Genomic DNA, 57671 nt, shown 5'->3' on the forward strand with positions numbered 1-57671 from the left:
TATGACGCCTATTACTTCACCGATTTCTTTTGGATTTAGTCCAAGACCTGTGCAAGCACCTGCACTTATGGTATTTGAGCTAGTTACGTATGGATATGTGCCATGGTCTATATCTAAAAGCGTACCCTGAGCGCCTTCAAGTAATACCTTTTTATTTTCATCAAGCGCCTTCCACACTAGGTTTGTAGTATTTGCGATAAATGGAGCCAAAACCTCTTTATATCTTTTTAGCTCTTCAAGCAATTCGCTCTCATTAGGAATTTTTACACCAAGTGCGTCAAATACGCATTTATTCGTCTCAAAATCATGCATCAAAGCATCGCACAAACGCTCCGGCTCAAGTAGCTCACCTACTCTGTGACCACTTCTGCTTATTTTATCAGCATAAGTTGGCCCGATGCCTTTTCCAGTCGTACCGATTGCTTTTTCGCCTTTTAGTCTCTCTTTTGCTTGATCGATTTGACTATGGTAGCTTAGATTTAAATGTGCTTTATCGCTAATATAAAGCCTTCCTTCCAAATTTTCAAACTGTGCCATTTCAGTGATTAATACTTCTGGGCAAACAACAACACCATTGCCAATGATGTTTATGATATTTTTATGTAAAATTCCGCTTGGAACAAGGTGAAGCGCGTATCTAACGCCATCAACCCAGATCGTATGACCGGCATTATGACCACCCTGTGAGCGACAGATCATGTCATAGTTTAGTCCTAGCATATCAACTATCTTGCCCTTGCCCTCATCACCCCATTGAACTCCAACTACTAAATCAGCCTTTCTCATTCTTACTTCCTTAAATTAATTTTTTCTTCTATCAATGCATCTGTATAAACAGCAAAACCACTATTTATTTTTCCGTCTATTTCGTAGCTGCCGCCACTTGCTATTATGCTGTTATTTCTTAAAAATCTAAAAAATAAACTATCGTAATATCTCATTTTCGAGTAATATAGCGGAACTATTCTTAAATTTTTATATTCTAAAGCGCTGGCTAAATTTCTCAAATTTTCAAGCGGTTCTTTTAATTTGCTTGGAGAAATTTTAATCACTTCATCCAACTCATCAACTGACTTTAAAAGAGCAAGAGCGCTTAGCCATGGAACATTTTGAGATAAAATTTTCTCCATTTGTCCATTTTCAAAAATTTCAATAGGCACACTTAAAATTTCACAAATCACTCTTGGAATTTGTATATTGCTCACTTGCAAAAATGTATCCATTTTTAGCTCATCAATAAGCTTTGCTACGATATTTATGCTTTTTAAAACATCATTTTCACCGATTAGCTCGGCTCCGATTTGATAAATTTCTTGGCTTGGATAGCGAAAGACTGGCTGGATATAAAACCATCTTTTTGATTCGTTTGCTTTTAGCCTTCTAAGCACGATCCTTACAGTATCTACCGTGCTATCAGCTCTTAGACTTATTTCGTGATTTAGACTATCGCTAAAACGCAAAAGATTTGTAGCATCTACACTTAAATGCTGGTGATATGAGAAAAATGGCGTTACGATCTCGCTAAAGCCTTCATTTTCTAAAATTTCACTAGCTTTTTGCTCGATCTGCCTCTTTAGCTTTGCGCTACTGGCAAAGTATAGCTTGCTTCCATTTGGGATTTCGTGCTCATAAACATTTAAAGCGTTTTCATTCATTATTTATTCGCTCCACTTAAATTTAGATCATTGTCGCATAACAAAATTGCCTCATTAGCTAAATTTATTACGTTCTCTTTGTCTATTTTTACAAGGATCGTATCTAAAATTTCAGCTAATTTTTCATTTATTGTTCTGATATCATCTACTTGATTTGCTATTTCGTCTTTTAATTTTTCGCTTACTTTTTCATCGCATTTAAGCAAATTTATCAAACAAGTCATAAGCTCTTTTGCACCTACTATTTTGCAAAGCATATTGTAGTTCTCATCATCTTGAAAATTTCTTACATTTAGCGCAGATAATAGAGCGAATTTAAATTTGAGCACATCATCCAGGCTAAGCTCTGGCGCAAAAAGCCGTCCTTGAAATCTACTAAAGCCAAATCCAACAAAAATTTCAAGCATGCTTTTATCTTCTAAATTTTTTATCATGACATCAAAATCAAATGTATCTGATACATACTTTATCATGCGTATGGTCTTTAGCGCTTCTACTGAGTCAAAAATTTGTTTGCAAAATCTTTTATCTATATTAAATCTATTTGTTTTTAACATACCTAAAGCTTCTACTGAGCCCGAATAAGACGCAAAATCATCAAGCGAAAAGCTAACGCCTAGCTCCTTATAAGCATCGATATATCTAACAACATCATCTAAATTTACGCCACTTGCGGAGTCAACGATATCTATGATTAGCCCATTAGCGTCTAGCTGCTCATCTTCTAAAAGCTTTTTAAATTTCTCAAAAAACTCAGAGGTCATTAGCTTTTTAATGCATAAATTTACTCTAACTTTTGCATTTATTCCCTCTTTTAGCCATACAGCCCTAGCTTTTAAAGCGTCTTTTAGTGTAAATAATGCGATAGCAACAACTGCTTTTGAGCCTTTTGCAAGTGGCAAGAAATCTGATGGCCTTAATATCTTATCGCCATTTTTCCATCTAATAAATGCCTCAAAGCTGCTAACTTCCCCGCTTTTTATATCAATCTCAGGCTGATATAGTAAGAACATCTCGCCAGCATCGATAGCTTCAATGATCTTTGAATCATCCCTATATTCATTTTTAAAGTACATATCTTTTTTCGAATTAAATACATAATATTTATTTTTTCCATTAAGCTTTGCTTGATACATAGCCCAATCAGCTCTTTCAATTAGATCATCAACGCTAAGTGCATCGCTACTTAAACTAATACCAATACTTACGCTAAGTTTTTTTTCATCATCATCAATAGAAATTTTACTCTGACCCACTCTTAAGATGTTCTCAGCAGTCTCGTAAATTTCTCCCAAATTTTCATAAGGCATAGCACCTATAAACTCGTCCCCGCCTATTCTTGCAAATATTCCTTGTTTTGGAAAAATTTCATCTATTTTTTTTGAAATTTCTATTAGGATTTTATCGCCTACTTGATGTCCGTATCCGTCATTTATCGATTTAAAATTATCAAAATCGACATAAAAAGCTGCTATTTTTAAGCTTTTTTTCGCTTGTTTTAGCAGATTTTCTAGCTTATTAAAAAGTAAAAATCTATTTGGTAGTCCAGTCAGCGTATCGTGATACGCGATAAATTCGAGATACTCTTTATTGTAGCAATCATCATTTGCGCTTGAAGCTAACAATATATATCCTTCTTGATCGCCAAACGCGTTTAAAAGCTTGCTTATACTTATGACTTCGAGTCTATTTTTGCTTCGAACATCATGAATAAGACCTTGCCAAAAGCCAGTTATTTTAAGTGAATTTAAAATTTCATCTTTAATATCTTTTAGTCCGTTTTTAAAATTTATTATATCTTTTGAGTAAATTTTCTCTATAAAATTTTTATCTCTAGAAATGTTAAGCGTATCGAAAAAAGCGTCATTAGCATCTATGATCCTAAACTCATCATCAAGCATAATAATTTGCTCTTTTGCGTATGAGAAAATTTTTGCTAAAAGGTCTTGATAAGAAAAAAAGCTATTTTGCACACTAAGATCTTGCATTGTGCCCTTTATAACGCTTGCTTCGCCATCATAAAAAGCCATTGCTTTTGCTCTAACCCTTACATAAATAATCTCTTTATCAGCCCTATAAAAACGCACTTCGCCATCATATACTTCACCTTTTTTTATAAGGTCAAAAAAGTCCTTAAAGCTTACAAATTCATCTACAAATATAGTTTTTGCGCGTTCAAAATTTATACTCATATCCCCATTTAATGCATATCCGAGCGACTTGGCGATAGCATTTGGGATATAAAGGGTGTCGCTTTTTTTATCCCATGAAAAGACAAGCGCTTGGCTTGCCCAAAGTATGCTTTGAAAATATTTTAATTCAGCATCGTATTTTTCTTGCAACTTTGCTATATCACTTAAGTCATTAAAAAAGTAGATGATCTTTCGCTCTTTATCAGCACCATTATCAATAAATTTTACTTTTATCTTAAATGGCGTTTTGTTGTTTTCATTTGTTTGCATATTGGCTACGAGATTTATCTCGCTATTTTTGCTACCTTTTTCAAAGAATTTTTTAGATTCATTAGAAACATTTACAGCAAACTCATCTAAACTTTCAGGGCTTATTAGATTTTTTAAATTTATAAGCTTCTTATCTTGTGAGACTTTAAAGACAATATCGATATTTTGCGTACTTCTTACGATAGAAAATGGATCGCTACTTAATGCTTCTGCTATTACATTTGGCGATAAAAACGAATAATCATTTATTGCTTCGTTATCCTTTTTCGTAAATTTTCCATCGTCAAGCTCATGTATAAGCATAAAATTTAGCCTAGAATCCCTTAGTTCGATCTGTGACTCTTGTAAAAATCCCTCTTTAGTGCCGCCATCTTTTGTTTTTAGCTTGATTTTAAAACTCATATCGCTATTTTGAGCGTCTTGTTTCATTTGCATAAACAATACAAAATCGCCATCTATTAAATCATTTAAATTTAGCTCTATAATCTCATCTTTTGTGTAACCAATGGAAGACAAAAATGCATTACTAGCATCAATAATATCGCCGCTATAAGCATCATAAACTACTATTTTCAAAAAGCTTTGCTCAAAAATATAGCCAAATCTACTTTTGTATTCTTCTAGCCCATCAGTTGCTTTTCTGGTTTCTATCTTTAGCTTGTTTATTCCATTTTTTATATCTTCAAATTCTGTTACATTAAAGCTTCGTCTTATCTCGTATTCATCACCATCTAAAGTATCTCTTACCTCTTTTAAAGCTGGCATTATTCTATTTTTTATAAATTTTACATCTCTAACCCATAAAATTAAAGAAGATATAAAACAAAAGATCGATAGCCAAAATAACACAAACTGCATAAAGATATGAAAATGCTTCGTTGAAGCAGTAATAACAAAAATTTTATACTCTGGCATATAGCTTATGAGATAAAAGCTCATATGGCTTAAAGAAAATATTATTTTATCCTCTTTAAACTCGTCGCCAAGACTCACGTAAGGCAAAAACATCGATTCATCGAATTTCTTATAAAACTCATCTCTTGATAAATTTCCATATTTATCTACCAAATAAGCATAAGTTTTACTTTTATCATCGTAATCTACATTGGTGTAGCTTTGCAAAAATTTTATATTAATTTGAACTAAAATACTGCCTCCATTTTTTAGTCCATAAGATGCATAAATGCCTCTAAAACGACTATTTTTATAAACTCGATCCGATACTGTAAATTTCCCAGCATCTGTCTCGTTTAAACTAAGCCAAGATAAATCCTTTTCGGCTATGTCATCAGCACCTAAAAATCTCTTTGAATAGAGTAAATTTCTATTTTTATCAAAAACATAAAAAGCTATATAAAGATCGTTTTTTGTTGAATTTTTATCAAATAGCATATCGCTAAGACCTGCTTCAACCATTTTTGATTTTAAAAATAGATCGTTTTTTATTATAAAAAAGCTATTTGAGATTGATGATTTTATATTTGAATTAGTTGAGCTAAGATCATACTTTATATCGTTCGTGCCGGCACAAACTACAAATAATGCTAAAAATATAAATGAGAGTAAAAGTAAAATAGCCTTTGTATAAAACATTTTTACTATTTGAAGGCTGGTTTTTTGTTTCTCAAGCACGATAGACACCTCGTTAGTTTAGGTTTTGGCTCTGATTTTATCCCATTTTTACTTGATTTGGGTTTATAAAGGTAAGTATTTATTTAGAATTTATTGATTTATTTAAAATTGAGCCAAAAATTTATTTAAAATTTGGCTCAAATATCTTAATAGATCCAAGTAACGATATCAGAAATTTCTCTGCGAAGTTTTTTTGGTTGTGGATTTAGGCGGTAGCCAAATGGCACCATGATGGCCACTCTTTGAAAACTCTCATCAAGCCCCAAAAGTTCATTTAAAGCATGTCTATCAAAGCCTTCTATCGGGCAACTATCAATGCCCAAACTCGCGGCTGCATTCATCATATTTGTGGCGATTATCATACATTGTTCATGCGACCACTGAAATGTTAGTTCATCATCATTTTTAAAATTTGCAAGCAAAAAGTCGTGATAAAATTTTTGCCTTACAGCAATGGCTTCAGGATCTTTATTGGTATTTCTAGCGATCATTTTATTAACGTATGTGCTTCCAAATTTTACCTCTTTGATCTTAGCTAAAACGACAACTAAATGTGAGCAAGATGTGATTTGCGCTTGATTCCATGAAAGAGCTTTTATTTTTTCTCTAAGCTCTTTATTTTGAACAACTAAGATATCCCACTGCTCAAGGCCAGTTGAACTAGGGCTTAGTCTACCAGCCTCTAGTATAAAATCAAACTCTCCAGCGTCGATTTTTTTGCTTTCGTCAAAAACCTTGCAAGCATGACGAAATTTTAAAATTTCAAGATAATTCATCATCTCTCCTTTGTAGTTTTTGAAATTATAGAATGGCTAAGTAAATTAAAAGATTTCACTAACGCAATGGATAGCATGCTATTTTTAAAAATTTATCTTAAAAATATACCAAACTCGCTCTTTGACACCGCAGAGCCAACGATAGCTGAACTTTCATAGCCTACTTCTTTTAAGCGCTTTACTGCAAGCATCGCGTCCTTTTCAGCAACTGCAAGCAAAAGTCCGCCTGAAGTTTGTGCATCAAATAGCAAAATGTCAGCTTCTTTATCTACAAAATGCTTTGCAAATTCGCGGTTTTTATAGCTTCCTTCTGGAATGATGCCCATATCTGCAAATTCCTTTGCGCTTGCAATGATTGGCACGTTTTTTTCATAAATTTCAAAACTGATCTTTTCATTTAGCATTTCGCTTAAATGCCCCAAAAAGCCAAATCCAGTCACATCAGTGGCGCCGTAAACGTTGATACCATCAAGTGCTTTTAATGCATAAAAATTTAGCTGCGCCATGATAGTTGCAGCCTCTTTTATCTGCTCCATGCTTAGCAAATCAGCCTTTATCGCTGTACTTAAAATACCACTTCCAAGTGGTTTTGTAAGGATAAGAACATTGCCATTTATAGCTGTATTATTAGCCCAAAATTTATCGGGATGGACTCTTCCAGTGACACTAAGTCCATAATACATCTGCTGCGTCTCTATCGTATGTCCGCCAACGATGATACCGCCACACTCTTTTACTTTATCGGCTCCACCTCGCAAAATTTCGCCTAAAATTTCAGATGCAAGATTGCAACTATCAAAGCCTACGATATTTAGTGCATTCATCACCTCACCACCCATAGCAAAAACGTCGCTTAGGCTATTTGCAGCGGCAATCTGTCCATATATAAATGGATCATTTACCACAGGCGTTATAAAATCAAGCGTTTGAACCAATGCAAGTTCACTTGAAATTTTAAAAACACTTGCATCCTCGTTTGAGTTAGTGCTTGAGAGCAGATTTGGATGAGATAAATTTAAACTACTAATCGTTTTGTTTAGACCCGACGGGTCAAGCTTAGCAGCTCAACCAGCGGCTCTAACGAACTGCGTAAGCTTTTTGTCGCGATAGATCATAATTTAATTTGCTCGTGAGTTGAGAGTATGTCGATAATCTCATAGGCATTTGAAATTTCGCCAATCGCAAGATCGCTTACTAGCTTATAAGCCTCCAAGCAGCTTCCACAGCTTAAAATTTTAATACCAGCAGCTTCAAGATCTTTAAGCGGCTTAAAGCTTGGGTGTGAGCGGTTTGTAGTCATCTTTACAGCGTTATTTACGCAGATTATTATTTTTGGTTTTTTCTCAACTTGAAGAAATGCTCCTAGGAATTTTGATAGTAAATTTATTCCTACTTCGCCACTTCCCGCGCGCTCTTCGTTTAGATAGAGCACTTTTTCATTTTTTGGTGTTATATCGCAGACAAACTCATCAAAATTTGTAAGCTCAAGCGCATTTTTGCCTTTTGTAGCTAAAATTTTAGTTTCGTTGCCATTGCTTTCGAGGCTAAAGTTTATATTTTGATTTTTTAAAAATCTTGAAATATTTTCTTTTGGGGCTAGTGCATTTACCAAAATTTCTAAACTTTCGCCTTCACTTAAACTATCAAGTGCATTTTTTGTCATTATGACTGGTTTTGGACACTCTAAATTTCTACAATCAATTGTTGTCATGATTTTTCCTTTTGCAATTAGTATTTCAAACCTTGAAACTAGTTTGGATTATAGCCAAAAAAATATTAATTATTTTAAAAATTTTAATGTATAAATTTGAGATAAAAGAGAGCTTTGACCTCGCTTACTAGCAAGGTCAGAGTAAAGTTAATTATTTTAAATTTGTATAAGACTTTTCATAATCAGATACTGGAATTTTATTCTCTCTAACGAGCTCTTGATACCAGTAGTGATGAAGAACATAAACTTCTTCTTCCTCTTTATATCCAGTGATCATCGACCAAATAGCACCATGAATAGCAATAGCTGCCATATAAATATGAACTAAGAAAAATACTGCACATGCGATGCCAAGACAATTATGGATAATTACGCTGTATCTTAAAAGATCAATTTGTGTAAGACCAAACCAAGAAGCAACCGCTGGCTCTTTAAAGTCCGTAAAATACATAATCGCGCCAGTAATTATCATAACGATACCACCAGGGATAGCGATCCAGTACCATGCTTTTTGACCAGCATTAAATTTACCAGCTGGAACAGGTCTCTTTTTCTTTGATAAATAGCCGCCAACTATCATCATCCATCTTACATCATAAATTGCCGGAAGCATTCTCTTTGTCCAGGTAAATAACATAGGAAGCACAGAAACAGCAAAGATCACAGTTGCTGTATCGTGCAAGTATCTACAGAAACGCACAAATGTTCCACCACCAAGCTCTGCACCCCACATAATGATGATACCAGTTGGCACTAAAATGATCCATGAGATCGCTGCCAAACCATGAGCTATACGTATGATCAATGAAAAAGCAAACACCTTTTTACCATCATGACTAAAATGTTTTGGTCCAATGATTAAAAAGTGTAATGCAAATGCTCCAATAACAGCCAAAATGATGGAAAGTGCTGCTATTGCAAAATAATCATTACCTTGGATAAAAGTAAATATCGGACCCCAACCATGTTCGTAAGGCTTGATATTTTCTATCCTCTGTGCTGCCCAAATGGTGCTGTCAAATTGATTGACGCCAGTTGGTCCCTCAATGGCCATTGCCGCAACAGACAATGTAAAAAGTAGAGTAAGAATTCTCGTCATTTTATTCCTTTATTTGCATAAAACTTAATGATTTGAGCTTTTAGTTAAATATGCTAAAATCACATATTTATGCCGTTTTGATCGCTATTATATCAGAGCTAATCACAAGTAAACCTTAGTAAAAAAAATTACTAATAATTTAATAAAATATATTTAAGTTTTGTTAATTTTTTGCTAGAATATACTTAAAAATTTATTATCTAAATTTTAAAAACAATTTTCAGTTATCTCAATTTTTTAGATAAAAATTCTTTAAAAATTTATATTTTTCCCTTTATTTCTTAAAAATTTAAACTAAAATATCAAAGTATTTTTGAAATTTCTATCCAAAAGGCAGAGTAATGAATCTATTTTGTCTTCTTTTTGATGATTACGAGACACTTGATCTCATGGGTCCTGTAGAGTTTTTAGCAAGAGCACCTGGAATAAATCTAAATTTTGTATCGTTTAATGGTAAGGCAATAAAAAGCAAGCAAGGCTTTGAAATAAAAACAAAAAAGCTGGTCACTTTACCAAAAAATAGTATTTTGCTGGTACCTGGTGGTCAGGGCACAAGAATTTTAGTAAAAGACAACGAGTTTATATCACATCTTAAAGAGTGTGTTTTGGCTTCAAATTTTTGCCTTAGTGTCTGCACTGGATCAGCTTTGCTAGCTCGCACTGGAGTACTCGATGGGCTAAAAGCCACATCAAATAAAAAGTCGTTTGAATGGGTAAAACAGTGCCGTGATGCCGTAAAATGGCAATCACACGCCAGGTGGGTAAAAGATGGTAAATTCTACACCGCCTCAGGTGTAGCCGCTGGCATGGATATGGCTCTTGGCTTCATAAGTGATCATTTCGGTAAAGAATTAGCTCAAAATATCGCAAATGAAACCGAATACAACTGGCAAAAGAGTGCAAAGATAGACAAATTTGCCAAAATTTATGGATACTAATCTGTAAAAATTTTATAGATATAAATACAAATGAGCTTTTAGTATTTAGCAGCCAAAAGCTAACCGCAAGGCCAGCGATTAGTTTCTACGCCTATACTCTTCATAGTCAAGCTCTCTAATCATCTTTATATCGCCATCTTCTTTTAAAAGTAGTAGATCAGGCAGTTTTATGCCGTTAAATGTCGTATTTTTCACGATAGTGTAGTGAATTTGATCTTCAAAGATGACTTGATCGCCGATTTTTAGCTCGCTATCAAATTTATACTCCGCATCGCCTGCTTCAAGCCCCACTATATCGCCAGCCAGGCAGGTATTACCGCCAAATCTATAAGCAAATTTGCCATTTTCACTCTCACCTCTAACGGCTGGACGATACGGCATGAGCACAGTATCAGGCATATGCGCCTCGGCCGAGGTATCAAGGATGGCGATGTCTTTTTCGTTATGCACGATGTCAAGCACGCTACTTATCAAAAAGCCAGTCTGCCAGCCAACGGCCTCGCCAGGCTCCAGATAGACCTCAACGCCATATTTCTCGCGAAAGCGCTTTACTATCTTTATAAGCAGCTCCACGTCGTAATCAGCCCTCGTGATGTGGTGGCCGCCGCCCATATTTATCCACTTCATCTTTGGGATAAACTCACCAAATTTCTCTTCAAATGCTTCCAGTACGATCTGCAAGCTACTTGCACTCTCCTCGCAAAGTGCGTGAAAATGAAGCCCACTAATGCCCTCAATAAGCTCGGGTTTAAAATTTGCCCTCGTGATGCCAAGCCTGCTAAATTTACCGCATGGATTATAGCTGTCAGTTGGGGCTAGCGAGACCTCTGGATTAACTCTTAGGCCGCAGATGATACCATTTTGCAGGGCAATACCCTTAAATTTTTGCCACTGCGCAAAAGAGTTAAATGTAATGTGCTTTGAAATTTTTAAAATTTCATCGAAATCCTCGTCTTTAAAGGCTGGACTATATGTGTGAATCTCGCCTTTTACGTATTCGCTAGCAAATTTAGCCTCATGAAGCCCGCTGCAAGTCGCTCCGTCAAGATATGAGCCCACCATATCCATCACTCCGCTAAATGCAAAACCTTTGAGTGCGACTAAAATTTTGGCTCCGCTTTGCTCTTTTACGTATCTTAAAAGCTCTAGATTTTTACGTACTTTTGCCTCTTCGCAGACGTAGGCTGGGGTTTTTATGCTCTTTAAAATTTCATTCATTTTTGCTCGCTTTTTAAATTTTTAAATAAGTATATCTAAATTTATTTTTAAGTAAAATCAGCAAAAATTTCAAAGGATAAAATGTGGTAGAGATCGAATTTCTTGGGCCTATCGGGGTAGAGAATTTAAAGGTAGAGGCTAAAAATTTAGGCGAGGTAAAAGCGGCTTTAAGCGATAAAGAGGAGCTTAAAAAATGGCTAAATATCTGTGCTGTGGCTGTAAATGACGAGATCGTAAGTGATATAAATTTCGCTCTTAAATCAGGTGATAAAATTTCTATTTTGCCGCCAGTTTGTGGGGGTTAAGATGCAAATTTATAACGGAAGCTTGGATGTCCAAAGCATCACAAACGAGTGGTATGAACGCTTTAAAGATAAAAACTGCGGTGCACTCATCACTTTTATTGGGATCGTAAGAGAGGAAGGTGGCATTTCGGCGCTTAGCTTTGATATCTATGAGCCGATCCTTAAAAAATGGCTAGATGCTTGGCAGGAGCGAGCCAAAAAAGAAAACGCCTACGTACTCTTTGCTCACTCAAAAGGTGATGTGGCCGTGCATACGAGCTCTTATATTGCAGGCGTTGTGAGCCCTCAAAGAAAGGTTGCGCTAAGGCTTATAAACGAGTTTGTCGAGGACTTTAAGGCAAATGCGCCGATCTGGAAATATGACGTGATAAATGGCGAGAGAATTTATGCAAAAGAGCGCAGCCAAGCGATAAATGGTGCTGGAATTTTAGCTTAAAAGGAAAAATGATGATAACAAAAGAGAGTAAAAAAGATGTATTTTGGGCGCTAGCCTTTGGGCTTGGACTTTTTATATTTAGCATCATTGGCTACTTTTATCTAGCTCTTGGCACAGTGTCTCTCTTTGGTGTCATCATTGGCGCTCTCTCAGTGTTCTTTTGTGTTAGAAAAATTTTACAGAATAACTTTTTACGTATTGAAGATGATGGATTTATCATCACAAAAGGCTCAAAAAGTATAAAATTTTACTTTAAAGATATCGACGAAATCGCCATTAAGAGTTTTGGCGATAAGAAAAAAGTCGAAACTTTAAGCGTAAAATTTAAGAAAAACCGTCTTGATAGAGATGCTTGCTTTGGGTTAGTGCAACCACTAGGTGATGATTTGATCATCATTTTTGATAAATACGAACTCTCAAAATTTACCATTTCAAAAGAGCTAAGAGATAGGCTTAATAATTTTAGAGCATAATTAAATCAACCTATGATCTAAAAATTTTTATATAACAATTATCAAAATTTTATACATTTTTCACATTAAATTTACACCATTTAGCTACTCTTGCAAAAATAAAATTAAGCATTTTATCTACAATAAGCTCGTAATTATGGATTAAAAATTTAAAAGATGACTTACATCAACTTTTATAAAGGGTTTTGCTACTACAATTCTGATAAAAGAAATCATAATTATATCTTTAAAAAGGAGTTTACATGAGGCCCATTTTAAGCCTAGCAGTTCTTTCATCACTGCTTTTAGCAAATGAAGCGAATTTAGACACTATAAAACCTATTAAAGAATTTGCTCCGCCACCAATTATCACACCAAATGTTGTACAAAGCGCCTTTGTAGAAAATCAGTTTGACCGCACTCAAAGAAACGAATATCCATTTGTTACAAATTTGCTTGATAACTCAGCTGATATGTTTCATATCTCAGCTGGAATGTATGGCAAAAGCTTTTACAATTCATCGCTTTTTAAATATCGTGGCTCAAATTTTTATACCATTTTAAATGCAAATTTCACCAAAGCAAATAATTATAAAGATGGAAGTGGCAAAAGATGGGACTATGGCTACAATAGGCAAGGCCAAAGCGCTATCTTAGGCTTCGTGCCAAATGATCTTAGTGAGCTTAGACTTACGTTTTTAAGGGACAATATCGACAAAGACAAGCAGCCAGAACATGCGATGGATGCTTTTAAAACGACAAGAAAAGTTGGCAAACTAAATATTCGCTTAGGCGAAGAAGATCTTTCAAATACGCTAAATTTTGAACTTATCCTAAAAAAGGTTGAGCGAAAAGCTGATAATTTTCATCTAAGAGATGACACTCCAAATATAAAAGTGGATTTAAAGAGGAATATATTTGAGGCAAATTTAAAGTATGACGCTGACTTTGCAAGCTTTCACAATCAAATAGGCGCTGGCTTTGAAAAAGATAAACATGACGGCAAAAGATACATGAAGCAAGGCAACAACTGGGTCTTTAACGGATATAGATTTGCTGATGTTAGAAATGATAAATTTATGCTCTTTGATACACTTGCTTATAAATTTAATGAAGCAAATGAAGCCTCACTTGCCTTAAAATACGAAGAGCAAAGAAGTAAGCTTAACGGACTTGATACTAAATTTTTTGCACCAAATCCAGCTATTAGTACGACTCGCGGACTACTTCGTCAAATTTATGGTGAGGATGTAAGCGATAAGATCAAAAAAGACGCTTTTAGTGCAAGCCTAAAATATAAATTTACACCAAACGACAAGGATAGCTACTTTGCAAAACTTGAGAGTTTGTCTCGTTTGCCAAGCAACATGGAGCGTTTTAACGCACTTTATGGCGCAGGCGATAATGGCTGGATAGCAAATCCAAATTTAGAGCCAGAAAGACACAATAGAGCAGTTCTTGGCTTTAAATTTGGCAGTCAGTTTTACAAAGAATACCTAAACTCTCTACAAAACAAAGATGCATTTGGTTTTAGCGGACATTTCATCGCTGATAGCGTAAAAAATTTAATCATTTTTGATAGACGCCACTCAAAAGCTGCCATGCCATTAAATAAAAATGCTGTCATCTCAAGAAACGTTGATGCAACGCTTTATAGTGTAAATTTCAATACAGAATATAGCTTTGCAAGGCACTTTGGCTTAAAAAGCTCACTTTACTACAACTACGGACAAAACAAAACCGATGGAAGGCCGCTTTATCAAATAAGGCCTTTTGAGGCAAATTTTGCATTTGACTACAAAGACTATGCAAGCTTTGGCAGCTACAACCTAGGCACTGCACTAAGACTAGTTTCAAAGCAAACTAGGGGCGATTTTAGCAAGCAAAATGGTCTAGGTATCGACAAAAAAGAGGCCGCAAAAGGATTTGGTTTGCTTGATCTTTATGGCGGTGTAGAGTTTAAAAATAAAGTAGGCATAAGATTTGGCGTAGCAAATTTATTTGATAAAGATTATGCAGAATTTATCAGTGGTGATCACGTAGCAGCACTTGATCCGGTAGTCGTTCATGCCCCTGGCAGAACATTTTTCATTAGCTTTCACAGCAGTTTTTAAAGGAGAAAAAGATGTTAGATAGAAGAAAATTTTTAGGACTTAGCACAGCTTTAGGCGTTAGCGCATTTGCGCCAAATTTATTTGCAAAAGAGAGCTTTACTATGTGGGGCGCACCAGCGATCCCAAGTGTCATCATGGCAGTTGCTGCACTGCAAGGGGAGTTAAATAAAACTTATGATGTAAGCCTCAATATCTGGAAAACACCAGATCAGCTTCGTGCAGGTGTAGCTAGTGGGGATATAAAAGTCACGATGTCACCATCAAATGTCGCTGCAAATTTAAGAAACCAAGGGCTTGATTTTGCGATGTTAAATTTGCTGACTCTTGGCGTGATGAACGCTATGGTCAAGGATGAAAAGATCAAAAATTTAGAAGATTTTGTAGGTAAAAAGCTAGTCATGCCATTTCGAGGCGACATGCCTGATCTTGTTTTAAGAGCGCTTTGCAAGAAGCGAGGCATAGACGTTAGCAAAATAGACATCACCTACACAGCAACGCCGCCTGAGGCTCTGCTTTTATTTTTACAAAAAGATTTTGACATTTTAATAGTTCCACAACCTCTTGGCGAAGCGACTATTTTGCGCGGTAAAAAAGCAGGCGTTAGCGTGCATTATTCGGTTGATTTTCCAAAAATTTGGGGCGATAGCTTTGGTACAAAACCAATAATCCCAATGGCTGGCATTATCGTAGAAAGAGGCTTTTACGAGAAAAACTTAAATCTATTTGATACGCTTCATAGCGATCTTAAAAATGCACTTTCATGGATACTTGAGAACAAACAAAGTGCAGCAAAGATAGGCTCAAGCTACTTGCCAGCTCCAGAAGTAGCACTTGCAAATGCTTTTGATAAGGCAAATCTAACAGTGACAAAAGCAAATGAACTACAAAATGAAATCATGGCATTTTTTGAAGAGATCTATCAGTTTAATCCAAAATTTCTAGGTGGCAAGATGCCAGATAAAGGTCTATTTTTATGATACTAATTGATGGTATTAAAAAAGATCGCTCAAGCTTTTTAAAAATAATTGACTATTTTTGGGGAGGATTTAGCGGATTTGCCGTAGTTTTTTTGATCTTAGCCATTTGGCAAGTGGGAAGCGAGTTTAGCTCCCCACTCCTACTTCCGCCACCAAAAGATGTATTTTTAAAAGCCTGTGAAATTTTAAAAGATTATAAAAACAGCGAGATAAATATAACGCTTTGCAGATCACTGATTGGAGTTTGCTCGGCAACATTTTTTGGTATATTTTTAGGGCTAATAGCAGGTAGTTTTAAAAGTTTTGCAGCCTTTTTAAAGCCTGTTATCACCTTGCTTTTGTCAATGCCACCAATTATTTGGATAGTACTTGCTATTTTTTGGTTTGGATTTGGAAATTTTAGCACCGTTTTTACTATCTTTATAACCGTTTTACCGCTTACTTTTGCAAGCTCAGCAGTTGCTATGAGTAGCGTAGATGAGGAGCTAAAAGAGATGTTTGACGCTTATAATCTAGGAATTTTAAAAAAAATAAGACACCTTTATATCCCGCATCTTACGAGCTACATAATAAGCTCTATTAGCGTAGCTGTCGCAATGGGCGTAAAGATAGTCATAATGGCTGAGCTACTGGGCGCAAATAACGGCATGGGAGCAAAGATAGCAAATGCAAGGGCGATGCTTGAAACAACCGAGGTAATGGCGTATGTTCTTTTAAGCATCACTCTTATCATGCTTTTTGAATACCTTATCATCGAGCCCTTAAAAATAGCTTTGATGCCTTGGAGAAGATGATGCTTGAGCTTAAAAATGTAGAGTATGAAATTTTAAGAGATAAGGTCGTAAGGAATTTTAGTCTAAATGTAAAAGGTGGCGAGGTGGTGACGCTTTTTGGACCATCTGGATGTGGCAAGACAACGATACTTCGGCTTATTAGCGGACTAAATGAGCCTAGAAAAGGAAAAATTTTTAATAACTTTAAAAAGACTACATATTTTTTCCAAGAAAATCGCCTACTAACATGGAAAAATGCTCTTGAAAATGTGCTTTTAGTTATGGATAAACCAGACATTAACGCTGTTTTAGAGCTTTTTAAAAAGGTTGGATTAAGCCAAAAGGATACTTTAAAATACCCAAGTGAGCTAAGCGGCGGTATGAGGCAAAGGGTAGCTTTTGTAAGAGCGGTCGTGACAAAGCCTGATCTACTTTTGATGGATGAGCCTTTTTCTGGGCTTGATTATGATATGAAAGAAATTTTGATTGAGATTACCAGCCAAAGAGTAAGCGAAGGTATGAGCGTAGTTCTCGTTACGCACGATAGAATGGAAGCTATCAAGATGTCAAATAGAATTTATTTCCTATCAAGTAAAGGTGCGGTCATACAAAGAGAACTTGAAATAGACAAAGATTTCAAAGAGCGTGATTTTACGTTTATTAGCAAGATGATAGATGAAAATTTCAAAGGTCAAATTTATTATGATTAATAACTTTTTTACTCATCCTATGAGGATATTTTTCTTAATGAGTGCCGCCTGTGCGGTGCTTGGTGCTAGTGTGTTTTTTACTCCAACTGATTTTGTGAGTTTGCATAAATTTATATTTTTGCAACTTTTCTTAGCGCTTGCTTATGCTGGATTTTTGCTAACTGGACTAACTGATTGGACAAATTTTCAAGCATCTTTAAAAATACACGCCTATATATTATTTTCACTCTTTTTTACAAGCTTTATCTTGGCATTTTTTAGCCTATTTTTAGCACACTGCTTTATCGCTCTTTTTTGGCTTTATTTGGTTTTGCTTTGTCTTTATATGATCTGGCAGGATAAAAACGATGATCAATTTGGCGTTCTTGGCTTTTTATTTGGCATTTTAGGCTTTGAAATTTATTATCTAATAAGTGGCAATGAAAAATTTCTAAATTTACAAGTTTTCATCCACGTAATCGCTATCTTACTCATCTCGTACCGCGTTAGTGTCGTGCTTGGAAAAGAAGCGTTAAAAAGAGAAGAAGGCATGGATGAAGCTGTTTTTGTGCCAAATTTTATCTATAAAAATATCGCTATCTGCTGCGTTTGCGCCTTTTTGCTTTTTAATATATTTTTTGAAGCAAGTATGGGTGTCTATTATGCCGCGATAGCTTGTGGAAGTGCGGTACTTGCAAAGCTTAAAGAATGGCACTATAAAGAGCTTTTTAAGCATAGCTTTGTACTTTTATACTATTTTATGCAACTATTTTTAGCGCTTGGATTTTTGGGAATCGGCTTTAGCGGTATTTTTGGACTCCATCTTGAAACAAATTTTATGCATCTAATAGCGATAAATGCGGTAATTTTTAGCGTGATGCTTATATTTAATGTCGCAGGACTTCGTCATAGTGGACAAGAACTTGAGTTTTTACGCCTTAGTAAGATTGCTTTTATTTTAGTTCTTTTAGCTGGCATTAGCAGAGGAATTTTGGCTTATTTTTGGAGTGGCTTTTACATTCATTTACCAGCAACACTCATAGCAATCGCTTTTGTTTTTTGGCTCATAAATTTTTATGTGATCTTTAGGGATAACGATTTTAGCGATGATCCAGAGTAAAAAGATATTAAAAATTTATTCACTAATTAAAAAGAGTTTTTAAGTCTTTTTTGAAGTAAGTGGATATATAATTTGCGATATTTATTATCAATATTATAAAAAGGATACTTTATGAACAAACTTACTTCTGTTGCTTTAGCAGCTTCATTTTTTGCAGTTTCAGCTCTTGCATTTAGTGTAGAAGGTGAACCAAAGGTAACATTTACTGGTTACAAGCTAGCAAATAAAACAGCCGTACCAGGTACTTTTAAGACGATAAATTTTAAAAGTCAAGAAAATGCAAATTTTGCTGATTTTTTAAAGAGCTTTGAATTTAAGCTAGAGCCAAAAGATATCGATACAAAGCTGCCTGACCGCGATAAAAGGATTGGCATTATTTTCGATGGCAAGGCAGTAGATGGTAAGATCGTAGCAGTAAATGGCGATGATAAAGCCGGAGAAATGGATGTTGAGCTTAGCATAAATGGCAATTCAAAAATTTTTAAAACAAAATATGAAGTGCAAAATGGCAAGCTAATGGCAAAATTTTCGGTTGATCTTGTAAATGATTTGAAGCTAAATGAGAGCTTTGATAAATTTGCCGCTGCTGCCAAACCATTTCACGGTGGAAAGAGCTATCCAGATGTAGATGTTGGCTTTGAGGCAACTATAAAATAACTTTCAAATTCGGCGCCAGTAAGTTAGCTTGCGCCGAAGTTACCTCTTTATCCTCATTTCTTATTCTGTGATACCAAAAAATCGAAGATGACGGATTTTTCATACAAAAACGCGGCAAGAATGCGAAATTTTATTTTAAAGATATCAACGAAATTGGCATCCCCGAGATAGACGCCAAGCGCAAAATTAGTGTTTCAAACATAAAATTTAAAAAAAGACGAGCTGGCATATGGCCTCATGCAGCCTAGCGGCGATGATGATGCCGTGATATACGACAAATACGAACTCCCAAAGCACGAGATTTTTAAAATTTTAAAGCAGAAATTTGAGGCGCTAAACGCCAAAAAGCACCCGAGTTAAACCGCCTAGCGCATTTTATAACCCGCAGTTTTTCCAGCCGCCGTCCATGTCTTGCTGCTTATCTACTAGCCAGCGTCCATCCTTGCGTATGAGCAAAAAACGCCGTGCAAAACTGTAGCCGTCTTTGGCATAGACGTAAAATTTATTTTTCGTTTCGCTCTCAACGTCCGTTAGCTCGTATCCGCCGTAGGTGCCGCCGTCTGCTTGCGAAAACCATACGAACTCGCGGCGATAACCGCTACGCTTGGCAGGCGTGCAGTATCGAGTAAAGAGCTCATCAAGCCTGCGCCTCGCCTCGTCTTTATTTTCATCGCAAGCCTTGCGGGCGGCAAATTTCTCCCATTCGCTCATAGCCGCAAAAAACTCCAAAAGCGCGCTTTGCGCCGCAGCGGCATCCTGCGGATCCGGCCTACTTTTGCTACTTTGGAATTCTCTTTGCGCCTGCTCAAATTTAGTGATCTGCTCCTTGCTGAAGCGTTCGCCGCCGATATGAAATAGGATTTTCGCGTCCGCTACGGCTAACAACCCGGCAAAACTAACGCGCGTATCTACGATGCGTAAAGATTTTAGGCTAGGGATTTGCGCGATCGCCTTTAATCCCTCGTCGGTAATGCCGACTTTTGGATATCGATGTGCTTTAGCTTAGCGTGCCGCGCAAAGTATCTAAAGCCCTCGCCGCTTATTTTTTCGCTATTTTCTAAAGATAAATACGAAAGCTTAGGCAACCGAGCTAAATACTCAAGCGACGCGTCCATGATAGCCGTAGCCGCAAAGCTCATATTTACGAGGCCTTTTACCTCGCAGATGCGGCGCACCATCTCATCGCTTAGCGCGACGTTTTCGTAGCGATAACCCTTGCAGCATCGCGCGCTTACCGCATCTAGGGCTTCTTGCATCGTGATTTGCTTCATATTTTCTCCTAAATTTTGCTTGGATTTTAACATACGTGCTTAAATTTGAGGATAAATTTACGGCAGATAAAAAAGCAAAATTTGACCTAGCCGGCGGCGTTAAATTTGATTTTTGACTTTGGCGACCCAAAATTTGCGAGTTTAATTAAAATTTGAGTCAAACCCGCAAGGCTAAATTTATTTATTAAAATACACAGCAAGTGCGCTTAGCACGACTAAAAAGATAACGAAGTTTTGGAGTTTAAATTTTTCCTTTTGTTGTTATTTGGGTAGGTGCGGAGTTTGTGCGACTGGAGATTGGAAGCTTTAAATTTACTCAAAGTTTCATTGATAAAATTTGCGCGATTGTAGCTAAATTTAAACGCTTTTCGGAGCGGAAGTTTAAATTAAATTTGATGTAAAATTTGAATGCAAGCGGGGTAAAATTTAAACTAGAAATTTCAATGCGGCAGAGCAAGGCGCGGTATTTTTTACTTAGGCAAGGTGAAATTTCTACTTCGCTTCGCTTGTAGCTGCAAGCAGAAGATTTTTAAGCATAATCTAGACATTAAATTTGAATGCAATTAAAGATAAGGTGTGGCATTTTTTCGCTAGACGCGGCAAATTTTACCTTGCGAATGAGGCGGGCTGTATGTCCCGTCGCAGTGAAGCAAGGTAAAATTTAACAAAGTATAGCAGAAAAAGACAAGCCTAAATTTAGACTTCATACCTCTCGCCAGGCTCCATCTCTATCATCTCCCACGGCAAGCCCTGTTTATTTAGCTCGTCCATGAAAGGCTTGGCGTCGAAATTTTCCATATTAAAGACGCCCTTGCCGCTCCAAATGCCCTTCGCGACCATCATCGAGCCGATCATCGCTGGCACGCCTGTGGTGTAGCTAACAGCCTGCGCGCCCGTCTCGGCGTAGCAAGCCTCATGATCGCAGACGTTGTAGATATAAACCTGGCGCTCTTTGCCGTCTTTTAGACCGCGGATTACGCAGCCGATATTGGTTTTGCCCTTCGTGCGAGGGCCTAGCGACGCAGGATCAGGCAAAAGCGTCTTTAAAAACTGGATCGGCACGATCTTTACGCCGTTGTGCTCGACCTCATCGATGCGTAGCATGCCGACGTTTTCTAAGCATTTCATATGCGTGAGGTAGCTCTGTCCAAATGTCATAAAAAAGCGGATTCGCTTTAGTCCTTTGATGTTTTTCACAAGGCTTTCTAGCTCCTCGTGATAGAGCAGGTAGCTGTCTTTGACGCCGACTTTTGGGTAGTCCCATTTAAGCATTATCTGCATCGGCTCGGTCTCTTTCCACTCGCCGCGCTCCCAGTAGCGGCCCTTTGCACTTACTTCGCGCAGGTTGATTTCAGGGTTGAAATTCGTCGCGAACGGATAGCCGTGATCGCCCGCGTTGCAGTCTAGGATGTCGATCTCGTGGATTTCGTCAAAGAGATTTTGCTGTGCGTAGGCGCAAAATACGTTCGTCACGCCCGGATCAAAGCCGCTTCCCAGCAACGCCATCGTATTTGCGGCTTTAAACTCATCGTCCTTCGCCCACTGCAGCTTGTATTCAAATTTGGCGGTGTCTGGGTGCTCGTAGTTTGCGGTGTCGATGTAGGGGATGACGGCGCGAGAGCACGCGTCCATGAGCGTTAGGTCCTGGTACGGCAGCGCGACGTTTAGCAGTAGCTCGGCACCCGTTTTTTTGATTAAATTTACGACCGCATCTGTATCGTCCGCGTCGATCTGGGCGGTGTCGATTTGCACGCCTAGGCGGTCTTTGATAAACTTAGCGATCGCGTCGCACTTGCTTTTGGTGCGGCTAGCAAGGGTGATTTTTGTGAAAACGTCCGCATTCATCGCGCATTTTACGGTCGCGACTTGGCTCACGCCACCTGCTCCGATGATTAAGATATTTGACATTTTTGGCTCCTTAAAATTTTAGTGATTTTAGCAAAGTTAATATAAATTTCTCGCTTTAAAAGGTAAAATAAGGCAAAATTTAAAGGTAAAAACATGAAGAAAATTCTACCATTTTTAGCACCGATTTGCCTCTTTGCAAATAGCTGCGACGAGCTGGTGCAAGAGAGCGTGAGGGAGTTTTATAAAAGCGATAGAAATTTAGCTCGCGCCATAAATTTAGCCGAGCAGGCGACTGATGTCTGCTTAAAAGAGGGCAACACCGAGCAGGCGATCACTTCGCTCATAAATGGCGCTAGCATGTGCATGGTAAATAAAGAGCCACAAAAGACGCTAGAGCTCTCGCAAAAAGCCCTAGAGCTCGCGGCAAACGTTAGTGACAAACTACTGCTAGCTCGCTCTTATCACAGCCTAGGTGCGGCACAAAAGGCGCTAGGCAGATACGACGAAGCACTTGCTAATTTTCAAGAAGCTCTAAAAATTTATGACAACGCGCCAAATGCCCCAATGAACGACGAACTCATCTGTATAAAAGGCATCGCTAGCGCCTACTACCTAAAAAACGACTTTGACAAAGCCCACGAAAACCACCTTTTAGCGCTAAATTTACTTGATATCACGCCGAAGTTAAGTGGCAACGAGCTTATGCGATCAGAGCTTTTAGTAGAGCTTGCTAACGACCTAGCAAAGCTTAATCAAAAGGACGAAGCTACCCAAAACTACAAAAAAGTGCTTGAAATTTTAAATGGAAAAGAGCAAAATCCTCGCGCACGGGATCTTTTAGAGCGAGCCAACAAAGGACTAAAAGAGCTTAACTAAAGTTTTTCTTTAGACTTTTTAGCACGAAATTTGCAAGCTCAAGTCCCTTTGAACGGTGAGAAATTTTAAGCTTCGTCTCATTATCTAGCTCGCCAAGCGTTTTGGTAAAGCCATCTGGGATAAAGAGCGCGTCGTAGCCAAAGCCATTTGTACCACACTCCTCATCTATCGCTTTGCCATACATAAAGCCATGAGTTGTGTAGTCGCCAAATTTTGAGCTAATAGCGATACAGGCGGTGTAGTGAGCCGATGAGCTCTCCAAATTTAGCGCCTTTAGCTTGCTAATTAACTTTACTCTGTTGTTTGCGTCATTTGCGTTTTTACCACACACCTTGCCATTTTTATCAAGGTCAAAATAGCGAGCTGAGTAGATCCCCGGCTCACCGCCAAGTGCATCCACGCTAATGCCACTATCATCGCTAAGAGCGATAAACTCATTATCAAGCCCCTGCTCTTTAAGCTTTGCAAAGACAGCTCTTGACTTTATGAGCGCATTTTGCTGAAAAGTGCTGCCATCTTCAACGATCTCAAATGACTTGATAATCTCGCTTAAGGCGTAAATTTCATAGCCTTTTAAAAATTCTTTTATCTCTTTTACTTTGTCTAAATTTGACGTTGCAAGCACGATCTTCATTGCAAGAGCTCCTTTATTTTGGGCGTATTTTACAAAAAAGTAGATTAAATTTTTAAATTTAAATTAGTGTTAAAATGATAAACTTAGTCCTTTTAAAAATAAGGAAAAATTTTATGTTAAAAAGCGTTTTACCACTATCTTTTATCATAGCAAGCAGATTTTTAGGTCTTTTTATAGTTTTGCCAGTGCTTAGCCTTTATGCCTTAAATTTACGCGGAGCAAACGAGTTTTTAGTAGGGCTAATAGTAGGCGTCTATGCGATCTCACAGATGATATTTCAAGTACCTTTTGGAGCGCTCTCGGATAGGATAGGACGCAAAAAAACATTAACGATCGGACTTTTGGTTTTTATCATCGGCTCAATAATTTGTGCACTTACAAGCGATATTTTTACCATGCTATTTGGTAGATTTTTACAAGGCGTAGGTGCTATCGGAGCAGTTGCAACTGCGATGATAAGTGACTATATAACAGAAGAAAAACGCTCAAAAGCTATGGCGATAATGGGTGCTTTTATAGGGCTTAGTTTCACACTTTCTATGGTACTTGGACCGCTACTTGCCAAGGACTACGGGCTTTCAAGCCTCTTTTACCTAAGTGCCGCTCTTAGCTTACTTTGCATTGTACTTCTTTACACCGTTGTGCCAAAAGAGATAAAAGTGAGTGCCAAAAGTGAAAAAGTGCCATTTGGTAAGCTGTTTTTACAAAAAGACTACATGATCATAAATTTCACCTCTTTTATGCAAAAGATGCTAGCAAGTATCGCATTTTTGGTGATCCCTATCGTTTTGGTAAAAGAGTATGGTTACGAAAGTAGCGAGCTTTACAAGGTCTATACACTTGGCGCCGTGCTTGGCTTTTTGGCTATGGGGCTAGCTGGCGCCCTTGGCGATGGCAAGGGACTTAGCAAGGTCATCTTGATAGCTGGTACGCTACTTTTTGCCCTAACCTACACTATTTTTGCCATTAGCTTTACACTTTTTATCTTCGTTTTGGGAGTTGCTATATTTTTTATAGGATTTAACCTTCACGAGCCCATCATGCAATCAACCGCGACAAAATTTGTAAAATCCTCACAAAAAGGCTCAGCCCTTGGTGTATTTAATTCATTTGGTTATCTGGGAAGCTTTATTGGAGGTGCGTTTGGTGGATACATCTTGCATGCCTTTGGCTTTAAAGTACTCGCCATCATCTGCGTAGTACTTTGCGTGATATGGCTTGTTTTGCTCTTTAGCTTAAGCGATCCAAGAATTTTTAAGAACATCTATCTAAGTCCTGAAGTTAGCTTAAATTTAGAGCTGCTAAACAGACAAAAAGGTGTAGTCGATTATTACAAAAACGAGAAAAATCAAGTAATCAAATTTGACTCTCGCCTAACAAGCGAGGCGGTTTTAAAAGAGAGCTTGAAGTTTTGATCTACGACGTCATCATCGTTGGTGCTGGCGCTAGTGGGCTCTTTTTAGGGACAAATTTAAAGGGTAAAAAGATTGCTATCTTAGAAAAAAATAGTAGTGCTGGCAAAAAAATCCTAGCAAGCGGTGGGGGCAGATGCAACATCACAAATCACTTCATAAGCGCTAAAAACTATCTTGGCGAGCAAAAATTTATAGAACAAATTTTAAAAGTACTGACTCCAGATCAAGTTTTAAAATTTTTTAGCGAGCTTAAATTTAGCGAGCAAAAGCAAAATCAATTTTTCTGCGATAGCGGCGCAAAGAGTGTCTTAAGCGTACTTTTAAAAAGGCAAAATGCAGATATTTTTTACAATAAAGAGGTTCTTGGCGCTAAAAAAGTAGATGAAATTTTTGAAATTTTGACAAAAGATGAGAAATTTAGAGCTAGAAATTTAGTCATCGCAAGTGGCGGACTAAGCTACAAAGCCCTTGGCGCAAGTGACATTGGCTATAAAATAGCAAATGATTTTGGCATTGAAACATCAGCTCTTGCACCTGTACTTGTTGGATTTAGCGTGCAAAAAGATGAGTTCTGGTTTAAAGAGCTTAGCGGCGTTAGCCTAAACGCCGAAGTGGAGATAAATAGCAAAAATGAAAGCCATAAATTTAGTGGTAATCTACTTTTTACACATAGGGGCATAAGCGGTCCAGCGATACTAAACGCCTCTCTATTTTGGCAAAAGGGGCGAATTTGCGTAAATTTTTTGCCCAAATTTAGTGAGAAAAATTTAGTAAATAGCAAAAAGCAACTTAGTTCTGTTTTGCCACTACCAAAGAGATTTGTGCTGGAGTTTTTAAAAAATTTTGGCCTAAAAGATAGAGCTTTTTATGAATTTAGCGATAAAGAGAGACAAATCATAAAAAGGCTTTTTGCTTATGAATTTGCCCCAGCTGGGACATTTGGCTTTGAAAGAGCGGAAGTTACAAAAGGTGGCGTAAAGAGTGAATTTTTAGATGAAAATTTACAAGCTTATAACGTTAAGGGACTTTATTTTGTTGGTGAAGTCTTGGACATCACTGGCATGCTTGGCGGATATAACTTACATTTTGCATTTGCAAGCGCTCTAAAGGTGGCTAGGGTCTTAAATCTATGATCTCCTAGAAGTTAGCTAATAGACAAATTTTCATATTTTAAATAAGATAGATTTACTATGAAAGTAGGCTTTTAAAGCAAATTTATTTATAGTAATTTAAATATTTAAAATATTTTAAAAAGATTTTGGAGTAAATCTTACAGCTAAGCAAGCTAAACGTTATGTTGAATTTAATTTAAAATATAAGCAGTTTAGGAATATTAGATTATTAAACCTCTTTTATAAAGCTAACGGCTTCAAATGGGTTTGAGAAAATATGTTTACTAAATTTCTCCAAATCACTCTTTTGACCATATCCACAAGTTAGACCTACGCCTGTAACAAAAGCAGCTTGTGCAGCCATTAGATCCATAATGGTGTCACCTACCATAAATGCATTATTTTTATCTTTATTAAGTCTACCTAAAGCCAAATTTATTGGCTCTGGATTTGGTTTTGGATCAGTAACATCGTCTCTTCCAATAACAGTTTTTATGTATTTCATAACCCCTAAATGCTCAAGCAAGATAATAGAAAATGTTGAAGTTTTCGTAGTAACTATACCAACATCAGCAAAGCTACTTGCCTCCTTCAATGCTTCACTTGCATAATCTAAGAGTACCGTCTCATCAAGATAAATTTTTTCATAGCAAGCTTTATACTCTTTTATATAGCTATCAATTAAATTTTTGCTTGCACCAAGTCTTTCAAACATTATTTCAAGCGGATGACCAACCAAAGACTTTAATGTATTATGGTCTGGCTCTTTTTTACCATGGGATAAGAAAGCTCTATCAAATCCTTTTAAAATAGCAGAAGTTGAATCAATAAGCGTGCCGTCCAAATCAAAAAGTATGGTTTTTTTCATCATTTTCTCCGTAGAAATAAAAAAGGGCCTAGCCGAAGCTAAGCCCCAAAAAGAAGTAACTTTAAATAATAAGATTATTTATTGAAAGTAGCTTCAACGCGTCTATTTTGCGCGCGGCCTTCTTTAGTTTTGTTTGTAGCAATTGGTTTAAGCTCACCGTAGCCAACTGTTGAAATTTTATCCTCACTTACGCCATAGCCAGCAAGAACATCAGCTACAGCTTTTGCTCTTTTTTCAGATAGTTTTTGGTTATAAGCTTCTGCACCTACGCTATCAGTGTGACCAGCAAGTACAACTTTATAATCTGGGTGTTCGCCCATGAAGTCAGCTACTTTTTTGATCTCAGCTGCATATTTTGGTCCAACTTTATAGCTATCAAATGCAAAGTTAACATCTAAATCTCTAAGAACGATAACTTTTTCGCATCCTCTTTCATCAACAACCACGCCAGCTGGAGTGTTAGGGCATTGATCTATATCATTTGGCACGCCATCATTATCATCATCAAGAACTGGAGTTGTTGCTGGAGCTGCTGCTACAACTGGAGCTGCTGCCACAACTGGAGCTGCTTTTGAGTCAAGACCGATACCAAAGCCTAGTGAATAGAATAGGTTATGATCAGCATGTTCAAATTTGATAGCGTCTCTTGCTTCTGCTTTAAGAGCAAATCTATCAGTTACTTGATATCTTAAGCCAAAACCATATTGGCCAAAACCGCCATCTTCATTTTTAACAAAAATAGCTGGAACATCTTCATAACCAGCACCAACTAAGCCATATAGACTAACTGATCCAAAATCAACTATATCTTTTACAAGATTTGCATGATATCTAAGAACTCTTCCTTCTCTTGTTAAGCTACCTGTTTTTTCTTTTGCTTTTTGAGTGTAATCAACACCAAGTTCAACTTGATCAAAGAAGAAATCTTCAAGATTTCTAGCCGCTCTAATACCAACAAAGTTATGGTCTTTTACACGTAGATTTCCTTCTGGATGAACACCACCGATAGTTGGAGTAACTTCATAATTATATGCTGCGTTAGACGCAAAAACCGCTGTTGCGGCAACCATAGCTAAAGCAATCTTTTTCATATTTAGAATTCCTTTCTTAGGATTTATTTTAAAGTGGTTACATTTTAACTGAATAAAATTTAACCGACTCTAAATCATAATTTAATTAACAATGTAAATTTGAAATTTACACAACTTAAATTTTTGCAAATGCAAAAGCACTTGCAAAAATTCATTAACGTTTAGAGAATTGTGGGCTTCTTCTAGCCTTTCTTCTACCAAATTTCTTACGCTCAACAACACGAGAATCTCTAGTTAGCAAGCCTTTTGGTTTAAGCGCTGCTCTAAAATCAGCATCCATGTCAGCTAAAGCACGTGAAATGCCGTGTCTTAAAGCCTCAGCTTGTGCTGAATAACCACCACCTAAGGTTGTAGCTACTACATCTATTAAACTCTCTTGTTTAGTAACTAGAAGTGGCTGAATTACTTTAAGCTTTATAGCTTCATGTCCACCAAGCCAAGTATTAAGATCCATACCATTTACTACGATTTTACCGCTTCCGGCTTTTATCCAAACCTTTGCTACGGCAGTTTTTCTTTTACCAGTTGCATAAACTTTTGCCATAATTATTTTCCTTCTTTTTTAGCTATTTGTGCCGTATGAGGATGCTCACTGCCAGCATAAACTTTTAGTTTTTTTATCATCTCTCTTCCAAGTTTAGTTTTTGGAAGCATTCCACGAACAGCTAATTTAAATAGTTTTTCTGGCTTATTTGCTATCAAATCACCGAATTTCTCGCTCTTTACGCTACCAAAATATCCTGAGTGTCTGTGATAAAGTTTATCTTCAGCTTTGTTATTACCAGTAAATTCTACTTTTGAAGCATTTATGATGATAACATAGTCGCCACAATCTACGTTTGGCGTGAAGCATGGTTTGTTTTTGCCACGAAGTATAGTTGCTACCTCAGTTAGCAATCTACCAAAACGTTTACCAGCTGCATCAACAACGATCCAGTCTCGCTTAACTTCGTTTGGCTTTGTTATTTTTGTCATTTTCTTACCTTTGCCAAGTTAATTTTTGAGTTGTGATTGTATTTAAACAATGCTTTTATAAAGCTTAAATTAAGTAGCATTTAAACTTCAATATATGAAATTTTTCCATCAAGAGCGTAGAAGATGACGGCGATTATACTATGCTTTGGATAAAATTTACTTAATGCCTCTTTGTATTCTCCAACTTGTTTTTTATTTTCCTCGATATTTTTATCGGTCGTTTTATAGTCAATCACGCAAATTTCGCTCTCTCCAATACAAAATAAGTCCATCTGTTTTAGTTCATTTTTTACTTTAAATGGCTGCTCTTTGTAAATTTCTTTATATGTTATGCACTCTATAAATTTTGGCTCATTTATTAGCATTTTTGCCCGTTTAAAGGCATCTTCAAGCCTATCAGGTGAGAGAAATTTGTAAAATTTATTTAGCATTAAACTCTTGGCTTTTAAAAGCGAATTTTCATCAAATTTCTCACTCATCTCAAGCAAATAGTGAAACGCTAAGCCAAAATAGATTGCCTCTAAATTTTTACCGCTCGTTTTTTGCTCTCTTGCCTCTATCTCTTGCCTTTCTATCTTTAAAATTTCAGGCATTTTTTCATCTTTTTTTGCCTCTTTTTGCTCGCTCTTGCTAGGTAAAATTTTGCCAAAACTAAACTCTTTTAGATCAAGATAGTCGTTTACTTCGCTTTTATCACTTCTAGTATAAAAAGAAAAAAAGCTAGGACTATTTCCACTTGGAGCAGCTTGTTTAATGATAATAAGCGACTTTGTGGCTCTAGTGAAAGCAACGTAAATTTTATTGATATTTTCTTGCTTCTCAAGCTCTCTCATTTGCTCTAACACACCAGCATACTCAGGGTCAAAATTTTCTCTACCAGAAATTCTACTTTTTACTATCCACTCGCCTTTTTCGCTATATTCGGTTATAAAGTTTGAGTCATCGCCTCTGCCCTTACTCATCATATCACAAACTATCACGTGAGCAAACTCCAGCCCTTTTGACTTATGAACAGTCATTATTTTTACGCCATCAGCATTTTTAGGGCTGATTTTAGAACTAAAATTTTCAAGATTAAAGATAAAATCACTTAAATTTTTGTAGCCATTGCTTAGCTCAAAAAGCCTTAAAATATCAACATCAGCCATATTTATGTATAAATTTTTAGCTAGATAAAATAGGCTTTTTGTCGCACTATTTTCGGCTTTTATTTTTAGCCTTTTAGGGTTTGTATTTACGAGTGCTTTTACATTTTTTTCATAAATTTCTTCACCAAAAAGACAAAATTTCGCATACTCGATGATCGCTGCAACAAACGGCGTTCGCTTTAGCTCCAAGGTGCCTTCATTTACGCTTTTTATCCACTCACTGCTAAGCACCTCTGAGATGAGGCTGATGTCACTATTTTTCCAGCAAAGCACAGTTATCTCACTTGCATTTACGCCAGCAGCAAGTAGCTCTTTTACTTGCGAAACTGCTGCACCCGCGATATCTTCATCGCTTAGCACACGCAAGTAGCCGTAGTCGTCTTCCTCGGCTTCAAAATAAGGACACTCGTCACTTACTTTGTAGCTTAGCTCCTTATCTTTTTTAGCTGGCTCTTGTGGCTCAAAACTAAGCCCATATCTATGATAAATTTCTTCAAAAACAGCGTTATTAAATTTCACCAAAGCCTCTAAACTGCGGTAGTTGCTAGGCAAATTTTCCACCAAAATTTGCTCAAATTTCTCTCCCAGCTTATCAAAAAGCTCTTTTTTACCGCCCCTAAATTTATAGATACTCTGCTTCGTATCTCCAACATAAAAGAAGCTTCCAAGCCCGTTTTGCCCGTATCCTGAAACGATTTCACTGATAATTGGCAAGATGATCTCATATTGGATCACATTTGTATCTTGAAACTCATCTATCAAAAGGTGATTTATGCGGCCATCAAGCCTGAAATAAAGCACATCTTTATCAAAATTTTCAACCAAAAGCTTAAAGACCAGCTTATTTATATCAGCAAAACTTAAAGCGTTTATCTCTTTATTTAGCTCTAAATTTGAGTATTTATAAACGTTTAAGAGCTTGCTAAAGCCGCTAAGTCTGTATCTTTCAACCTCCAAAATATACTCTTTTGCCACCTCTTTTAGCTTTACAAAAAGCTCATCAAGCTCACTTGTATAAATTTTGCTAAAAGTGCGGTAATTTAGGCTCTCTCTTTCAAAGACCTTATTTTTAAAAAGCTCAAATAAATTTTGCTCACTAAATGTCTTTTTGGCCGTATCGCTAGCACCATTTTGCAAGGCTATATGCTCATTTATCTCCTTTTGCGCTACTCTTACCTTGCCATCATCTGGATAGCTTGCGCCACTATCTTTTAGCTCACCGCCAAAGCTCTCATAAAATTTAGCCAAAGTCTGCGAAAAACTTGCCTCTTTTTGGCTTGAGATTATCATCATGAGTGCAAGCTCACTAAGAAGCTTTTGATCTTTACTTGCCTCTTTTACAAATTTTTTCCACGCCAGGTCTTGCAGACTATCTTGCACGCTGTAATCAGGACTAAGCCCTAAATTTTGACTAAATTTCTTTAGAATTCCAGAGAAAAATGCATCAAATGTATAAATTTTTAACTCACTTTGCAAAAACCTATCAAGCTTCTCATCGCGTCTTTTTATGACCTCATCTTGGCTCAAACTAAGCTCTTTGCAAAGCTTATCAAGCTCGTCTTTTTTGTTTTGCAAGTCCAAAAAAGTTGTGATTATGCGCTCTTTCATCTCATTGGCCGCTTTTTTGGTAAAGGTTAGAGCGATGATCTCGTTTATATTTTCGCCTCTAAGCACCAAAGCGATATAACGAACGCTTAAAGCGAATGTTTTCCCGCTTCCAGCACTTGCTTTTAGGGCTAAAAAATCTTTCATAACTCTCTCCTACAAAGTATGGCATACTCGCAAAATTTACAAGCTCCACTCTTTCTTTCAAAATTTATCTTAGTATTATTTATGCTCTTTAGATTTTCTATCTCGGCCTTTAGATCATCCACGCTTTTTTTCGAGCTAATAAGCACTGGTTCATTCTTTAGAGCAAAATAAGCACTTTTTACCTCGCTACCATAAAGTGCTTCATAAAATGCAAGCTGAAGTGAGTTCGCATTTGCATCACCAGTTTTATAATCAAGTATAAAAGGCTCACCATCAGGGCTAGCATCGATTCTATCGATAATGCCTTTTATCTTTACATCACAAAAATCACTCTCTATGTCTTTTTCACACTCAAGCACTCTAAAGCCAGCGCTTAAACGTTCATTTTCAAACTCTGCGTATTCTTTAAATTTCTGCGACCAAATCTCAAGCTCAAGCGAAGAAAAATCTTGCTTTGCAAGCATTTCTTTAAAAATAGCCAAATCAAATATATTTTTTTGTCTATAAAAATCACTCGTGTAGTATTCATAAAGCGCCTTATGCACGCTATTTCCTTGCTTAGATCCTGGCTCAGTTGCTATGGCTTTTGCTCCTTTTATACCAGCTATCTTTGCGTAATAATACTTTCTTGGGCAGGTTAAAAATAAATTTAGCGTCGAAAATGATAGCGGTTTAGTGAAAAAATCATGCTCCAAAATGATCTCATCATCGCTTAAATTTAGGCTTGTACTTCCTTTTAAAAATAATTTTAAATACGCCTCGTCACTAAATTTCTCATCTTTTATTGTTTTGAAATTTTTTAAAAATCTTGAAGGAATACTCTCTTCGTTTAAAACACAGCTTATGGCGACCTTTTTGGCATTATTTATAAGACTTTCATAGTAAAATCTCTGCAAATTTTCACGCTCAAGGTAGCTTATAAGTCCTGCTTTTTGCCTCACTTTCGAGTTTAAAAACATCTCATTTGTGCTTCTTGCTGGGATGAAGTTATCATTAAAATCAACTATGATCACGCCATCAAATTTCATTCCACGGCTCTCTAGCATGCCCATGACACTGATCTTTCCACCACCCACATCATCGATACTAAGACGCGAGATATTTAGCAAAAAAATTTCACTTAACTGCTTTAAGCTAAAGCTAAAATACCTACATAAATTCTCAATCCTAAAAAGCTCAAGCGCAAGCTTCTCTTCGCATCTTGGCTCATTTTCAAGCATTAAAAGCTCATCTATTAGCTCTTTAAATTTAGCAAAGTCGCAAAGGTCAAAATAGCTTGATTTAAATTTATTAAAAAGCTCTTCATTTACACCAAGCGTGCTCAAGATAAAGCCAAGCTCCTCGTAGCTCTCACACTTATTTTGATCAAAAATCGGCCTTGCCTCTTCATTGATCGCTCTTGTAATGTAAAAAAGCGCCTCATAAAATTTTGTATTTTTAAAGCTCTCGCCCATAGCATAGTTAAAAATTTTATTGCTATCATGTAACCTTAAAATTTCACTAAAACTCTCATCTGGTAATATAACAGCGATGTTTTCAGGCTTTATTCCATCACGCACAAACTCGCTCGCCTTTGCCATAGCGTAGGTACATTGCAGACTTCTAGTGGCAAATCGCTTTTCTAAGACTGGCTCAAATTTTTTGATATTTTCTAAGCAAATTAGCTCATTTGTCTTTAAATTTAGCTCATATTTTTTGTAACTTTCAATCTCGCTAATAGCTGAAATTTGCTTTATTTTATTGACTAGTTTTGTATTGAAAATACTGGTTTGAAAGATAATTTTTAGCGTAGTTAGCTTTGAGATTTTCTCTAAAATTTCCCACTCAAACTCGCTTAAAATTCCATCTATATGCAGTGAAATTTCACTAAAGCTTCTGATATAGCCTTCATTAATGGAGTAAATTTTTGGCAAGGTTATATCATCATAGAGATTTTCTTGACTAAGCAAGCTCTCATACTCTTTTAAAACCTCTTCAAGTATGTTTAAATGCTCCTCAAAATTAGCGTAAATATCGTTAAATTTGATCTCTGTGATACTCTTTTTACTAATAGCTAGCTCTTTAAAAAATGAAAAAAGATAGTCATTATTTTTCAAAAACTCAAAAAACTCAGTTGGAATTTTAAGAACCGAGTTTGCCTTTTTGACACTGGCACAGGCTCTATTCATAAGTACTAAAGCATAGGTGCTATCAATCTCAAACCTACCATCTACATAAACTATCTTTTTATAAAACTCGGCAATGCTTAGGATTTTTGGGATTAACTCATCATTAAAACTTGCATTAAATTCACGAATCTTACGCGAGTTCGTAAAGACAAAAAGTTGGTTTAGGTTATGCATTTTTCTCTCTTAAATTTTTAAGCAATGATAGCTAAATGCTGATAAAAGAGCGCTTTTTACGCTTAGCTAAAGCTTTAAATTTTTATCTAAATACATTAAAATTTTAAGCCTTAAAGAGCCAAAAGCTACAATCACAAAAAAAGGAGCAAAAATGCATAAAGAGTTAAACAGACAAGGTTTTTACTACGGCTTTCCGGTTTTGCTAGCCACCACAAAAGATAAAAGTGCAAACGATGATATCACGGTGCTTTCATCCTCTTGGACGTTAGGAAATACAGTGGTGCTTGGCATAGGCATTGAAAATCAAGGCTTTAAAAATATCAAAAATGGTTCAGATATCACGCTAAATTTATGTGATGAAAGTCTGCTAGAAGCTGTGCAAAAAATGGAAAAACTAACTGGCGATAGTGAAGTGCCAGAAGAAAAAAAGAATCTTGGCTACACCTACGAGCATGACAAATTTAAGGTGGCAAATCTCAGCAAAGAGCCTGGCATAAATACAAAAACCGTCAGAATAAAAGAGTGCAAGATACAGATAGAAACAGTTGTAGAAAAGATAGAGTTAAAAGAGTGGTTTAGCATCGTTACTTGCAAGATTACAGGCATTTTTGTAGATAAAAATTTGCTAAAAGATGAAAAGATAGATACGCAAAAATGGCATCCACTAATCTATAAATTTAAAGAATATGTCGGCACTTGCGAGCGTTTGGGATTAAATTTTGGATTTAAAGAGATTTGATTTATAGTTTTATTTGATAAAAACTTAGTATTTTGGTTTTAAATTTAGCCAAAAAGATTAGTTTGTTAAAATTTAAATCTGGCTTTGAGATCTTTCTCAGATACCAAAGCTACAATCTTAAGATCATTTTGTGACATTAAGGTCAAATTTATAATACCTTGTATCGTTAGTATCACTTAGTCTTAAAAGTAGCTGCCACCTGCCTTCTTTTAGACTTGTTTCTTCGCTTACTAGATCATTTTCTTGCCATGAAGCTCTTAAAATTTTATTTTCTTTATTTGTCTGTGGGCGAGTAAGTAAAATTTCGTATTTTAAAGTCGAGATTTCTCCTTTTTGGGGGGTTAGATGAAATTTAAACTTAGCATTTAGGGCATTAAAATTTGGCTCAAATTTTAGATCAAATTTCTCATCAAAGCGTTTTTCACTCTCTTTGATAAAGGTTATGTTTTCATCGACATTTTGGTAGCTTTGCATATAGGAGCTATCCATCTCGACTGGATGTTTCAGCGCTATGATAATCGTTACTGCGCAAGCGATAATGATAGCAATGAAGCTAAGCACAATAGCATAAGGCCAAAAGGTTTTTTTATCCATTTTTTACCTTTTTATAAAAGATAACAATTATAAAAAATGCAACCAAGCCATAGATGAAAAATCTTAAAAAATTTAACGTAGTTTTGTTTGAATTTCCAACACTACTTTCAAGCTGAAAATTTAAGCTAGATGCGATTTGTTCGGCAATATCAGCGTAGCCATTTAATATAGCAGCATTATAGACGTCTTTGCCATTTTTAGAAACCAAAATAGGAATTATCGTCCCTGATTCTGGATTTACACTTAAAATTTGTTTTTTATTAAAAAGCTTTGAAGTATTAGAATCGGCAAAAATTTCTACTTTCTTTTTATCCTTTATAAGCAGTAAAAAAGCATAAGGTGAGCTAAGGTTTTGCTCTTTAAAAAGAGCTTCTAGCTCACCATCTTTATATATGCCAACTGCTAAATTTATACCGCTTTTTGCGTAAAGCTCACTGCCGATCTCATTTAGCTTTATACTTACTTTTTGGCTTAGAATTTCATCATTGTTTATCACAAAATTTGCTCCCAAAGCCAAACTTTGTGGGAGCAAAAATATAAAAATGAGTATAAATTTTCTCACACCTAGCCTACAAAAAGGTGGTTTGATGTAAGCACTGACCACGCACAAATAGCTCCTGCAACAACTATTAGCAAGATTATGGCTTTTTCTATTATGCCTAGCATCACTACTCCTTTATAATGACGTGTTTAGCGTTATCAACGCTCTTCATCTCAATGCTACTTGCATTTTTTAATGAGTAAGGCTTGGTTGCTACATCTTTTTGCAAGCCAATACCAATATAAGTAAGTACGCCAAGGATAGATAGCAAAAGCAAAACCGCCACCAAATAACCGCTAATGCCATTTAAAGCAAAGATGTTTCTATTTTTATTTTCCATTATTCGCCCTTTGATAGCGATATGACATATTCGCCAACTGCTTTTTGTTGTATCTCATTTAATCTGCCATCATTAAATTTAGGCATAACACCGATGTTGCCGTTTTTACCACGATTTAGTACATCTACTATGAACTCACTTGAGCCATATTTACTAAGGTCAGCCGACATACCATCCATGCCTTTGCCATCATCTCCGTGACAAGCTGCACAAGCTGCGTAAAGCTCTTTTCCCATAGCTACTAAATTTTCATTTTTTGTACTTTTTATAGCGCTTATCTCTTTTGCAACATAAGCTGCGATAGCCTTTGCTCCATCAGCATCGGCTAGCCCAGCTGGCATCTCACCCATAGGATAATCAAGCCCTTTTGAGCCATTTAGTATCGTATCGACTATTCCTTGTTCGCTACCCCAAATTTGTAAATTTGCAGCTTTGCCACCAATGCCATCGCCTGTGATGCCATGACATGCTGAGCATTGCACCAAAAATACGCTCTCTCCCATAGCATGAAGCGTTTCTTTGCTTGGGTTTGCATAATCTTTTTCAAATTTAGCGTTTGCTTCTTTTACCTCTTTATTATATTCACCGATTTGTGAGTAAGAATTTAGTGGATAACCAAGTAAATAATACCAGATTGCCCAAACAAGCGTTAGTAAAAAAACTACCGCCCAACCGAATGGAACTGGATTTTTATACTCGCCTATTCCGTCCCAGTTGTGCTCGCTAAGCTCTACGCTTTCATCCTTTTTAACTTTCATTTGACCAACATACTTGCCAGCTACAACGACAGTTAGTACGATAATTAAGATGGCACCTATTAACGCAAGTAAATTTATATTATCTTCTAAATTTAGCCATTGCATACGCTCTCCTTTGTAGCCTTTTGCTCTAAAATTTTACTTCCGATCTCATCATCTAGGGCTAATCTTGAATACTTCTCATAATTTCTTCTACCTTGCTTTTCGCTTTTGTAAAGATGAAAAAAATAAGCGTACAAAGTGATAGCTAAAAATGCTGTCAAAATAAAATAGCCATAAGCTTGAAGTTCTCTAATATCCATTATTAACTCCTATTTTAGGCTATTTAGATAGGCGATAAGTGCCACGATCTGGCGAATTTCCCCTTTTGCAAAAGCACTTTTTACTTGCTCATCTTTCATACTTTCAACGATACTTGCAGCCTGCTCTTTCACGTTGGCATTTGCTTGCTCAAAAGTACCAAGAGCTGGCATATCTTTCTCATCATAAGGCGTGTTAAAGACCTTTTTAACAGTTAGTGCTTCAGCGTAAGCGGTCTCTATATCAGCATTTTTCTTAAATAAAAATGGATATGCTGGCATGATCGAACCTGGCACAACAGAGGCTGGGTTTAACATATGATTTTCATGCCAATCTGTCGTTCTATAATTACCCACACGCATAAGATCTGGACCCGTTCTTTTTGAACCCCAAAGATGAGGACGATCATAAGCAAATTCGCCGCTTAACGAGTACATGCCGTATCTATCAGTCTCTGCTTTAAACGGACGTATCATCTGTGAGTGGCAGGTGTTGCAACCATTTTGTATATATATATTTTTTCCAGCAAGCTCTAAAACTGTATAAGGTTTTGTACCCTCGAGTGGTCTAGCTCTATTTGCGAAATCAGGTAAAATTTCTACCACGCCAGCATAAGCTATGACGATAAAGACGCAAACTGCAAAAAAGAATGGATTTTTTTCTAACCAAGCAAACATCACATCACCTCCGCATTGGCTTTAGCACTGCCCATAGGCGTTGCACTTTTTGGCTCTGCCAAAATAGCTTTAGCAGAAGTTGATTTGTAGATATTATAAGCAAACATCAAAAAGCCAATCAAATACAAAAGTCCACCAATAGCTCTAATGTAATAATAAGGTATAAGTACTACAACAGTATCAATAAATGAGTAGAGTAAATTTCCATAGCTATCAGTCGCTCTCCACATCATACCTTGCGTAATACCAGCAATCCACATCGAAGCAAAGTATAAAACGATACCTGTTGTTTGTATCCAAAATTGAGCTTCCATTAAAGATTTTGAATAAATTTCGCGCTTAAAGACACGTGGCGTCATATGATAAAGTGCCGCCATAGTCATAAAACCAACCCAGCCAAGTGCGCCATCATGTACGTGTCCTGGTACCCAGTCAGTATAGTGAGCTAGTGCATTTACAGATTTGATAGCTAGGATAGGACCTTCAAGAGTTGAAAACATATAAAAAGTTGAAGCTAGAATCATAAATTTAATAAGTGGGCTCTCGCGAAGTTGTGTCCATTCGCCTTTCATTGTAAGAAGCATATTAATAGCTGAACCCCAAGAAGGTAAAATCAAAACAATAGAAAAAACCGAACCCATAGTCTGCATCCAATCGGGCACAGCAGTATATATTAGATGGTGACCGCCAGCCCAAAGATAGATAAACATAAGACCCCAGAATGAAAATAGCGAAAGCTTATAAGAAAATATCGGCTGTCCGCTCTCTTTTGGTAAGAAGTAATAAATTTGGGCGATGATCGCTACTGTAAATACAAACGCAACTGCGTTGTGACCGTACCACCACTGAACCAAGGCATCATTTGAGCCAGCATACATCGAAACTGAGTGTAGCCATGAGCCATATCCACTAACTAGTCTTGTTGGAATTTCCATGTTATTAAATAGATAAAGCATAGCAACGCCAAGGAATGTAGCAATGTAATACCAAACTGAGATGTAAAGTGTCTTCTCGCGGCGTATACCAATAAGCCCAAATATACTTACACCCCAAAGCACCCAGACTATTACTACTGCAATATCTAGTGGCCACTCAAGCTCGGCATACTCCTTAGACGTACTCTCGCCCATAAAAAGTGTCACAACAGCTAGAATCATAACAAGTATATAAAGCCAAAAATGAAGCTTACCAATGAACATCAAAAACGGAGATTCACTCATTGATACTTTTAGGACACGCTGTCCTATGTAATACCAAGTGGCAAATATACCAGAGAGCATAAAACCAAAAATGATACCATTAGTATGAAGAGGACGCAATCTACCAAATGCCGAATACTCACCAGCTATATAGTTTAGATCAGGACAGGCAAGCTGAAAAGCCACCAAAACACCAATAGCCATGCCAACAATACCAAAAAATATCGTGGAGAACATAAAGAGTTTTGCCACACTATAATCATAATGTAGCAACTGGGATGGTCGCATAAATTTTCCTCCTAGTTAAATTTATATTAATTTTTAGTTATTTTAGAGTAGAAAAACTATAAAAAGACTTAATTAATATAAATTATCTTTTACTAGGAGAGTCTTCTATCTATTTTGTAACCAAGTCCAGGAACATTTTTTATAAAATTACTACCGACTTTATCTCTAACACGTTTAACAAAGGTCCTAATAGCAGCTTCTGTCACGTTCTCACCAACCCAAACAACATTTTTTATTTCATCGTGAAGTACAAGCGTACCAAGTCTTTTTATGAGTAAAGATATAAAAGCAAGTTCTTTTTTTGTAAGAGAAATTTCAACACCATCTCTGATAAGCACACGTTTTATTTTATTAAAACTATATCCATTTGTAACCTGAATAATATTTGCTGTTTCTATCTTATTTTTAGCGACATTTTCTAACGTAACTAAAAAATCATCAAGATCAATCGGCTTTAAAACGTATTTATCAATACCAACATCTATCGCTTTTAGAAGTGTTTCTTTTTCACTATTTGTGCTAAAAACTATAATAGGTGTATCTTTTGAAATTTCTTTAATGCATTTAGCCATGTCAAGGCCATTCATTATAGGCATAAAAACGTCTGTTATAACCATATTTGGATTATATTTTTTAAATTTCTTAAGTCCTTCATCGCCATTTTGAGCAGTGATAACTTTTTCGAATTTATCTCGCATAACTTCTTGTACTATTTTTTTACCATCTCCCTCATTTTCAACGATAAGAACAGTTAGATTATTAAGAATCTTGCTCATTTATTCTTCCTTTTTGGTTATATTTATCAAACTTCATAAATTTTGACGCAATTAACAATTATCTCTCTTACTTTAACTATCTTAGGCATTTGCTCTATATCCTAAAAATGATAGATAAATTCCATTTATTATCATTATGCTAGCCGAAATCTTAAACATTATGTCTTTAAATTTCTCATTTAAAATTCCAAATACAAAGCTAGCTAAAAGCATAGCTGGCAATGTACAAAGACCAAATACAAGCATTATAAAAGACGAATCAATAAAATTTGCACTTAAAATCCCAAGTGCTAGAAAGTAATAAACCACACCACAAGGCAAAAAGCCATTTAAAAAACCAAGTAATAAAAAATTTGTTAAATTTTTCTTTTGAATCCTTGTTTTTGCAATTCTTACTACAAAATTAAGCGCCTTTTGATTCTCTACAAATTTTAAAAGCTCACCCCTAAAAAGCAAGGCAATACCGATAAACGCGATCACTAAGCCAACTATGAAAAATATAAGACCTCTTACTTGCATGCTAAAGCTAATAACAGCTCCAAAGGCGCCAAACAAAGCTCCTAAAACTACATAAGCAAAAATTCTAGCTAGACTATAAAGTGTGCTTAGCATTAAAATTTCTATTTTATTCTTACCTTTAAAAAATAGAGTCTGTAAACTCAAAAATCCGCTGCACATACCTACACAATGACTAAAGCTACTTAAAAATGCAACTGAGATAATCATGTAAAGGTTTATGTTTTGCATCTTATAAAATTTCTAAAAACTGCTTAAATATATATTTACTCTCACTTGGACCACCACTTGCTTCTGGGTGGTGCTGGACCGAAAAGATCGGATAGTCTTTGTATCTCACGCCTTCGATTGTGTTGTCAAATAAATTTCTATGAGTCACAACAGCTACTTCTGCGATACTCTCAGGTACGTTGTAGTTGTGATTTTGTGTTGTTATCTCGATCGCGTTAGTTTCTAAATTTAAAACCGGATGATTTGCTCCATGCTGACCAAATTTAAGCTTATATGTCTCGTATCCAAAGGCGTTTGATAGTAGCTGATGTCCAAGACAAATGCCAAATATAGGTATCCTAGCCTCAATCATCTTTTTGATCTCGCCTATTTGGGCCTTTAAATTTTTTGGCTCACCAGGACCATTTGATAAGAATACCCCATTTATCTCGCCATTTTTAAATTTTTCTATCAAAATTTCAGCCTTAGTGTCGTGTGGCACGACAATGACTTCAAGACCAGTTTCACATAGCTCATTTAAGATATTTCTCTTTACACCAAAGTCAAAAACAGCTATCTTTTTACCAATACTTTTTAACGGCTTATATGACTTTAAATTTCTATCCCATGCACCTCTTTTGTGCTCATATTCATCCATCGCACTAACTGTTTTTACGTAGTTTATATTTTCGATGCGCCCACTACTTTCAAGCCTGCGTTTTAGCTCATCTTTATCACTTATTTGCGTTGAAATATAGGCCATAAGCGCACCCTCGTCACGTAGCATCTTTGTAAGGTATCTAGTATCAATGTCATAAACGCCAAATTTACCTTGCTCTTCGAAAAATTTTCCCAAAGATTTTTGCGAGCGGTAGTTTGATGGAATTTCATTGTAGCTTCTCATTATAACGCCACTTGCATGAATTCTAAGGCTCTCCATATCATCTTCATTTATACCTACTATGCCTATTTCTGGCATCGTAAAGACGATAAACTGACCAGCATAGCTTGGATCGCTCATGATCTCTTCATAGCCAGTCATCGAGGTATTAAAAACGAGCTCACCTGCACACTCACCATGAGCACCAAAAGCTTTTGCTTCTAAAAAAACACCATTTTCAATGTAGATATAAGCTTTCATTAAAGCATGCCTCTTTTTTTAAGCTCATCTTGATACAAACGCTCAAAGACAAGATCATATTCATCAGTTCCTGGTATTAGCTTATGTTTATAATTTTGTATCATTTCATAGACATCATCTTCTATCTTCTCATAGCTTTTTAAGTACTCGTCTATTGAGTTATAAATCACATTTTTTACACGATTTTCAGATACATTATAATCAACAAGACCACTCTTCCAAATAGTTTCAAGCACTTTGTGAGCGATATTACTAAATCTATCTTCGTGGGTTAAGATTACATCAAATTCGCCTGCAAGCTTCTTTTTAACGAGCCAAAACATATTTTTGCGGTCGATTTGCATAGTTTGCATCTCGTCTTCATTTTTCTCCAAAAGCTCATTTACTCGCTCATCTAAAGCTCTTTCTTTTTGAATATCTACTGTTAAAATTTCACTTGTTTTTGCTACGATTGGCTCAATGCCTTTATTTAGTCTTACGAAACCACAATTTAGAAGATCTATTGCTATTTTATGTGAAATATACGGAACGTGTGGGAGTTTTAAACGCATTTTAAACCTTTAAATTTTTATGCCATTTTAACTAAATAAAGGTAAAACTTTACTTTGAAATTTTAACGACTTTATTATTATCGCTTCTTAAAAAATAAATTTCTCTTCGTCCTTCATAAAGTATCTTTCCATCAGTCTTTTGCTCATTTTCTAAATTTGATGAGATATCTAAAGATAGCGATTTGCTCATAAAATAATTCTCTCCTAAAGTGCGTCCAAAGTCAGGATACCAACTAAAAGCACAAACTATCAGCAAAACTAAATAAAAGGCTCTAAAAATTTTTCTAAAAGGCGCATAAAAAAAGCAATACCCAAATATAAAAAATACGGGCAAAAGCCATAAGAAAGGCACGTTATCAACAAAAATAACATTAAAATACTCGCTTATGCCATAGTAAGAAAAGTAGTTGTTGTAAATTCCAACAAATAACGTAAAAATAGAAGCAAGGACAAATATAATACCCGTAAAAAAAGCATTTAAAATTTTCATAATCTCTCCTTTGGGTGAGATTATATTAAACATAAGCTTTAATATTACTAGATTGATGAAAGCTAGACTAAAATTCAAAGCAAAACGCCATATATGGACATCTGTTGCTTCTAATAATACTTTAAAAACAGTTTAGCTATAAGCTAAACTGCCTTAAATTTATTATTTTTTAGATAAATACTCTTGCAAGCTTTTTACTTCAAGCGCTTTGCCAGTTTGAACTGCACTTAGCGACTTAGCAGCAGCAAGTGCTGCACGGATCGTTGTAAAGTAAGGTATCTTGAATCTAACCAAATTTTAAGCTCTCAAGCATTTTTATATCACTAAATTTATCTCTAAAATTTATGAAATTTGCTTCTAGCTCAGCCTTTCGCTTAAGTGCAATATCTATAAATTCTGGTTCTTTTTCAATACCAACAAAATCTCTACCTAGTAAATTTGCAGCTATGCCAGTTGTTGCAGAGCCTGCAAATGGATCACAAATGACACTATTTTCATTACTTGCCATCAAAATAAGCCTTATCAAAAGCGAAAGTGGTTTTTGTGTAGGGTGCTTGCCGCATGCTTTCTCCCAAGGAGCAATCGCAGCAAAACTCCACACATCTTTCATCTGCTTATCACCATTTATCCACTTCATAAGCTCGTAGTTAAAGATGTGCTTATATTTCTCATCTTTTCTAGCCCAAATAACCTGCTCAGTACTATGTGTTAGATACCTGCAGCTAAAATTTGGTGGAGGATTGGTCTTTTGCCACGTAATTATGTTTAAAATTTTATAATCAAGCTTTTGAAGTGCCCTACCTATAGAAAAGATGTTGTGATATGTCCCACTTATCATCACGCTGCCGTTATTACTAAGTGCATTTTTAGCGAGTTTGAGCCATTTTAGGTTAAACTCATCGATCTCATCAATATCTGTGCCCTCATCCCACTTGCCTTTATTTACACTAACTATCTGTCCATTTTGGATGCTAAGTCCGCCATTTGAAAGAAAATAAGGTGGATCCGCAAAGATAAGATCAAACTCGCCTTTAAATTTAGCCAATTCACTGAAGCAGTCACCATTTATGAGTCTGAAATCATTACGCATTTTAAGCTCATTTATAAAAAGGTGCAAATTTGCAAGGTTATAAATCCTTACACTCTTATAGGCCTCTTGCAACTTATTTCTAGCATCGTGCCAACCCCAGCCATCAGTGATCCAGATAAATTTATACTCTGACAAAGGGGAGATCCTTTTGGCTATTTCGATGTAAGCTCTTGCTACTTCGTTTAATTTTGAGCCACCACTACTATAAAAATTTGCTTCGATTAGATAAGTGATATTTTGTCTCTGAATCACAAAGTCAAATCTTTTCACATCACTACCTAAATTTAAGCGGGAATTTGAGCTTGACACTTCAGCTTGAAAGCTGATATTTTCACCCTTTTTAGAGAATATCAAAGCTGCTTTGAGGTGCTAAATTTACTAATTGCCGTTCGAGAAAGTAGTAGAAAAGTTGTGAGTTCAAGTGGTAATTTACTTGAGCTAAAGAGTTATTTTGATGAGCCAGAGAAAATTTACAGCTTTCTTTTAGATACTGGGCTTGATGAAGTTTTCAAGGATAGAAAAATTAAAAATTTATGTGATTATGTGTTTGGCGTGGAGGTTGGACTTGACACAAACGCCAGAAAAAACCGTAGCGGAACAAATTTTGCGAATTTGATCTCAGAAAGGTTTCGCTCTGAAAATATCAGTTTTCAAATCTTTTGAGTCAAGTAAGAAATTTAAAGTATTAAGTTTGATAGCAACCTCTGCAAGATTTTTAGAACACTTTTTAAAATCACAAAAGTAGCCAAGCGTAGCGTTTGTTTCTTTTAAACTTGCCATAAATTCATTAAAAGGAGTTATATTATTCATTTTTTACCTTGATTGTTTGGCTTACTTATGGGCAAGATATTAAATTTCACCTCTGTAAAATCATCGGCTCCAAGTACGATCTCACTCTTTTCATAAGCCTTTTTGGCGATCTTACATGCCTCATGCTGATCTTTTGCTTTAAACTTTATCTTTTTACTTAAAATTTCAGTTATCTCAACTTCAAATTCTTTCATTAAATTCCCATTTTAATAAATGCTTGCTCACTCTCTCTTTCAAGCTGTTTTGATATATCTTCATAACTAGCAAATTTCACCTTTTGGGCTATCTGCTCGTAGATGCTAGCTCTTAAAACGCTTTCATACTCTCTTTACCTCTTTTTGTCTGCGACTATAAACATCCTAGCATTAAAGTCTTGGAGTTCGTAAAATTTATTTAGTGAGTTTTTAAAGTCCGTGCTATGCTCGACTTCGTAAAATGAGTTTGGTAAATTTCTTTCATTAAACCATATTGCATCTATTGTTTTTGCTCTTTTAACGATATCTTCATAACTAAATTTATATATCTCACTCAAGCTAGCAAGCTCACAAAGTTTCTTATCTAATTTATAAATTTTATTCTTATCTTGAGCTGGGATGAATGTTTAAAAATGCCTTAAATTTCCTATCTCAACAATAACACCTTGAAAATAAGAATGTGTAAATTTCTCATTTTCCTCACTCTTGCTATCACCTGTTTTGGCTAAATTTTTATCCCTAAGCGCACAAAGTCCCCAAAGCCCAGCTCTGATCTTATAAAATTCTTTATTAGTCTGCACTATCCGTCTTATACTAGCAAATGGAGTTTTGCTACCCCAAGTGCTAACATCAGTTTTATGGTAAAGATCAAAAAGCGTTGCCATGCCACCAAGGCTAGCTAACGCTTCTATTACGCACTCTTTTTGGTTCATTTCTCACTTAGATACTCTTGTAGGCTTTTTACCTCAAGTGCTTTACCAGTTTGAACTGCACTTAGCGACTTAACAGCTGCGAGTGCTGCACGGATCGTTGTAAAATATGGGATTTTAAATCTAAGCACATTTTGGCGGATCTTTTTTCCATCATCTACACTTGATTTTGTATCGCTTGTGTTTATAACAAGTGCGATGTCGCCGTTTTTAAGCCTATCTTCGACGTTTGGTCTGCCCTCGCTTATCTTATAGACAAACTCAGCCTCCACGCCAGCTTCGCTTAAAATTTTATGCGTTCCGCCAGTTGCGATGACACTAAAGCCAAGCGCTATTAGCTCTCTTGCAAGGTCTGGCGCATAAGATTTGTCGCCGTCAGCTAGCGTCAAAAATACCCTGCCCTTGCTTGGCAAAGTATTGCTCGCAGCGATCTGACTCTTTGCAAATGAGCTTGCAAAATCGTGACTGATACCCATAACCTCGCCCGTACTCTTCATCTCAGGACCAAGGATGAGATCGGCACCACTTAGCTTGTTAAATGGCAATACACACTCTTTTACACAAATATGCGAACTTACGCGAGGTTTTAGGATGTCGCCGTCCTCATAAACAACTCTGTAATCATCATAAAATTTAAGCGCCTCACGTAAATTTCCCTGCCACATAACTCTTGTTGCTACCTTTGCCATAGGCACGCCGGTAGCTTTACTCACAAACGGCACGGTCCTACTTGCACGAGGATTTACCTCGATCATATAAAGCTCGTTTTCATAGATGGCAAACTGGATATTCATAAGGCCGACAACGCCCAAATTTAGCGCGATATCTCTGGTTTGCTTCTCCACTTTTTTTATCATTTCATCACTTAAACTCATCGGTGGCAATATGCAAGCTGAGTCGCCAGAGTGAATTCCAGCCTCCTCGATGTGCTCCATTATCGCGCCGATATAGACCTCTTTGCCGTCGCATATCGCATCTACGTCGAGCTCTTTTGCGTCTTGTAAAAATTTATCAAGTAACACTGGCGAGTGGTTGCTAACCTTTACCGCCTCGCTCATATACTCTTTTAGCTCGCTCTCGTTATGCACCCTTCTCATTGCTCTACCGCCTAAAACGTAACTTGGGCGAACGAGCACTGGGTAGCCGATAGTAGCGGCCTTTTGCAAGGCTTCTTCTAGGCTAATGGCAGTATCATTTTTAGGCTGAAGGACGCCTATTTTATTTATAAATTCGCTAAATTTCTTTCTATCCTCGGCCACGTCGATCACTCTTGCAGTTGTTCCGATGATCTTGGCACCGATCACGCTTAGGCGTTTTGCAAATTTAAGTGGAGTTTGTCCGCCAAAATGCACGATCACGCCGTCTGGCTTTTCGCGCTCGATGACAGCTCTCACGTGCTCAAAATCGATCGGCTCAAAGTACAAAATATCGCTCGTATCGTAGTCAGTCGAAACGGTTTCTGGGTTGCAGTTGTACATTATCGTTTTTACGCCAAGGTCTCTTAGGGCGTAGCTTGCATGTACGCAGCAGTAGTCAAACTCTATACCCTGACCGATCCTGTTTGGACCGCCGCCTATTATCATCACCTTTTTAGCGTCTTTTACTAGCTCTTTTTTAGGAAATTTAGTGATATTTGTGGTTGAGTAAAGATATGGGGTTAGCGCCTTAAACTCGCCCGCACAAGTATCGACCTCGTTATATTCAAGCTCGATGCCAAGCTTCTCTCTCGCAAAATAGATATCATTTTGGCTAAGCTCAAGATCGTCTTTTTCATTTATAAGCACAGCTATCATTTTGTCTGAAAAGCCCATGCTTTTGGCCTCTCGTAGCAGCTCTTCGTTGTTTAATATATCCATGTCGATCTTCTCTTCAAATTTAACTATCTCATAAATTTGCTCTAAAAACCATGGATCAATCTTACTAAACTCATGCACCTCAGCCACACTAAAGCCGTCCCTAAAGGCTTGTGCGAGATATAAAATTCTCTGTTCATTTGCATTTCTGATGCCATAAACCAAGGCATTTTTCTCTAGACTAAGGCTGTTAAATCCGCAAAGGTCACGCTCTAGGCTGCAAAGCGCCTTTTGGATACTCTCTTTAAATGTCCTACCTATCGCCATGACCTCGCCAACTGACTTCATCGCAGTGCCTAGATATGGGTTTGATCCCGGGAATTTCTCAAATGTAAAGCGAGGAATTTTTGTCACGATGTAGTCAATAACCGGCTCAAAGCTAGCAGGTGTGCCTGTGATGTCGTTTTTGATCTCATCTAGGCTAAAACCAACTGCAAGAAGTGTCGCGACCTTTGCGATAGGATAGCCAGTGGCTTTACTAGCTAGCGCTGAGCTTCGGCTGACGCGTGGATTCATTTCGATAACGATCATGCGACCACTTTTTGGGTCTATGGCAAACTGCACGTTACTGCCACCAGTATCAACGCCAATCTCACGAAGTATGGCAAAGCTTGCATCACGCATAGCCTGATACTCTTTATCTGTGAGTGTTAGTGCTGGTGCAACCGTGATGCTATCGCCTGTATGAACGCCCATTGGGTCAAAATTTTCGATCGAGCAGACGATGATGCAGTTGTCATTTCTATCTCTAATGACCTCCATCTCGTACTCTTTCCAGCCAAGCAAGCTCTCTTCTATCAAAATTTCATGTATCGGGCTTGCGTCAAGGCCAGTGTTGGCTAGCTCTTTAAACTCATCCATATTATAAGCCACGCCACTTCCCGCACCACCAAGCGTGTAGCTAGCTCTTATGATGAGTGGAAAGCCTATCTCATTTGCTGCATTTAGTGCGTCATCCATGTTATAAGCATATCTACTCTCAGGCAGGTCCATGCCGATCTTTTGCATGGTCGCTTTAAAAATTTGTCTATCTTCGCCCTTTTTTATCGCTTCTGGGTTTGCACCAAGAAATTTGACATCCTTTAAAAGGCCACTCTCAAAGACCTCCATAGCGGCGTTTAGCGCCACTTGACCGCCCATCGTTGGCAAGATGGCGTCAATATTTTCTTTTTCGATGATCTTTAAAATGCTATCTTTTGTGATCGGCTCAATATACGTTGCATCAGCAAAATTTGGGTCAGTCATGATGGTGGCTGGGTTTGAGTTGATAAGCACTACGCGGTATCCAAGCTCTTTGAGCGTCTTGGCTGCTTGTGTGCCTGAGTAGTCAAATTCGCAGGCTTGACCGATGACGATAGGGCCTGAGCCGATTAGCAAAATGGTATTTATATCTGTTCTTTTTGGCATCATTTTTCCTTTGTTACAACGTATAGATAGTTTGGTATGTTTAGTTTTGCATAGGGCTCAACTATCACGCTTTGATAGGAGCTCTCTTTTAAAATTTTACTCACGCGCCCTACTGGCACTCCACTAAAAAATATCCCGTCAAGCCCACTCGTAAAGACCTCGTCGCCCTCTTTTGGACTGAGCCATTGTGGGATAAATTTCACCATTATTTGGCCTTGATTTCCATGTGCGACGCCTGGAATTTTGTCATTTCCTATATAAACTGCAAATATACTTTTTGGGTCATTTTGCAAATAAGCTAGTGGCTTGCCATCTTTTGCGATGACGATGCCAGCGCTATTTCCTTGATAGATGAGCCCGTAAATTTTATTTGGGTCATATCCTTCAAACTCACTTATCCAAATTTTATTATAATCCCCGATATGCACGTAGCTAAGCCCTTTTACTAGCTTTACAGCTGGGGCGTAGGTAGTTGAGTTTTTATCTTTTAAAATTTGATTTAGCTCGTTCGCAAAAGTAGAAAGAAGCGTGGCTGAGCGCTCTAGCTCTTCATTTTGCGCTCTTAGCTTTTCTATCTCGCTAGCCTGCCTAAAATATTCGTTTATATAGTCTTTCACGCTTTTAGCAAAATTGTCGTATGAATTTGTAGCATAGTTACTAAACCAAATAGAAAGATTACTTAAAATTTCTCCCTTGAAAACTGAGGCCGTAGCAAGCAATGCTATAAAAACAAAAAGAACAATCTTACTCTTCATTTGTCAGCTGTTGTAAAAGCCCAATCTCTTCAAGTGCCTTGCCTGTTCCTCTAGCAACCGCGAGAAGTGGCTCATCTGCTACAAAAACTGGAAGTTTAACGATATCAGATAAAAATTTATCAAGTCCTCTAATAAGCGCTCCACCGCCAGTTAGTACGATACCAGTCTCCACAATATCGCCCGCAAGATCAGGTGGCATCATCTCAAGCACGGTTTTAAGCGCATCTGCGATCTCTTTTAGCGGTTCTCTCATCGCCTCTCTCACATCTTCGCTTGTTAGTTCGACTCTACTTAAAAGGCCACTTACCTGGTCGCGACCTTTTACCACTACGCTTAGCTCTTTTTCAAGCTGCACGGCAGAACCTACGGCGATCTTTATCTCCTCGCCAGTTCGCTCACCTATTAGTAAGTTATATTTCTCTTTTATGTAATTAACAATGCTAATATCGATCTTATCGCCAGCTGTGCGGATTGATTTTGAAATAACTAGACCACCAAGCGAGACGACACCAATCTCAGTCGTACCACCACCGATATCAACCACTAGGTTACCTTGTGGCTCACGAACTGGTAAATTTGCGCCAATCGCTGCTGCCATAGGCTCTTCGATCAAAAATACCTCTCTTGCTCCAGCACTTAAGGCGCTTTCTCTAACAGCTTTTCTTTCGACCTGAGTAAGTCCATAAGGAACTGAGATGATGATCCTTGGGCGTAAAAAGCTTTTTCTTTTGTGAGTCTTTTCTATAAAATAGCGTATCATGCGCTCAGTCATATCAAAATCCGCAATAACACCATCTCTCATCGGTCTTATAGCCTCAATATCACCTGGAGTTTTTCCGACCATCTCTTTTGCAGCATGTCCGACCGCTAAAATTTTTTGCTTGCCATATTTTTCACGCCTTACTGCAACAACAGAAGGTTCATTTATTATTATGCCTTTATCCTTTACCAAAACAAGTGTATTTGCCGTACCGAGATCTATGCCCATATCACTTGAGAAAAAACCTATAACCTGATCTAAAAACATCTATTTCCTTTACGCTATTTTCTTATCGTGTTTTATTAAAATTGGCTTTGCCTTATCTTTTACAGTCTCTTTTGAGATAACAATATCATACTCTTTTAACTCTGGCAGCTCATACATTATGTCTGTCATAAGCTCTTCCATTATACTTCTAAGCCCTCTAGCTCCGGTTTTTCGCTCGATAGCTAAACTTGCTATCTCTTCAAGTGCCTCATCATCAAATTTAAGCGTAGCACCGTCAATCGCACAAAGCTTTTGGTATTGTTTTAATATCGCATTTTTTGGCTCAGTTAAAATTTTTACCATATCTTCTTTTGTTATCTCGTTCAAAGTAGCCACGACGTGAAGTCTGCCAATAAGCTCTGGGATGAGGCCATATCTTACAAGATCGTCTGGCTCAAGCAGGCTTAGTAAATTTTCTTTTTCGTTTTTACCACGTTTTTCTTGATTAAATCCAAGAACATTTTTTCCAACTCTTCTCTCAATAATATCAAGAAGTCCGTCAAATGCACCACCACAAACAAATAATATATTTGTGGTATCTATCTGGATGAAGTCTTGGTTTGGATGTTTTCTGCCACCTTTTGGTGGGATGTTCACGACGCTTCCTTCGATGATCTTTAATAATGCTTGCTGCACGCCTTCGCCTGAAACGTCTCTTGTGATACTTCTGTTTTCACTCATTCTAGCGATCTTATCGATCTCATCTACAAAAACAATGCCCTGCTCCGCCTTTTTCACGTCACCATTTGCAGCCTGTAAAAGCCTTGTTAGGATATTTTCAACATCCTCGCCGACATATCCAGCCTCAGTTAGGCTTGTCGCGTCGCAAATTGCGATAGGCACGTCAAGAAATCTCGCCAAAGTCTGAGCCATCAATGTCTTGCCGCTTCCAGTTGGGCCAACAAGCAAGATGTTTGATTTTGAAATTTCAGTATCGTCTTTAATGTCGCTTTGTTTAAAAATTCTCTTATAGTGGTTATATACGCCGACGCTAAAGACCTTTTTAGCTCTATCTTGACCGATCACATAGTTATCAAGTACCGCTTTTAGCTCCTTTGGTGTGAGCTTTTGATACTCTATCGTTTCGTCATTTTTACTCTCTTCTACGCTAGTATCTCCATGTATCATATCGTATGCGGCTGCTATGCAGTACTCGCATATATAGGCATTTCCTTCGATATCAGCGAGTAATCTTCTCTCGGCAGACTCTGCCTCTCCACAAAAATTACACTTTCTAGCCATTAATCTCTTCCTTTTGCAAGCGGAATTCCTCTTGTCGTTTCTAATATAAATTTACACATTTTTTTAACGTTTTCGTCGCTAGTTTTTGAGATCAACTCGTTTGCTTGATCTTTTAGGCTAATGCCTTGATTAAACAAAAATTTATAAGCGCGAACTAGCTCCTCAACTTGCTCTTTGTCAAATCTGCGTCTAATGCCAACCAAATTTAAGCTTCTTATATATGCTCTATTACCCTCAGCTAGGCAAAATGGCACTACGTCTTGGCTGAGCGCGCTTGCACCTGCGATCATGCAGCTCTCGCCCACTCTAACAAACTGATGAATTGGCGTAAGACCGCCCACAACAGCATAGTCGCCAAGCTCGACGTGACCTGCCAGGGTTGCGTTATTTGCCAAAATGACGTTGTTGCCTATTATGCAGTCGTGTGCAATGTGAGAATACGCCATGATAAAAGCATTATCGCCGATCCTTGTTATGCCATCACCCTTGTGCGTACCAGAATTTATCGTGCAAAACTCACGTATAGTTGCGTGTTCTCCGATGATGACACCAGTATCAATTTCATCTTTATAACTGATATCTTGTGGGATGTCGCCCACGATCGCATAGCTAAACACACGAGAGTTATCGCCGATTTTAGTCTTGCCAAGCACCCTTGCGCCTTGCTTTATCGTGACGTTGTTGCCAAGGACCGCATCTTTACTTACAAACGCATAAGCCTCGATATTTGCGTCATCTCCAATGATCGCTCCATCTTCTATTACAGCTGTTTGGTGGATATTTTTCATTGTATCTCTTTTTCTTAAAGCCTATTTATCGACTATCATCGCTTTTAGTTCAGCCTCAGCGCAAAGTGCGTCATCTACGTATGCCTTGCCATCAAGCACCCAGATATTTCCTTTGTGTTTTAGCACATTTAGTCTATACTCTAGTCTATCTCCAGGACGGACCGGATGGCGAAATTTTGCTCCGTCTATGCTCATAAAATAGACTACTTTATTCTCGATACCAGCTTGATGCTCATCACTCATGCTCTTAAACGCTAGCACACCGCCAGCTTGCGCCATACCTTCGATTATCATCACGCCAGGATAGATCGGGTGACCTGGGAAATGCCCCTGAAATATCGGCTCGCCAATGGTTACATTTTTGTAAGCTACGATATTCTTAGCTGGCTCTAGCTCGACAACTCTATCTATAAGTAAAAATGGGAATCTATGTGGAAGAATTTTTTGAATTTCTACGACGTCTATCACGTTTTAGCCTTAGTAATGTAAATTTGTGGCGATTGTAACAAATTTATACTAAGAAAAAAATTATTAGCCTCTTTTAAAAATCTCTAAATTTCGCCTTATGTGGCAAAAATTTAATTCACTGCTTTAAGATAAATTTTATAAACTTACCTTTTAGTCTAAAACCAAAATTTCTTCGCTATCGTTGTAAAAAACAGCCTTTGCGTAAATTTCGTAGCTACCCTTTTTGACCTCGTCTAAGATGATGATAGGATTTTGCGAAAACTCCCCGCTTATCTCACGGCGAAATTTTAGCTCATCATCAAGCTCAAGCGGCCTTTTGCAAAGCTCATCAACGCTTTTAAATTTGCTGTTTGTAAATTTATTAAAGCGCTCTATGCTCATAAATATCGCGCCCTCTTTTAGCTCATCGTCCATTTCGCAGGAATTTTCTACATTTAGCTTCAAATTTTCTCTTTTAAAGCCAGAGTAGAGCACAAAGTAGCTTGGTATCACAGCGTTTTGAAATTTCACACTAGCGCGTAAAAGCCTGTAGTTTAAAAATCGCCTTCTAAAAAGGTGAAATTTCTCACCTCTCGCCTCGCACTCGCGCACCTTTTTATAAAGCTCAAGCCTAGCTTCTATGCTGCCATAAAGCGCCCTTGCGTGTAGCTCGCTCGTTAGCTCACTTTGGGGCAAATTTTGCGAGTCGCGCTGTTTTTTTAGTGCAAAGACGCAGCCGCAGTAATTTTGGTGATAGAGCTTATCTTTTTTAGCTAGGATGAACTGCTCGCTTGTGCCGCCATTTTTTCTATAATCAACCGCAACGGCTTCTAAATTTGAGCCAGCCACCGCCTCATCAAGCGCCCTTTTAAGCTGAGAAAAGTCCTTTTTTGGGCTCATCAAAAGCGTCGTCGTGATCTTACTAAGTCCTAGCTCTATCGCCTTTTTAGCAGAGTCTTTCATACGAAAGTCAAAGCAGTATTCGCACCTTTTACCCTTTTCTGGCTCATCTTCAAGCCCTTTTGTGCCACCAAGCCACGCTTCGTAGTCATATTCGCCACATATTAGCTTGATGCCTAGCTTCTCGCAGCTTCGCTTCACGTCCTCAAAACGTAGTAAAAATTCGCTATATGGATGTATATTTGGATCGTAAAAATAGCCTACTATTCGCTCATTTGGATAGTCTTTTCGTAGGCGCTGTAAAAAGTAGTGGCTATCGACCGAGCAGCAGATATGAACTAACAAATTTGACCTTTTTTGCTTGCATTATATCAAAGTTTGTCATCATAAAATTTAGCTGCATCGAGGTATTTTTTAAGGACATTTTGGCTTGCAAGATCATCAAATTTACCAAAAGCCACTTGCTTGCCGGATTCGATGATTAGCACCTTTTGCGCTATCTTCATCGCACTTAAAATATCGTGCGTGATAAAAATAATGCTGATCTTTTCATCTAAGCTTAAAAGCAAATTTATGATCTTTTGCTTTGTTTCATTATCAAGCCCGCTTGTTATCTCATCGCAGATTAAGACTTTTGGTTTTGAGAGTAGTGCCAGCAATATCCCGACCCTTGTAGCCTCACCGCCACTTAGCTGAGATGGATATTTATCTAAAATTTCATCTTTTAAATTTAAATTTGCTAGAAGCTCTTTGAGCTCATTCTCGCTAAAGCTAAGCTTAAGGTATGATCTCACGTGAGCGATGGCTGTTTTTACTTTTGGCGCTGGATTTAGGGCTTGCTTTTGATTTTGCAAGATATACCTGATATCTTTTTTGAGCTCATTTTTATCCGTGATCTCCTCATCGTTTATGTAAATTTTGCCCCCACTTTTTGGCTCACTAAATGATATGAGCTTTGCAAGCGTGCTTTTGCCACTACCGCTTTGCCCCAAAATGGCTAAATTTTCGCCATCATCAAGCTCGCAACTTATCCCCTCTAAAAGGTGCAGCACTTCAGCTCTAGCGTTAAAATGCTCCTTAAAACTTAAACTTTTTGAGACGTTTTCAAGCCTTATTTTCACGCATTTTCCTTTAAATTTAGCCGCCCATCTCTCATCTGCCAAATTTCATCACTAAGATAGCTTGTCAGCGCCTCATCGTGCGAGATAAAGATGACGCTCATCTTACCTTTTAGGCTCTCTAAGATGCCCGCCACGTGGCTACCGCTAATGCTATCAAGTCCGCTTGTTATCTCGTCGCAGATTAAAATTTTTGGCCTCAGGCAAAGTGCAAGAGCTATCTGCACGCGACTCGCCTCACCACCACTTAGCTCGTATGAGTATTTGTGCCAGATGAGATTTGCATTACCCAGCCCAAACTCCCTAAAATAAGCAAATGCGAGCTCTTTATTTGATTTATTATCGCCGCCAAGATAGGCATTAAAGTGATCGCCCACGTTTAAGAGCGGATGAAGGCTAGCAACGGAGTTTTGAAAAACGAGCGCGGCAACCTTTTTTCGGTGCTCTTTTAGCTCATTTTGGCTAAGTTTTAAGATATCTTTTTTATAAATGCTAAATTTATCCGCCCTCACTCTAAATTCGTCATCAAAAAGCCTTATTAAGCTCTTTGCAAAGAGCGATTTGCCACTGCCGCTAGCGCCTGTAATACCTATAAATTTACCCTCGCTCATGCGAAAATCAAGCTCACGCAAAAGCTGCCTATCCTTATAAAAAACGTTTAAATTTTTAATCTCTATCATATTTTTATATTGCCATTTTTTGAATTTGAGGTGATGATCGAAGTTGCAAGGATGAGCAAAAAGAGCGTCACCCCGGGAAAAAGCACCATCCACCAAGAGCCAAGAAAAAGCGCCTCTTTGCTCTCATTTAGCATGATGCCAAGGCTTATTTTATTAGCGTCGCTACCCACGCCAAAAAAGCCAAGCGTGGCCTCCATGACGACTGCGTTTATCGCGTTTATGCCAAAGATACTAACTACAAGATGCTTTAAATTTGGCAAAATTTCAAAGCAGATAAGGCTAAATTTACCAGCCCCATTAATGACCGCTTGCTCGGCGTAGTCACACTTTTTATTAAGCCTTAAATTTTGCATAAAGACCTTTGCACCCTGCATAAAGGAGCAAATGGCGATGATAAAAGATGTTATAAAAAGATCATCGCTACTAAATGAGCTAAAAAGCATGATAAAAACGATGTTTGGTATGCTTAAAAAGGCATCAAGCCCCTTATCAAAAACACTCTCACAAACTCTGCTCTTGCTCGTGCCAAAATATGCGTAGATGAGCGAAAACAAGGTCGTTAAAAAGCCAGCTAGCAGCAGGACAAGAAGCGAGTTTTTAAGTGCGTAGGCTACCCTTATGAGATTGTCCCTGCCTAGGATGTCAGTGCCAAAGATGTGTTCGCCGTTTGGGGCTAAATTTACCGCCATGAAGTCAGTGAAATTTGGCTCAAATTTAGAAAAAAACGGCGTCACAAAGGCAAATGTGACAAGTGCCAAAAAGACAAAACAGGCTAGAAAAAATATGACTTTTCTCATAAATTTCTCTTATCTGCTAATATGGCGAAAATTTTTGCTAGCAAATTTGCAAAAACGACAAAAACGGCCGTTAGTAAAATGGTCGCAAGCGCGACTGGATAGTCTTTGGCGATCACCGCATCAAGGCTAAGCTTGCCTATGCCCGGAAATGAAAAAATGCTCTCGATGACGTATGAGCCAGCAAAGACGCCAGCTACAAGGGTGGCGAAATAATAGACTATATCGGTGCTTGCGTGCTTTATAGCAAAGAGATAAATTTTGCCGCGCCCCAAACCTCTAGCGTGAGCTGTTTGGATAAAGTCAGCGTTTAGGCTTTGATTTAGTCTGTCTCTTACAAATTTCACATTTGCGCCAAGGTGTGGCAAGATAATGGCAAGCGTTGGCAAG

Annotated in this window: 62 protein-coding genes and 1 pseudogene (2 of these 63 cut by a window edge); 16 read left to right on the top strand and 47 right to left on the bottom strand. The window is 37.3% G+C overall.

The genetic code is table 11. From position 1 onward, the window contains the following. The 7 genes from B9N62_RS08895 to B9N62_RS08925 all read right to left on the bottom strand — a co-directional run. A protein-coding gene (locus B9N62_RS08895) for an adenylosuccinate synthase (RefSeq protein WP_087585191.1) crosses the window boundary here: on the bottom strand, positions 1 to 786 show its 5' portion. It extends 465 nt beyond the left edge of the window; only the first 786 of its 1251 coding nucleotides appear in the window; the start codon lies at positions 784 to 786; its stop codon lies off the left edge, out of view. A 2-nt stretch (positions 787 to 788) separates the two neighbouring features. Continuing rightward, positions 789 to 1655 carry an ATP phosphoribosyltransferase regulatory subunit gene (locus tag B9N62_RS08900; RefSeq protein WP_087576583.1) on the bottom strand — a complete coding sequence of 289 codons (867 nt, stop codon included), beginning with the start codon at positions 1653 to 1655 and terminating at the stop codon, positions 789 to 791. Further along, positions 1655 to 5749 (bottom strand): diguanylate cyclase domain-containing protein, encoded by a 4095-nt coding sequence (locus tag B9N62_RS08905; RefSeq protein ID WP_087585192.1) that lies wholly within the window; start codon positions 5747 to 5749, stop codon positions 1655 to 1657. The genes B9N62_RS08900 and B9N62_RS08905 overlap by 1 nt, the downstream gene beginning before the upstream one ends. A gap of 146 nt (positions 5750 to 5895) precedes the next feature. Then, on the bottom strand, positions 5896 to 6525 hold the full coding sequence (locus tag B9N62_RS08910; protein ID WP_087585193.1) for an NAD(P)H-dependent oxidoreductase: 630 nt from the start codon (positions 6523 to 6525) through the stop codon (positions 5896 to 5898). A gap of 92 nt (positions 6526 to 6617) precedes the next feature. After that, positions 6618 to 7640, bottom strand: a complete 1023-nt coding sequence (gene selD / locus B9N62_RS08915; protein ID WP_087585194.1) for a selenide, water dikinase SelD — start codon at positions 7638 to 7640, stop codon at positions 6618 to 6620. Then, positions 7637 to 8236 carry a sulfurtransferase-like selenium metabolism protein YedF gene (yedF, locus tag B9N62_RS08920; protein ID WP_087585195.1) on the bottom strand — a complete coding sequence of 200 codons (600 nt, stop codon included), beginning with the start codon at positions 8234 to 8236 and terminating at the stop codon, positions 7637 to 7639. Before yedF ends, selD begins: the two co-directional genes overlap by 4 nt. Positions 8237 to 8387: 151 nt before the next feature. Then, positions 8388 to 9335 (bottom strand): formate dehydrogenase subunit gamma, encoded by a 948-nt coding sequence (locus B9N62_RS08925; protein ID WP_087585196.1) that lies wholly within the window; start codon positions 9333 to 9335, stop codon positions 8388 to 8390. A gap of 341 nt (positions 9336 to 9676) precedes the next feature. On the opposite strand from B9N62_RS08925, the gene B9N62_RS08930 reads away from it, so the two are divergent. Then, entirely contained in the window at positions 9677 to 10273 is a 597-nt protein-coding gene (locus B9N62_RS08930) for a DJ-1/PfpI family protein (protein ID WP_087585197.1), read from the top strand. Positions 10274 to 10351: 78 nt separating this feature from the next. Here the strand turns inward: B9N62_RS08930 and nspC are convergent, their stop codons facing one another. Then, positions 10352 to 11491, bottom strand: a complete 1140-nt coding sequence (nspC, locus tag B9N62_RS08935; RefSeq protein ID WP_087585198.1) for a carboxynorspermidine decarboxylase — start codon at positions 11489 to 11491, stop codon at positions 10352 to 10354. An 83-nt stretch (positions 11492 to 11574) separates the two neighbouring features. Between nspC and B9N62_RS08940 the strand changes: the two genes are divergently transcribed. From B9N62_RS08940 to B9N62_RS10850, 10 genes are all read left to right on the top strand, one after another. Further along, on the top strand, positions 11575 to 11796 hold the full coding sequence (locus tag B9N62_RS08940; RefSeq protein WP_087585199.1) for a MoaD/ThiS family protein: 222 nt from the start codon (positions 11575 to 11577) through the stop codon (positions 11794 to 11796). 1 nt (position 11797) lies between these two features. Further along, positions 11798 to 12232: a molybdopterin synthase catalytic subunit gene (locus B9N62_RS08945; protein WP_087585200.1), complete on the top strand. Its 435-nt coding sequence runs from the start codon at positions 11798 to 11800 to the stop codon at positions 12230 to 12232. A gap of 11 nt (positions 12233 to 12243) precedes the next feature. After that, entirely contained in the window at positions 12244 to 12705 is a 462-nt protein-coding gene (locus B9N62_RS08950; protein WP_087585201.1) for a molybdate transport repressor, read from the top strand. Between the two features lie 242 nt (positions 12706 to 12947). Then, positions 12948 to 14798 (top strand): TonB-dependent receptor domain-containing protein, encoded by a 1851-nt coding sequence (locus B9N62_RS08955; protein WP_087585202.1) that lies wholly within the window; start codon positions 12948 to 12950, stop codon positions 14796 to 14798. An 11-nt stretch (positions 14799 to 14809) separates the two neighbouring features. Continuing rightward, on the top strand, positions 14810 to 15775 hold the full coding sequence (locus B9N62_RS08960) for an ABC transporter substrate-binding protein (RefSeq protein ID WP_087585203.1): 966 nt from the start codon (positions 14810 to 14812) through the stop codon (positions 15773 to 15775). Further along, complete coding sequence (locus B9N62_RS08965; protein ID WP_054196111.1) at positions 15772 to 16569, top strand: ABC transporter permease; 798 nt, start codon at positions 15772 to 15774, stop codon at positions 16567 to 16569. The genes B9N62_RS08960 and B9N62_RS08965 overlap by 4 nt, the downstream gene beginning before the upstream one ends. Further along, positions 16569 to 17258 carry an ABC transporter ATP-binding protein gene (locus tag B9N62_RS08970; RefSeq protein ID WP_087585269.1) on the top strand — a complete coding sequence of 230 codons (690 nt, stop codon included), beginning with the start codon at positions 16569 to 16571 and terminating at the stop codon, positions 17256 to 17258. The genes B9N62_RS08965 and B9N62_RS08970 overlap by 1 nt, the downstream gene beginning before the upstream one ends. Beyond that, positions 17251 to 18357, top strand: coding sequence for an NnrS family protein (locus B9N62_RS08975; protein ID WP_087585270.1), 1107 nt, complete (start codon positions 17251 to 17253; stop codon positions 18355 to 18357). The genes B9N62_RS08970 and B9N62_RS08975 overlap by 8 nt, the downstream gene beginning before the upstream one ends. Before the next feature lie 111 nt (positions 18358 to 18468). Continuing rightward, on the top strand, positions 18469 to 19014 hold the full coding sequence (locus B9N62_RS08980; protein WP_087585204.1) for a hypothetical protein: 546 nt from the start codon (positions 18469 to 18471) through the stop codon (positions 19012 to 19014). 237 nt (positions 19015 to 19251) lie between these two features. Further along, positions 19252 to 19374: a hypothetical protein gene (locus B9N62_RS10850; RefSeq protein WP_257640233.1), complete on the top strand. Its 123-nt coding sequence runs from the start codon at positions 19252 to 19254 to the stop codon at positions 19372 to 19374. Between the two features lie 15 nt (positions 19375 to 19389). On the opposite strand, the gene B9N62_RS08990 is transcribed toward B9N62_RS10850, so the two are convergent. From B9N62_RS08990 to B9N62_RS09000, 3 genes are all read right to left on the bottom strand, one after another. After that, positions 19390 to 19899 carry an NTF2 fold immunity protein gene (locus B9N62_RS08990; protein WP_087585205.1) on the bottom strand — a complete coding sequence of 170 codons (510 nt, stop codon included), beginning with the start codon at positions 19897 to 19899 and terminating at the stop codon, positions 19390 to 19392. Between the two features lie 68 nt (positions 19900 to 19967). Then, positions 19968 to 20285, bottom strand: a complete 318-nt coding sequence (locus B9N62_RS08995) for a hypothetical protein (RefSeq protein WP_087585206.1) — start codon at positions 20283 to 20285, stop codon at positions 19968 to 19970. Between the two features lie 696 nt (positions 20286 to 20981). Continuing rightward, positions 20982 to 22193, bottom strand: a complete 1212-nt coding sequence (locus B9N62_RS09000) for a saccharopine dehydrogenase family protein (RefSeq protein WP_087585207.1) — start codon at positions 22191 to 22193, stop codon at positions 20982 to 20984. Positions 22194 to 22286: 93 nt separating this feature from the next. Between B9N62_RS09000 and B9N62_RS09005 the strand changes: the two genes are divergently transcribed. After that, entirely contained in the window at positions 22287 to 23009 is a 723-nt protein-coding gene (locus B9N62_RS09005) for a tetratricopeptide repeat protein (protein ID WP_087585208.1), read from the top strand. On the opposite strand, the gene B9N62_RS09010 is transcribed toward B9N62_RS09005, so the two are convergent. Further along, entirely contained in the window at positions 23002 to 23643 is a 642-nt protein-coding gene (locus B9N62_RS09010; protein WP_087585209.1) for a non-canonical purine NTP pyrophosphatase, read from the bottom strand. The genes B9N62_RS09005 and B9N62_RS09010 overlap by 8 nt on opposite strands. A gap of 113 nt (positions 23644 to 23756) precedes the next feature. On the opposite strand from B9N62_RS09010, the gene B9N62_RS09015 reads away from it, so the two are divergent. Together B9N62_RS09015 and B9N62_RS09020 are read left to right on the top strand one after the other, a co-directional pair. Continuing rightward, positions 23757 to 25058: an MFS transporter gene (locus B9N62_RS09015; protein WP_087585210.1), complete on the top strand. Its 1302-nt coding sequence runs from the start codon at positions 23757 to 23759 to the stop codon at positions 25056 to 25058. Then, positions 25055 to 26191: an NAD(P)/FAD-dependent oxidoreductase gene (locus B9N62_RS09020; RefSeq protein ID WP_087585211.1), complete on the top strand. Its 1137-nt coding sequence runs from the start codon at positions 25055 to 25057 to the stop codon at positions 26189 to 26191. The genes B9N62_RS09015 and B9N62_RS09020 overlap by 4 nt, the downstream gene beginning before the upstream one ends. A 208-nt stretch (positions 26192 to 26399) precedes the next feature. Here the strand turns inward: B9N62_RS09020 and B9N62_RS09025 are convergent, their stop codons facing one another. From B9N62_RS09025 to B9N62_RS09050, 6 genes are all read right to left on the bottom strand, one after another. Further along, positions 26400 to 27038, bottom strand: coding sequence for an HAD family hydrolase (locus tag B9N62_RS09025; protein ID WP_087585212.1), 639 nt, complete (start codon positions 27036 to 27038; stop codon positions 26400 to 26402). Positions 27039 to 27112: 74 nt separating this feature from the next. Beyond that, a complete protein-coding gene (locus B9N62_RS09030; protein WP_087585213.1) occupies positions 27113 to 28129 on the bottom strand; it encodes an OmpA family protein in 1017 nt (338 codons plus the stop codon). Positions 28130 to 28283: 154 nt separating this feature from the next. After that, positions 28284 to 28673: a 30S ribosomal protein S9 gene (rpsI, locus tag B9N62_RS09035; protein WP_021084780.1), complete on the bottom strand. Its 390-nt coding sequence runs from the start codon at positions 28671 to 28673 to the stop codon at positions 28284 to 28286. A 2-nt stretch (positions 28674 to 28675) separates the two neighbouring features. Then, positions 28676 to 29104, bottom strand: a complete 429-nt coding sequence (gene rplM / locus B9N62_RS09040) for a 50S ribosomal protein L13 (protein WP_002939292.1) — start codon at positions 29102 to 29104, stop codon at positions 28676 to 28678. 80 nt (positions 29105 to 29184) lie between these two features. After that, entirely contained in the window at positions 29185 to 32004 is a 2820-nt protein-coding gene (locus B9N62_RS09045) for a RecB-like helicase (protein WP_087585214.1), read from the bottom strand. Beyond that, complete coding sequence (locus B9N62_RS09050) at positions 32001 to 34346, bottom strand: PD-(D/E)XK nuclease family protein (protein ID WP_087585215.1); 2346 nt, start codon at positions 34344 to 34346, stop codon at positions 32001 to 32003. Before B9N62_RS09050 ends, B9N62_RS09045 begins: the two co-directional genes overlap by 4 nt. 151 nt (positions 34347 to 34497) lie before the next feature. Here B9N62_RS09050 and B9N62_RS09055 point away from each other — a divergent pair, with 151 nt between their 5' ends. After that, entirely contained in the window at positions 34498 to 35085 is a 588-nt protein-coding gene (locus tag B9N62_RS09055; RefSeq protein ID WP_087585216.1) for a flavin reductase, read from the top strand. Positions 35086 to 35208: 123 nt separating this feature from the next. Here B9N62_RS09055 and B9N62_RS09060 read toward each other — a convergent pair whose 3' ends face one another. The 14 genes and pseudogenes from B9N62_RS09060 to B9N62_RS09120 form a co-directional block, all read right to left on the bottom strand. Further along, positions 35209 to 35679, bottom strand: a complete 471-nt coding sequence (locus B9N62_RS09060; protein WP_087585217.1) for a FixH family protein — start codon at positions 35677 to 35679, stop codon at positions 35209 to 35211. Further along, a complete protein-coding gene (locus tag B9N62_RS09065) occupies positions 35672 to 36241 on the bottom strand; it encodes a hypothetical protein (protein ID WP_087585218.1) in 570 nt (189 codons plus the stop codon). Before B9N62_RS09065 ends, B9N62_RS09060 begins: the two co-directional genes overlap by 8 nt. Before the next feature lie 106 nt (positions 36242 to 36347). Further along, positions 36348 to 36560 (bottom strand): DUF4006 family protein, encoded by a 213-nt coding sequence (locus B9N62_RS09070; protein ID WP_087585219.1) that lies wholly within the window; start codon positions 36558 to 36560, stop codon positions 36348 to 36350. Then, positions 36560 to 37423 carry a cbb3-type cytochrome c oxidase N-terminal domain-containing protein gene (locus B9N62_RS09075; RefSeq protein WP_087585220.1) on the bottom strand — a complete coding sequence of 288 codons (864 nt, stop codon included), beginning with the start codon at positions 37421 to 37423 and terminating at the stop codon, positions 36560 to 36562. The genes B9N62_RS09070 and B9N62_RS09075 overlap by 1 nt, the downstream gene beginning before the upstream one ends. After that, the gene (locus tag B9N62_RS09080) at positions 37411 to 37620 is read right to left on the bottom strand and encodes a cytochrome c oxidase, cbb3-type, CcoQ subunit (protein WP_021090915.1); all 210 of its coding nucleotides are present in this window, start codon (positions 37618 to 37620) and stop codon (positions 37411 to 37413) included. The genes B9N62_RS09075 and B9N62_RS09080 overlap by 13 nt, the downstream gene beginning before the upstream one ends. A 9-nt stretch (positions 37621 to 37629) precedes the next feature. Then, on the bottom strand, positions 37630 to 38295 hold the full coding sequence (gene ccoO, locus B9N62_RS09085) for a cytochrome-c oxidase, cbb3-type subunit II (RefSeq protein WP_084041629.1): 666 nt from the start codon (positions 38293 to 38295) through the stop codon (positions 37630 to 37632). Next, positions 38295 to 39782, bottom strand: coding sequence for a cytochrome-c oxidase, cbb3-type subunit I (gene ccoN, locus B9N62_RS09090; RefSeq protein ID WP_087585221.1), 1488 nt, complete (start codon positions 39780 to 39782; stop codon positions 38295 to 38297). Before ccoN ends, ccoO begins: the two co-directional genes overlap by 1 nt. Before the next feature lie 92 nt (positions 39783 to 39874). Beyond that, complete coding sequence (locus B9N62_RS09095) at positions 39875 to 40558, bottom strand: response regulator transcription factor (RefSeq protein ID WP_087585222.1); 684 nt, start codon at positions 40556 to 40558, stop codon at positions 39875 to 39877. Between the two features lie 81 nt (positions 40559 to 40639). After that, positions 40640 to 41305 carry a sulfite exporter TauE/SafE family protein gene (locus tag B9N62_RS09100; RefSeq protein ID WP_257640234.1) on the bottom strand — a complete coding sequence of 222 codons (666 nt, stop codon included), beginning with the start codon at positions 41303 to 41305 and terminating at the stop codon, positions 40640 to 40642. Position 41306: 1 nt separating this feature from the next. After that, on the bottom strand, positions 41307 to 42425 hold the full coding sequence (carA, locus tag B9N62_RS09105; protein WP_087585223.1) for a glutamine-hydrolyzing carbamoyl-phosphate synthase small subunit: 1119 nt from the start codon (positions 42423 to 42425) through the stop codon (positions 41307 to 41309). Further along, positions 42425 to 42976, bottom strand: a complete 552-nt coding sequence (locus tag B9N62_RS09110) for a DUF507 family protein (RefSeq protein WP_087578297.1) — start codon at positions 42974 to 42976, stop codon at positions 42425 to 42427. The genes carA and B9N62_RS09110 overlap by 1 nt, the downstream gene beginning before the upstream one ends. 49 nt (positions 42977 to 43025) lie before the next feature. Beyond that, the gene (locus tag B9N62_RS09115) at positions 43026 to 43466 is read right to left on the bottom strand and encodes an isoleucyl-tRNA synthetase (protein WP_087585224.1); all 441 of its coding nucleotides are present in this window, start codon (positions 43464 to 43466) and stop codon (positions 43026 to 43028) included. 162 nt (positions 43467 to 43628) lie between these two features. After that, positions 43629 to 43763: pseudogene (locus B9N62_RS10860) on the bottom strand (hypothetical protein); the annotation flags it as partial. Beyond that, positions 43753 to 44910: a DpnII family type II restriction endonuclease gene (locus B9N62_RS09120; RefSeq protein ID WP_374188117.1), complete on the bottom strand. Its 1158-nt coding sequence runs from the start codon at positions 44908 to 44910 to the stop codon at positions 43753 to 43755. The gene B9N62_RS09120 and the pseudogene B9N62_RS10860, both read right to left, overlap by 11 nt. A gap of 12 nt (positions 44911 to 44922) precedes the next feature. Here B9N62_RS09120 and B9N62_RS09130 point away from each other — a divergent pair, with 12 nt between their 5' ends. After that, a complete protein-coding gene (locus B9N62_RS09130) occupies positions 44923 to 45219 on the top strand; it encodes a type II restriction endonuclease (protein WP_257640236.1) in 297 nt (98 codons plus the stop codon). Here B9N62_RS09130 and B9N62_RS09135 read toward each other — a convergent pair. The 15 genes from B9N62_RS09135 to B9N62_RS09200 form a co-directional block, all read right to left on the bottom strand. Next, the gene (locus tag B9N62_RS09135; protein WP_087585226.1) at positions 45175 to 45366 is read right to left on the bottom strand and encodes a DpnII family type II restriction endonuclease; all 192 of its coding nucleotides are present in this window, start codon (positions 45364 to 45366) and stop codon (positions 45175 to 45177) included. The genes B9N62_RS09130 and B9N62_RS09135 overlap by 45 nt on opposite strands. Continuing rightward, on the bottom strand, positions 45363 to 45560 hold the full coding sequence (locus tag B9N62_RS09140) for a DpnD/PcfM family protein (RefSeq protein WP_087579518.1): 198 nt from the start codon (positions 45558 to 45560) through the stop codon (positions 45363 to 45365). The genes B9N62_RS09135 and B9N62_RS09140 overlap by 4 nt, the downstream gene beginning before the upstream one ends. A gap of 134 nt (positions 45561 to 45694) precedes the next feature. Further along, positions 45695 to 45898 carry a hypothetical protein gene (locus B9N62_RS10870; RefSeq protein ID WP_257640237.1) on the bottom strand — a complete coding sequence of 68 codons (204 nt, stop codon included), beginning with the start codon at positions 45896 to 45898 and terminating at the stop codon, positions 45695 to 45697. Positions 45899 to 45967: 69 nt separating this feature from the next. Further along, on the bottom strand, positions 45968 to 46273 hold the full coding sequence (locus tag B9N62_RS10875) for a hypothetical protein (protein WP_257640238.1): 306 nt from the start codon (positions 46271 to 46273) through the stop codon (positions 45968 to 45970). Beyond that, complete coding sequence (carB, locus tag B9N62_RS09150; protein WP_087585227.1) at positions 46270 to 49530, bottom strand: carbamoyl-phosphate synthase large subunit; 3261 nt, start codon at positions 49528 to 49530, stop codon at positions 46270 to 46272. Before carB ends, B9N62_RS10875 begins: the two co-directional genes overlap by 4 nt. Further along, positions 49530 to 50285, bottom strand: a complete 756-nt coding sequence (gene mreC, locus B9N62_RS09155; protein WP_087585228.1) for a rod shape-determining protein MreC — start codon at positions 50283 to 50285, stop codon at positions 49530 to 49532. Before mreC ends, carB begins: the two co-directional genes overlap by 1 nt. Then, entirely contained in the window at positions 50275 to 51312 is a 1038-nt protein-coding gene (locus B9N62_RS09160) for a rod shape-determining protein (RefSeq protein WP_021090637.1), read from the bottom strand. Before B9N62_RS09160 ends, mreC begins: the two co-directional genes overlap by 11 nt. A 9-nt stretch (positions 51313 to 51321) precedes the next feature. Further along, entirely contained in the window at positions 51322 to 52554 is a 1233-nt protein-coding gene (gene clpX, locus B9N62_RS09165; protein ID WP_021090629.1) for an ATP-dependent Clp protease ATP-binding subunit ClpX, read from the bottom strand. Further along, complete coding sequence (lpxA, locus tag B9N62_RS09170) at positions 52554 to 53342, bottom strand: acyl-ACP--UDP-N-acetylglucosamine O-acyltransferase (RefSeq protein ID WP_087585229.1); 789 nt, start codon at positions 53340 to 53342, stop codon at positions 52554 to 52556. Before lpxA ends, clpX begins: the two co-directional genes overlap by 1 nt. A gap of 21 nt (positions 53343 to 53363) precedes the next feature. Then, positions 53364 to 53810, bottom strand: coding sequence for a 3-hydroxyacyl-ACP dehydratase FabZ (fabZ, locus tag B9N62_RS09175; protein ID WP_087585230.1), 447 nt, complete (start codon positions 53808 to 53810; stop codon positions 53364 to 53366). 150 nt (positions 53811 to 53960) lie between these two features. After that, positions 53961 to 55034, bottom strand: coding sequence for an epoxyqueuosine reductase QueH (locus tag B9N62_RS09180; RefSeq protein WP_087585231.1), 1074 nt, complete (start codon positions 55032 to 55034; stop codon positions 53961 to 53963). Between the two features lie 26 nt (positions 55035 to 55060). Further along, positions 55061 to 55810, bottom strand: coding sequence for an ATP-binding cassette domain-containing protein (locus B9N62_RS09185; RefSeq protein ID WP_087585232.1), 750 nt, complete (start codon positions 55808 to 55810; stop codon positions 55061 to 55063). Beyond that, on the bottom strand, positions 55807 to 56487 hold the full coding sequence (locus tag B9N62_RS09190) for an ATP-binding cassette domain-containing protein (RefSeq protein WP_087585233.1): 681 nt from the start codon (positions 56485 to 56487) through the stop codon (positions 55807 to 55809). The genes B9N62_RS09185 and B9N62_RS09190 overlap by 4 nt, the downstream gene beginning before the upstream one ends. Further along, entirely contained in the window at positions 56484 to 57284 is an 801-nt protein-coding gene (locus tag B9N62_RS09195) for an ABC transporter permease (RefSeq protein ID WP_087585234.1), read from the bottom strand. The genes B9N62_RS09190 and B9N62_RS09195 overlap by 4 nt, the downstream gene beginning before the upstream one ends. Continuing rightward, a protein-coding gene (locus B9N62_RS09200) for an ABC transporter permease (protein WP_087585235.1) crosses the window boundary here: on the bottom strand, positions 57281 to 57671 show its end. The gene runs 548 nt beyond the window's last position; the window shows 391 of its 939 coding nt (coding positions 549-939); its start codon lies off the right edge, out of view — the gene reads right to left on this strand; the stop codon is at positions 57281 to 57283. The genes B9N62_RS09195 and B9N62_RS09200 overlap by 4 nt, the downstream gene beginning before the upstream one ends.

This window comes from Campylobacter concisus, assembly GCF_002165785.1.
Lineage (GTDB): Bacteria > Campylobacterota > Campylobacteria > Campylobacterales > Campylobacteraceae > Campylobacter_A > Campylobacter_A concisus_W.

Excerpts from the sequence above, each read along its gene's own strand:
- B9N62_RS08900 (WP_087576583.1), bottom strand. The coding sequence starts at position 1,655 with ATGAATGAAAACGCTTTAAATGTTTATGAGCACGAAATCCCAAATGGA.
- B9N62_RS08910 (WP_087585193.1), bottom strand. The coding sequence starts at position 6,525 with ATGAATTATCTTGAAATTTTAAAATTTCGTCATGCTTGCAAGGTTTTT.
- yedF (WP_087585195.1), bottom strand. The coding sequence starts at position 8,236 with ATGACAACAATTGATTGTAGAAATTTAGAGTGTCCAAAACCAGTCATA.
- B9N62_RS08925 (WP_087585196.1), bottom strand. The coding sequence starts at position 9,335 with ATGACGAGAATTCTTACTCTACTTTTTACATTGTCTGTTGCGGCAATG.
- B9N62_RS08930 (WP_087585197.1), top strand. The coding sequence starts at position 9,677 with ATGAATCTATTTTGTCTTCTTTTTGATGATTACGAGACACTTGATCTC.
- nspC (WP_087585198.1), bottom strand. The coding sequence starts at position 11,491 with ATGAATGAAATTTTAAAGAGCATAAAAACCCCAGCCTACGTCTGCGAA.
- B9N62_RS08945 (WP_087585200.1), top strand. The coding sequence starts at position 11,798 with ATGCAAATTTATAACGGAAGCTTGGATGTCCAAAGCATCACAAACGAG.
- B9N62_RS08950 (WP_087585201.1), top strand. The coding sequence starts at position 12,244 with ATGATAACAAAAGAGAGTAAAAAAGATGTATTTTGGGCGCTAGCCTTT.
- B9N62_RS08955 (WP_087585202.1), top strand. The coding sequence starts at position 12,948 with ATGAGGCCCATTTTAAGCCTAGCAGTTCTTTCATCACTGCTTTTAGCA.
- B9N62_RS08960 (WP_087585203.1), top strand. The coding sequence starts at position 14,810 with ATGTTAGATAGAAGAAAATTTTTAGGACTTAGCACAGCTTTAGGCGTT.
- B9N62_RS08965 (WP_054196111.1), top strand. The coding sequence starts at position 15,772 with ATGATACTAATTGATGGTATTAAAAAAGATCGCTCAAGCTTTTTAAAA.
- B9N62_RS08970 (WP_087585269.1), top strand. The coding sequence starts at position 16,569 with ATGCTTGAGCTTAAAAATGTAGAGTATGAAATTTTAAGAGATAAGGTC.
- B9N62_RS08975 (WP_087585270.1), top strand. The coding sequence starts at position 17,251 with ATGATTAATAACTTTTTTACTCATCCTATGAGGATATTTTTCTTAATG.
- B9N62_RS08980 (WP_087585204.1), top strand. The coding sequence starts at position 18,469 with ATGAACAAACTTACTTCTGTTGCTTTAGCAGCTTCATTTTTTGCAGTT.
- B9N62_RS10850 (WP_257640233.1), top strand. The coding sequence starts at position 19,252 with ATGCAGCCTAGCGGCGATGATGATGCCGTGATATACGACAAATACGAA.
- B9N62_RS08995 (WP_087585206.1), bottom strand. The coding sequence starts at position 20,285 with ATGAAGCAAATCACGATGCAAGAAGCCCTAGATGCGGTAAGCGCGCGA.
- B9N62_RS09000 (WP_087585207.1), bottom strand. The coding sequence starts at position 22,193 with ATGTCAAATATCTTAATCATCGGAGCAGGTGGCGTGAGCCAAGTCGCG.
- B9N62_RS09005 (WP_087585208.1), top strand. The coding sequence starts at position 22,287 with ATGAAGAAAATTCTACCATTTTTAGCACCGATTTGCCTCTTTGCAAAT.
- B9N62_RS09010 (WP_087585209.1), bottom strand. The coding sequence starts at position 23,643 with ATGAAGATCGTGCTTGCAACGTCAAATTTAGACAAAGTAAAAGAGATA.
- B9N62_RS09015 (WP_087585210.1), top strand. The coding sequence starts at position 23,757 with ATGTTAAAAAGCGTTTTACCACTATCTTTTATCATAGCAAGCAGATTT.
- B9N62_RS09025 (WP_087585212.1), bottom strand. The coding sequence starts at position 27,038 with ATGAAAAAAACCATACTTTTTGATTTGGACGGCACGCTTATTGATTCA.
- B9N62_RS09030 (WP_087585213.1), bottom strand. The coding sequence starts at position 28,129 with ATGAAAAAGATTGCTTTAGCTATGGTTGCCGCAACAGCGGTTTTTGCG.
- rpsI (WP_021084780.1), bottom strand. The coding sequence starts at position 28,673 with ATGGCAAAAGTTTATGCAACTGGTAAAAGAAAAACTGCCGTAGCAAAG.
- rplM (WP_002939292.1), bottom strand. The coding sequence starts at position 29,104 with ATGACAAAAATAACAAAGCCAAACGAAGTTAAGCGAGACTGGATCGTT.
- B9N62_RS09045 (WP_087585214.1), bottom strand. The coding sequence starts at position 32,004 with ATGAAAGATTTTTTAGCCCTAAAAGCAAGTGCTGGAAGCGGGAAAACA.
- B9N62_RS09050 (WP_087585215.1), bottom strand. The coding sequence starts at position 34,346 with ATGCATAACCTAAACCAACTTTTTGTCTTTACGAACTCGCGTAAGATT.
- B9N62_RS09055 (WP_087585216.1), top strand. The coding sequence starts at position 34,498 with ATGCATAAAGAGTTAAACAGACAAGGTTTTTACTACGGCTTTCCGGTT.
- B9N62_RS09060 (WP_087585217.1), bottom strand. The coding sequence starts at position 35,679 with ATGGATAAAAAAACCTTTTGGCCTTATGCTATTGTGCTTAGCTTCATT.
- B9N62_RS09070 (WP_087585219.1), bottom strand. The coding sequence starts at position 36,560 with ATGGAAAATAAAAATAGAAACATCTTTGCTTTAAATGGCATTAGCGGT.
- B9N62_RS09075 (WP_087585220.1), bottom strand. The coding sequence starts at position 37,423 with ATGCAATGGCTAAATTTAGAAGATAATATAAATTTACTTGCGTTAATA.
- B9N62_RS09080 (WP_021090915.1), bottom strand. The coding sequence starts at position 37,620 with ATGGATATTAGAGAACTTCAAGCTTATGGCTATTTTATTTTGACAGCA.
- ccoO (WP_084041629.1), bottom strand. The coding sequence starts at position 38,295 with ATGTTTGCTTGGTTAGAAAAAAATCCATTCTTTTTTGCAGTTTGCGTC.
- ccoN (WP_087585221.1), bottom strand. The coding sequence starts at position 39,782 with ATGCGACCATCCCAGTTGCTACATTATGATTATAGTGTGGCAAAACTC.
- B9N62_RS09095 (WP_087585222.1), bottom strand. The coding sequence starts at position 40,558 with ATGAGCAAGATTCTTAATAATCTAACTGTTCTTATCGTTGAAAATGAG.
- B9N62_RS09100 (WP_257640234.1), bottom strand. The coding sequence starts at position 41,305 with ATGCAAAACATAAACCTTTACATGATTATCTCAGTTGCATTTTTAAGT.
- carA (WP_087585223.1), bottom strand. The coding sequence starts at position 42,425 with ATGAAAGCTTATATCTACATTGAAAATGGTGTTTTTTTAGAAGCAAAA.
- B9N62_RS09110 (WP_087578297.1), bottom strand. The coding sequence starts at position 42,976 with ATGCGTTTAAAACTCCCACACGTTCCGTATATTTCACATAAAATAGCA.
- B9N62_RS09115 (WP_087585224.1), bottom strand. The coding sequence starts at position 43,466 with ATGAAAATTTTAAATGCTTTTTTTACGGGTATTATATTTGTCCTTGCT.
- B9N62_RS09135 (WP_087585226.1), bottom strand. The coding sequence starts at position 45,366 with ATGAATAATATAACTCCTTTTAATGAATTTATGGCAAGTTTAAAAGAA.
- B9N62_RS09140 (WP_087579518.1), bottom strand. The coding sequence starts at position 45,560 with ATGAAAGAATTTGAAGTTGAGATAACTGAAATTTTAAGTAAAAAGATA.
- B9N62_RS10875 (WP_257640238.1), bottom strand. The coding sequence starts at position 46,273 with ATGAACCAAAAAGAGTGCGTAATAGAAGCGTTAGCTAGCCTTGGTGGC.
- carB (WP_087585227.1), bottom strand. The coding sequence starts at position 49,530 with ATGCCAAAAAGAACAGATATAAATACCATTTTGCTAATCGGCTCAGGC.
- mreC (WP_087585228.1), bottom strand. The coding sequence starts at position 50,285 with ATGAAGAGTAAGATTGTTCTTTTTGTTTTTATAGCATTGCTTGCTACG.
- B9N62_RS09160 (WP_021090637.1), bottom strand. The coding sequence starts at position 51,312 with ATGTTTTTAGATCAGGTTATAGGTTTTTTCTCAAGTGATATGGGCATA.
- clpX (WP_021090629.1), bottom strand. The coding sequence starts at position 52,554 with ATGGCTAGAAAGTGTAATTTTTGTGGAGAGGCAGAGTCTGCCGAGAGA.
- lpxA (WP_087585229.1), bottom strand. The coding sequence starts at position 53,342 with ATGAAAAATATCCACCAAACAGCTGTAATAGAAGATGGAGCGATCATT.
- B9N62_RS09190 (WP_087585233.1), bottom strand. The coding sequence starts at position 56,487 with ATGATAGAGATTAAAAATTTAAACGTTTTTTATAAGGATAGGCAGCTT.
- B9N62_RS09195 (WP_087585234.1), bottom strand. The coding sequence starts at position 57,284 with ATGAGAAAAGTCATATTTTTTCTAGCCTGTTTTGTCTTTTTGGCACTT.